The sequence below is a fragment of the Streptomyces similanensis genome (genome assembly GCF_039543625.1).
In the GTDB taxonomy this organism is placed as follows: Bacteria; Actinomycetota; Actinomycetes; order Streptomycetales; family Streptomycetaceae; genus Streptomyces; species Streptomyces similanensis.
Genome location: NZ_BAABKC010000147.1, coordinates 1 through 57,218 on the forward strand (window position 1 = coordinate 1; position 57,218 = coordinate 57,218).

A 57,218-nucleotide genomic window follows, 5' to 3' on the forward strand; every position below is an offset into this window, starting at 1 on the left:
CCCGCGCCGCCCGCCGGCGCGGCGCCCCCGCGATCGCGGCGCGCCTGGGCCGGCTGGCCGCCGAACACACGCCCGCGGGGCAGCCGCACGCCGACGTCGACCGCCGGCTCACCGCCGCCGAGGACGGCCTGGCCGCCGGCGACCTGGACTTCGCCAGGCAACTGGCCCACGAGGCGCTGGCCGGCGCCGACCGGCCCGCCGACCGGGTCAGGGCGTGGAACGTCGTCATCGACTCCTGCGGCCAGGCCATGGCCGAGATCGCCGACGTCTTCCCCGAGGCCGTGCGCGACGCGCGCGGCGACCCCGCGCTGCTGGCCCCGCTGCACTACCGGATGAGCTGGCGCGAGTGGATGGTGGGCGGCTCCGCGGCCCGCGCCCACGGCCACGCCGTCCGCGCCGCCCAACTCGCCGCGCGCACCGGCGACCGGCACACCGAACTCATGGCGCTGACCCAGCAGGCCGCCCTGGAACTCTTCCTGGGCCACCCGAAGGCGGAGGCGACCCTGGCCGCCGCCCTCGCGGCCCCGCACGACGCGCACGCCATGACCCACCACAACGGCCCGCTCTACCTCAAGCACCGCTTCCACCTGGTACGCGACGAACTCGACGAGGCCCACGCCGAACTGCGCGGCCTCGTCTACACGTTGCGCCAGCGCGGCTCGGCGGACAGCCTCAGCCAGTGCCTCGTCGGCCTCGCCCAGGTCGAGATCTGGCGCGGCCGCTGCCGCCCGGCCCTGACCGTCGCCCGGCAGAGCCTGCGCATCACCGAGGAGGCGGGACTGAGCCCGGGACCCGCCTGGTACACCCTCGCGCTGGCCGAGACGGCGGCCGGCGACCTGCCCCGGGCCCTTGCCGCCGCCGAGACGGCCGGACGGCACAGCGAGGACGACGACGACCGCCTCTTCCTGCCCAGGGCCCTGCACGCCGAGGGCAGAATCAGACTCTTCGCCGGCCAACCCGCCCACGCCGTCGAACTCCTGCGCCGCACAGCCGACTTGGAGTCGGCCCAGGGCCAGCGCGACCCGGCGACCCGCCGCTGGCACGCCGACCTGGCCGAAGCCCTGGCCGCCGCCGGCGCACCCGAGGAGGCCGAGGCGGTCGTCACCCGAGCCCGCCACCAGGCCGAACGCCTGGTCCGCCAGGGCGTCCTGGCCACCCTCGACAGAGCCACGGCGACCGTGACCGCGGCCCGGGGCGACCTGCCGCGAGCGGCGCGGGAACTGTCGGCGGCAGCGTCCCGCCTGCACCGCACCGGCTACCCCTTGGAGGAGGCCCGCACCAGACTCCTCCTGGCCCGCGTCCACCGCCGCGCCGGAGACGAGCCGTCCGCCCGCCGCGCCTTCACCGACGCCCTCCACCTCTACACCAAGTCCGGTGCCCACCCCTGGGCCACCACCACCCGCACCGAACGCGACCAGGTCCCCGACACCCCCGCCCCGCCCCCGCCCACCCCCGGCGCCTGGACCGAACACCTCACCCCCACCGAACGCGACGTCGTGGCCCGAGCCGCCCAGGGCGCCACCAACCGGGAAATAGCCACGTCCCTGGTCCTCAGCGTCAAAACAGTAGAAGCAGCCCTGACCCGCGCCTACCGAAAACTGGGCACCAAATCCCGAGTGCAGCTCACCAGACTGATCCTGACGAGCCCCACGACGTAGCGCGCCGAGCCGGCCACCGTCTTCGATCCGCCGCTGGACAAGTACCGAACGACCCCTTCCGCCTCGCTCCATGGGCACTACAGTTACTTGTGTGCGACGCGTCACTCTGCGTCGTGCTGTGAGGCGGCCGGGCGGGAAGTTCCTCGTGTCCGGTCTGCGTAGGGTGGGGGCATTGTGCATGAAATGATCAAGGGCTCGAACGTCTCTCTGGGAGCCCTGAGCGAGGACACCGGTTCGGTGCTGGTCAGTCTGGGCTGGGGGAGCCCGACCGGCGAGGGCGACGCGGACGTGTCCGTCCTGCTGCTGGACCAGAACGGCAAGGTGCGCAGCGACACCGACTTCTACTTCTACAACAACCCGGTCGCTGCCGACGGAAGCGTGCAGTTGCTGGGCAAGACACCGACGGCGCACGGTGACGAGGACCGGATCAGCTTCGACCTGACCGCCGTTCCGTCCGACGTGGAGCGCATCGTCGTGGCCGCCAGCCGGTACGGCGAGGCCCGCTTCGGCGAACTCGAGGACGTACGGCTGACGCTGGCGGACGGTGCCGGTGAGGACCTTCTCCACTTCGCCATCGACGACGCCGACTCGGTGAGTGCGATCATCTTCGGCGAGCTGTACCGGCGCGCGGAGGCATGGAAGTTCCGCGCCGTCGGCCAGGGCTACGCCACCGGCCTCGCCGGTCTGGCGACGGACTTCGGGGTCGACATCGAGGACGACGCGGCAGCGGTGGAGGCGCAGGCGCGGGAGAGCGCCGCGGCCGACGACCGCGCGGACCGGCCGGCGCCGGACCCGGCCCCGACCCCCGCCCCGGCCGAGGAGACCGACGGGCGACCGAGCGCACCGCCGACGCCGGAGACGGCCGTACCGGCGCCCCGCCGGTCCGAGGACGAAGCGGGCCGGAAGAAGCCGGCGGCGCGCCCGCGCACGGCGAAGAAGAAGGTCACCCTGCCCAAGGTGGTCAAGAAGCCCCTGGCGGAGAACGACTCCTGGCGCCCTGCCCGGCTCTTCCCGGTCTCCTCGCTCAAGAGCGACCGCGACCGGGAGACTCGGGCCACGTCGGTCCTGCTGTCGGTGATGGCGCAGGTGCCGGAGTTCGGCAGGCGGCTCACCGCCGCGTTCGGGGCGCCGGCCGGCCGGATGGAGACGTTCACCGAGGTCACGCTGCCGCACGGCGACACCCCGCGCCGCCCTGACGGGGTGATCCGCGTCGAACGCGCCGGAAAGCTGTGGACGGCGCTGGTCGAGACGAAGACCAACGGCAACGCCCTCAAGTCCGACCAGGTCCAGGCGTACATGGACATCGCCGCCCGCCGCGGCTACGAGGCCGTCATCACCGTCTCGAACGATGTCGCGCTGGAGGGCAGTCCCCTGGTCGACGTGAAGGTCGACCGGCGGCGCAAGCACAAGGTGGGGCTCTGGCACCTGTCCTGGGCGGAGGTCGCGCACCAGGCGCAGCTGCTGATCCGGCACGAGGGCGTCGGCAACGCGGCACACGCCTGGCTGCTCCAGGAACTGCTCCACTACCTCCAGCACGACAACTCCGGCTGCCACGGCTTCCAGAACATGGGCCCGGCCTGGGTCCCGGTGCGCAACGGCATCGACGACGAGACCCTGTGCCAGGGAGACCTGCGCGCCCTGGAAGTGGTGGAGAGCTGGGAACGGCTCGTCCGCCAGGTGTGCCTGGGCCTGGGCGGTGAACTGGGCCAGAAGGTGCTGCCGGTCCAGCGCACCAAGCGGGGGACGGACCCGGGCGCCCGCCGCAGCGGCCTCGCGGACCGGCTCTGTGCTGACGGAAAGCTCCAGGCGGAGCTGCGCATCGAGGGAACGCCCGGCGTCCTGACGGTCACCGCCGACCTGCGCACCGGAAAGCTGCGCACCTCCATCGAGATCCCGGCGCCCGGGCAGGGCTACCCGCTGTCCTGGGCGAAGCGGCTCGTCCGCCACCTGTCCGACGCACCGGCGGACCTCCACGTCGAAACCCTGGTGGAGGGGGAGACCGGCGGCCCCCGAGGCACCCTGGAACGCCTCCGCCCCGAACCGGCGGACCTCCTCCCGAAGGACGGCACCACCCGCGTCACCGGCTTCCGCCTCTCCCTCCTCAAGAGCATGGGAAGCACCCGGGGCAACGCGGAAACGGGCTTCATCCGCAGCGTCGACGACGCGGTCCACCGCTTCTACACGACGGTGGTCATCCACCTGGACCGCACGACACCCCGCCAGGGCCCGTCGAGGGAGAACACGACGACATCCGCCTGAACCGCGGCCGCTGCCCCGCCCACAAGGCGAGATCGCCGGTGGGCGGGGCCTCCCAGACAGTGCAGGCACTACACGCCGCATAGATTGTCGTACCGTCCGACTAATCTTCGGCGTATGGGGCTTGGCGACATCAGGTACGAGGACGTGATCGCGGCGACCGAAGAGTTCCGCCGTCTGGGCCGGGACGACTTCCTCCTGAAATACCGCTTCCGCCGGGCGACGTCGTACGAACTCGTCCTGGAGGGCCTTCGCTACGACTCGAAGGCCATCGTCGGCGTCGCCCACGGGCACGCCACCGGCGACGTTCTGGGCCCGCGCGATTTCAGCGGTGGCGCGGCCACGGTGGCGCGATGCCTGCGCGAACTCGGCTTCGTGGTGGAGACCGGAGGAATCCCGCTGAACCGTGCGGTCCTGCTGGAGCGCCTGAGGAAACTCAAGGCATCCCGCGGCCCCGGCAATCCGTCCCCCAGCCGTCACCAGCCGTTGAGCCTCCTGTGGGCGATGAGCCGCGCAGCCGACGGGCCGCCCCGCATGACGCCGTGGCCGCGATGGCGGGACGAAGTCGGCCCGCTCCTGGCCGAGTTCGGCCTCCCCAACGCGAAGGCCACACCGGAGTACCCCTTCTGGCATCTCCGGGGCAGCGGACTGTGGGAAGTCCAGGGCATACCGCCGACGTTGGCCGCAGACATGCCGAAGGTGAGCATCCTCGCCGCGCACGACGCGCAGGCCGGCTTCACGGAAGAGGCCGCTGTCCTCCTCCAGGACCCGGTGACCCGCCTCGACGCCATCGCCACGATCTGCGAGACGTACCTCCGCGGCGTCGACCGCCAGGCCCTCTTCAACCGAATGGGTCTGGCCGGATACACCACGGCGGGCAGCCTGCTGAACCCGCCGGAGGCGGAAACCAGCGGCGCCGGCGTGGACGAGTACGGGCGGCCGACCGGCCCAGCCCCGCGTCGCGACGCGACCCGCTCCGTCATCGTCCGCGACGGAGCGCTGGCCAGGAGGGTCAAGGAACTCGAGGGCGACCAGTGCCAGATCTGCGGCACGCTGCTCCGCTACCTGGACCGCCCGTACAGCGAGGCGGCGCACATAAGAGGCCTCGGCAGCCCCCACCACGGCCCCGACGAACTCCAGAACCTCCTGTGCCTGTGCGCCAACTGCCACGTCCTCTTCGACGGCCTGGAGATCTACGTCGACTCCGACGGCCTGGTCAGAGGAACGAGAGGCGGCAGAGAACCCCGCCCACTCCGGCGCAACCCCAGCCACCCGGTGAACGAGGCGCACATCAGCTACCACCGCAATCTGTGCGACGTCAACACGCACGGATCTACTGTCAACTGACTTGAGTGCTCACCACCCTCCACCGACACGGCGCCGCGGAGAAGACCCCGGCAGGTTTGACGGCTGGTCAGCGCGCCGATCCCGCGAATATCCCGTCGCTGCCCGCTCGGTGCTCTCAGGTCCGGGCGGGTCGGGTGCGGTCCGCGAGCGCGGTCAGATCTTGATCACGGTCGCGCGTTCACCGCAGAGGGTGGTCAGGTCCTCGGGGTCGGAGGTCAGGATGGTGGCCGGCCCGGGTGCGGCGAGGGCCGTGGCGCTGAGCATGGCGTCGATCGCGTACTTGTGACCGTGGAGGCCGGCGCCCGCGAGGAGGGTCGCCGCGTGGCGGGCTATGGCCTCGGTGACCGGTTCCACCACGATGCGGGAGAGGGTCCACTCCAGGGCGGGGCGGTTGATCCGGGGGTGGACGACTTCCACCAGGGTGGCCGCCGAAGTGATCACGCGGAGGTCGTCGGTCCGGGCCAGGGCGAGCCAGGTCGTGACCGTCCGGTCGCGCAAGACCGCTTTGGCCAGCCCTTCGCTGTCCAGCACGAGCGTGCCGCCGGGGGCGGCGGGGGAGCGGGTCATGCGGCGTCCGCTCCGCCCTGTGCCTGCTGCTGGTTTCGGGCGTGGTGGAGCTGGTCGCGCACTGACTGGATCTCCTCGTCGCTGATGGGGCCGTGCTCGGCCTCGGCGACCTGGATGATTTCGTTCAGGTTGTCGCGCTCGATCTGCCGGGCGACAGCGGCGGCCACATAGGCGGAAAGTCCGGAGGGGCCACTGCGGGCCTTGGCAGCCTCGGCGATATCGCGCGGCATGGTGATCGAATATTTGCCGGTAGGTTCGCTCATGCTACCTATCCTACCGCTGATGCCCTTTGGTGTGTGCGCGGTATCACCACGCAGCCCGCCCGCGGCGTGCCAGCCGATGTCCGTCTGGCTCTGCGCTGGGCCGCGGCGGCCTCGCGCCCGCTCATGGACTTGCTGGATCCGCGCGTCCTGCGATCTGTTCTGACTGCCCTGCGACTCAAGCAGGACGGCACGGCGGCAGCCGCGGAGACCCGGCGTCACAAGCACAAGGTTCTGGTCCATGCCGTTCATGACACGATGGAGCAGCGCAAGCTCCCCGCTGACCCCCTGGCGCCGATCCAATGACGAGTCGCGGCAACCGCCGAACAGGTCGATCCGCGAATGGCCGCCAATCCGGCCCAGGCCCGTGAGCTGCTGGGCGCTGTCTCGTACGTCGGCAGCTACCGGGCGCATCGACGCGGTCGAGGAGTGTCCGCTGCTTCGTAAGGCGTCCGAGGTGCGCGCGATCGACTTCGCCCTGGACATGGCCGCGGCCGAACGGCTCTGCGTGGCTGCGCCCGTGGGCCGAAGAGCGGACCGCGGCGCATGGCGTCCTGGTCGAGCAGCAGCGGCAGTTGGTCGTCCGCTTCTGCGACCCCCGTGCTCTCACCGGGGCCGCGGCGGTGACGTTGCTGCCTCAGCCCATGCTCATCTCGGAAACCGCCTTCGGCCCCGATGCCACCAGAGTGCTGCTGAGGATCTGGCGGGCGTGGTGTACCGGTGCGCGGTGGGATGCCAAGCCGCTCGTCGAAGCAGCGCTCTCGGCCCAGCTGGCGTTCCACGAAGCGGTGGGGCGTCGGCGGAAAGGGAGGGAGAAGGCCGGGCAGTCGCTGGAACGGCTGACCGAAGCGTGGGCCGAGCAAGCCCGCGAAGCTGCGGCGAGGGCATCGGTCGGGAAGCCGTGGAGGCTGATCGGGGTGGAGATACCGCCTACCGGGCCGTACGCGCATGGTGCAGGGACACACGAGGCGGGCATCGGCGAGCAACTCCTGGCACAAGAGGGCGCGATGGTGGCGACCGATCTCCTCCGTGAAGCCGAGCACCGGGCCGCGCCGGCCTCCGCCCTCCTCGTGGCCTGGGACCCGAATGGCTCTGCCGGCACGGCTTGATGGCTGATCGAGACTTCGTGGCGCCTATAGCCCCAGAAAGACAAACGGCCCTCGGACGTAGGTCATTGGTGTTCCAAGCGATGGATCGCGATGAAACCGCTGGTCAGTGCCCCGATGGCAGCCACTCGCACAGGGTCAGGTGGGCCGTTGCTGTTCTGGCATGCACAAAAAAGGCCCTGACCGGCATTTCTGCTGGTCAGGGCATTGATCCGGAGTGCCCCCGGCAGGACTCGAACCTGCGCACACGGCTCCGGAGGGCATAATCCTGGGGCTGACGGGGGCGTTGCTGACCAGCGCAAACGCTCACCAGCGGCTTCGCGAGACTGATTCTCTATCGCGTACCGTGCACGGACCCGGTCTTGACGGGGCATGCTGACCTCGCGCGAGGTCCGAGTGCACGGCGTGTCAGTGCTCTGTGGTTTCGTCATGGAGGGCTGGTCGGCAACCCGTGCCAGCAGGCCGGCACAGGATGAGCTTCGGGGCGTTGGAGAGCGGCAGTGTGGCATCAGCACCTGGAGGGGGAGCCGCCAAGTGACTTCGCCTGACTACGACTTTAAAGACCTTTCGCCCTATGACTTCGAGGCGCTAATTCGAGACTTGCTCTCCGTGCATGAGGGTTTGCCGTTCTCTACCTACCGAGTTGGTCCTGATGGCGGGATCGACCTCAAAGCCCGTACGGCTGGATTGCTTCACATCGCTCAGTGCAAGCACACGCCGGACGCCTCGCGTGGGAAGCTGAAGGCCTTAGCGGTGAAAGAGCGGGATAAGCTGGCACGCTCAAAGGAGCCAATTCGGCGGTACATATTCGTCACATCGGCGGACATTACTCCGGATGCCGAAGAGGAGCTGCGGTCCGAATTTACAGGAACCGCTGAAACGGTTGAGGTTCACGGAAGGGGGTGGCTTAACGCGCTTCTAGCATTGCACCCCGAGATGGAACGTCGGCATTTTAAGCTGTGGATCAAGTCCTCGATGGCCATTAAGCAGATGCTTGCTGGAGGTGTATTTCTTCGAGGGCAGTCGAGAGCCCAACGAATCCAGCAAAATTATCTTCGCTTCGTTCACCACGAGCTCTGCGATCGCGCTGACAGGGTGCTGGAATCCACAGGTGTAGCGCTCATTACGGGTTCACCCGGTGCGGGTAAGACTGCTGTCGCAGAGTATCTAATCTTGCAGTGGTGGAAGCGAGGCTATCGAGTCATTGTCGACCCGAGAACCGTGGATAGCTGGTGGGAATGGATCGAAGATGAAATCCCTACCATATTCTTCTTCGATGATGCGTGGGGGCAAACTCGACTGCACGATCACGCGACCAGTCACTACGACAAAGACTTTGCTGAGTTCCTGATGGCGATTTTGGAAAAGAACGCCACTGCGAATGGATCTCAAACTAGAGGCAAGGTTGCTGTGGTGACCAGTCGATCGCAGGTGCTGCACGAGACTCGGCGTTTTAGCGACGCCACAAGCGTGGTGCTTGAGTATATGCCGGCTTCCGTCATCCCGGTGGGGCTGCTCACCTCCGAAGTGAAGTCGAGGATTCTGTTCAATCATGTCAATGCTGCTGTTGTGGACGAGCAGGCTAGGCGAGAGCTGGCCGTTGGGGATTGGTGGAGGAGGGTATCCGGTCATCAGAACTACTCCCCCCGCATAGTGGAGCTTGTTACGGCTAGACGTCATTTTGCCTCAGGGCGTCAACTGATTAAAGAGCTCGGTGAGGCGCTGGACGACCCGCGGCAGGTTTGGCAAACGTCGTTCAATACGTTCTCCCCCCTTGAGCAGCTACTTCTCTGCACTCTTGCGGTGTCTGACTCGCAGGGGGTGACGCGTGAGGCCATCATTGCGCGTCTTCATGACTACTCTCCCACCGAATTCGGGAACGCGATTAGTCGGCTCGCTGGCACGTGGATTGAGCGCTCATACGTGAGCGGGTCTGACATGCTTACACTTGCCGATCCGAGTCAGCGAGATTTTCTGATTCAGCTTATTGCGCGCGAACCACTTGTCTGCCTTGACTTGATCAAGCACGCTTGCTCTTTCGAGGATCTAAAGGTCCTATGCGACCGGGGAAGAGCGCCCGAGCTTGAGTATCAACCCTCCCTGTTCTCGTTGGAAAATGATTCATTGCGAACTTCTATGGACGAGTGTGCTCGACCGCTTTTGGCTGTCATGCGCACTATGTGGGATCGGCGACTTGAGGGTGTCGATGTCGTTCCTAGAGGTGTCCTCACACTCCCTACCGACGTCTTCGTTGATCTTTTTTCGACTTTTGCCGAGATGGTCATCTATCATGCGGACCGGTATTCCGGTAAAGGGGTATCCGAACTCGCTCTTGACGGCTGGTTTGAGTCCAACATGGGCAAACTGATGGAGCTGCTGGCGGATACCGATATGGGTTCTTCTTATGAATCCATGGATGCAGTCCAGCAGATTTACCATGCCTTTCGCAGTCTGGCTCGGTACACGGAGTTTTCAGGCCCCTGGTCTGAGCATATTGAAGTATTGCGAGGTGCAATTCGAGAAGCTTGGGGAGTCTGGGATGCGGAGGCGTTGCGAGTATTCGGACCCGGTGGGTACTGGTCCGACCTTGTTGATGCCCTAATAGATTTCCCGTATCTTTTTGAAGAGCTCGGGTTTCATGAGGCGGCTGCTTCTATATTCCACTTGGAGGCGCTCGATGAGGAAGTCAGCTCTCGGATCGAAAATGATCCGAATGATTCTGATTGGGCGCAAATCCTTGATGATCTAGAGAATCTCTGTGAATCGACTCTGTCGGAGTCGCGAAGAGTTCTTAGGGGTTATGGAATCCTCCATGAGGATGACTCTGATCTTCTCGAAGAGGAGGTGGCTTCGCCGAGGGGTATTGATGTGAATGAGCAAGTGGAACGTAAAATATCCACGGGGGGCGTTGAAGCGCTTTTTCACTCCTTGGCTAATCCGTTGGCGGACGATGAAGGCGTCCGGGGAAACGCTGGGTGAAACAATGCGAGGCTCAGTGGGAACCTTGCTGATTGAGACCGGCATGGGAAGCTGGAACCAGACATCCGTTGCGGGAAGACGTTGGTGAGGCCGAGGAAGGGGAGGCCGCGTGTCGCGGGCCAGTCCGCGAGGTACGTACTTGCAGGTCTCTGAGTCGCTGCGCCAGCAGATCGAGTCGGGGGACCTTGGTGACGCTTTGCCATCAGAGGCCGCTCTGATGAGTTCCCACGGCGTCTCCCGCAACACCATCCGGCGTGCTCTCAAAGTGCTCGAAGCTGCCGGCGTTGTGTCGTCGGCTCCCGGCATCGGATGGCGAGTCGCCCGGGAAGGTGACCGGCGTTCCCTCGCAGAGAGGATGACAGACCTGATCGTTGAGGACTCACTCTCGTCAGGCGACCCGTATCCATCGGAAGCGAAGCTCTGTGACCGATTCGCAGCCTCCCGTACTGCCGTACGCCGTGTTCTTGCCCAGATGGAGGGAAACGGCCTACTCGACACGGTTCACGGCAAGGGGCGAACCGTGCGCGCTCTCCCGACGCCTTAAAGATAGAGAAGGAGCTTGGCTGGGCCGACTAGGGCCTAGGATGCGCGCATGGTCACTGAGGGGGATTCAGAGCCCAAGCGCCCACGAAGCGCGCGTCACCGATGGCGGGAGTACGAGCAGGAAGTTGCCACGCTCGTTGACAGTCTCGATGCGGGCACGGCGGTTCAGCACAACCGTTACGCCGTGGGACGCATAAGCGGAGTGCGGCGGCAGCTGGACGCGGTGGTAGAGGGACACCTCGCCGGGCAGCACGTATGCATCGTGATCGAGGCGAAGCTCTACAAACGCAGCGTGAGTATCGGCACCATCGACGAGTTCATAGGCAAAATGCTTGATGTCGGCTGCGACCGAGGCGTGCTGTATGCGGCTGGTGGCTTCACCGATGGGCGCTCTCACGCGCGAGCAACGCTCGGAACCCTGCGGTGCGTTCTTCTAACCCCGAGCATCGGGCCTGTGGCCACTGTCCACCGTGACTCGCATGGAGCGCCGGATGTCATGGAACGGATGCCCAACCTTGCGGAATCGGCGCTAGAAGCACACCTCAATGTAATTGTCGGCTACAACCGCACGGCCGAGTACGAAAAGTGGGTGGCGTCCGGGCATACAATGCTCTACCGGCAGCATCAGGATCGGCGCTAGGGGGCGTCCTCCGAGTTCTGCGGGTCTTTGGGTAGTTGACCGCGCCTTAGGAGGGCGCGGCCAGCAGCCAGCGTGGAATGAATTGCGGGGGCGGTAATAGGGATCGACCCTTCTCCTCTGCGGCGAACGATGCTAATGAAGGCGCCTTCGATGCGGCCATCTACCACTGAGCCATGTACGAGAAACGGTTTAAGTTCCTCAGGTTGAGGGGGAACGTGTACCAGCACCATTCCGCCTCTTGGTGTCATAAAAGTCTCGATTTCGAGAAAGTCGGGCGGAGGGTAAAGGTGATGTTCAAGGGCGCCTTGATATCTTCGCACGGTGCCCGCATTTAGTGGTACGGGGCAGAGGCTGTGAATTACTTCCCCGCCTGGCACTTTTTTCCCTCTCATGCCGACAACGACGATCCCGCCGTGTTCCGCGTTGGCGAACCTGGCCACGGCCTGAGCCAATGAAATCTTTCCGTGAGGGCTATTCAAGTCGTAGTGACTGCTTTTAACGTCGAGCCAAGGGCCTTCCTGTTGGCCGACCAGGACTTCGGCGTTCCCTGCCCTAAGTAGGTCGAGCGTGGTTTCTCGTGTGAGTTCCCCGCTCTTTGCTGCACTCAGCAGTGTAATGGCACCGCTGGCGATGGAGTAAAGATCTTCTAGTGTTCGTGAGCGGATGCTGCAATCGATGTTGAGCTTCCACATGAAGGGAGCGGTGAAGCTCTCTGCGGTACTTATGTCGCGCAAGGTCGCCCTATGTCTGCGCAGATAGTGCTGCAAAATTCCTGCGAACATCTCCATGGGGGGTTCAAACGGGTCTTCGTCAGTGCCTGCGGAAATTTCTGCCGTTACGGCCAGACTTCCGTCAGAAACCTCGAATTCAATCGGCCCCGGTCTTGAGTTCGCATCGTCGAACTCTCCGAGGTCCTCCTCGGAGACGTACATACTCACGATATTGCCTGGGTGCCCGTCGCTGGACCATGCGTCGATGAGGTTCATCATTGTGGCTCGGTAGTCTGCCGCCTTGATTGCCGATAGCTCTGAGCGGTGGAACACGTAGCCGAGATCGTGATAGTCCCGCTCCGTTGTGCCGAAGCGGAGCGTCTGCGTACGTCGGTCATAGCGGATGGTCTTTGGCAACGTTGCTCCTCGTGTAGAGGTGAGGCGCCGTTTGAGGTAGTTCGCGGTCTGGTGCTGCGCGACCCCTGGGGCGCACGGGCTCATGATGCTCAACCGTGCGGTCGTGACCCCTCTAGCGCAGGTCTATCGCGATCAGCGCGCAGCAACGACAAAGAGCGGGACCCAGTGAGACTGGTTCCCGCTCTTCATGCTTGGCATCTGCGCTGGTCAACCGCATCATCGTGCTGGTTGAGGCGAAGTGCCCCCGGCAGGATTCGAACCTGCGCACACGGCTCCGGAGGCCGTTGCTCTATCCCCTGAGCTACGGGGGCGTGTCGGGTGCGGTGTTCGCGCCCGGCGACGAGTAGAACACTACCAGCTCCGGCGGGGTGGTCATGAACGTTTACCGGGGCGGGGAGTGGTGCCTCGCCTCCGTGGTGGGCGGTGGGCTGCGTGGGCGGCCCGGTGTCCGGTCGTGTCCGTCCTCCGTGTGGAAGTGCCCGCGTCCACCTCCGTACCCCCCGTCCCCCGGACGGGGTGGAAGTGGGGAAAACCCGGACGCGACGGCCGGACTAGACCTACTCTCGAGTTGTGTCAGGCGCTTCGGGACGGGTGCTTGTTGTGGACGACAACAAGGTCATCCGGCAGCTGATCAGGGTCAATCTCGAGCTTGAGGGTCTCGAGGTCGTGACCGCGGCCGATGGTGCCGAGTGTCTGGATGTGATCCATCAGGTTCGGCCCGATGTCGTCACCCTCGACGTCGTCATGCCCCGGCTGGACGGCCTCTCCACCGCCGCCCAGCTCCGTGCCGACCCCCGTACCCGTGACCTTCCTCTCGCCATCGTCAGTGCCTGTAGTGAGCGTGAGGTCGAGGCCGGGGTCGACGTCGGGGTCGACGCGTTTCTCGCCAAGCCCTTCGAGCCCGCGGAGCTGGTGCGCGTCGTGCTGGGACTGGTCGAGGGGCGGGGGCGGCAGGCCGGCGCCGCCGGGGACGGTCCCTCCGGGCCCGGAGGGACCGGGCGGTGGGCCGGGCGGTCCGGCGGCTGATCCAGCCGACTCCCCCTGTCTCCGCCAGCACTTCCTGTCTCCGCCAGCGCTTCCGGTCTCCGTCGGCACCCCCAGTCCTCGGCGGGCCTTTCAGTCCTCGGCGGGCCTTCCAGTCCTCGGCGGGTCTCGCGGATCTCGTTCAGCTTCCGGCGGATCCCGGTTCCGGCGGGCCTTCCGGGGCCCGTGCGTCAGTAACCAGAAGTATCCGAACGTCCACATGCCGATACCCCGGCCAAATCCACTCGCCTACCCACCCCCCTCCTCCCCTACGCTTGTCCCGTGACCCCCGTCGAGCTCTCCCGCACCGTGCTGCACGCGGTGCATCGCGCTGTCGACGTGGGGGAGCTGAGCGTCGCCGTGCCGGAGCGCGTCCGTGTGACCCCGCCCGGGCCCGGTGGCTGCGGTGACTACGCCACCAACGTCGCCCTCCAGCTCGCCCGCCCCGCCGGGCAGCCCGCCCTCCGTGTCGCCGACGTACTCCGCGCCCACCTCCTCGGCCTCGACGGCATCCACGACGTCTCCGTCACCGGGCCCGGGTTCCTCAACATCAGCCTCCGCGAGGCCCACGCCGACGCGGGGGCCCGGCGGCTCGTCGAGGAGATCCTCCGCCGCGGGGAGCGGTACGGGCACCGTGAGCACGCCGGCCCCGGCGCCGAGCCCCAGGCCGTCGTCCACGTGCGCTGCCCCCGCGAACCCCGCGCCCTCGTCCACGCCGACGTCGTCGCGCGGCTCCTCCGCGCGACCCGCACCACCCCCACCGCCGTCCGCGTCAGCCGCACCGGCCCGCCCCCGCCCCCCGCCACGCCCGGGTGGGCGGACCTCCTCGTCGTCACCGACGACGAAGCCGCCGAGGCCACCGACGCCGCTGCCACCCTCGACGCGGACCGCGCCGCCCCCGTCGACATCCGCCCCGAGACCGTCGACATCCGCCCCACCCCCCTCCCCGCCACCGCCCTCGGCGACCTCCTCGCGCTCGGTCCCGACGCCGCCCGCTGGGCCCTGCTGCATCCCGCGCCCCACGACCGGCCGAGGGCCGACCCCGCGTACCTCGTCCAGCGCGAGAGCAACCCCCTCTTCCGCGTCCGGTACGCCCACGCCCGCACCCGCGCCCTGCTGCGCAACGCCGCCGATCTCGGCTTCGGACCCGAACCCGGGCCCCTCGACCGGCCGGAGGCAGCCACGCTGCTCACCGTCCTCGCCGATCACCCCCGCGTCCTCGACCGCGCCGCCACGCACCACGCGCCCGACGCTCTCGCCCGGCACCTCGTCACCGTCGCCGATGCCGCCCTGCCCTGCCTCCTGACCGTGCTGCCGCTCGGCGAGGAGAAACCCTCGGCCGCCCACCGCGCCCGGCTCGCCCTCGCCGAAGCCGCCGGGACGGTGCTGGCCGGCGGCCTGTCCCTGCTCGGCATCGACGCACCCGACCACCTCTGAGAGAGTCCAGAGAGACACACCGACATGAGCCGTTCCGCACACCCCGCCGGGCCCCGCCACGCCGATGTCCTGCCCGAAGGCCATTACGCGGCCCCGCCCGCCGACCTCAACACCCTCGACCCCAAGGTGTGGGCGCAGACCGTCGAGAGGGGGGCGGACGGCGTCGTGACCGTCGGCGGCATCCCCGTCACCCGGATCGCCGAGGAGTTCGGCACCCCGGCGTACGTCCTGGACGAGGCCGACTTCCGCGCCCGCGCCCGCGCCTGGCGCGACGCCTTCGGACAGGACGCCGACGTCTTCTACGCCGGCAAGGCGTTCCTCTCCCGCGCCGTCGTGCGCTGGCTCGACGAGGAGGGGCTCAACCTCGACGTCTGCTCCGGCACCGAACTGGCCACCGCGCTCTCCGCCGGGATGCCCGCGGACCGCATCGCCTTCCACGGCAACAACAAGTCCGCGGCGGAGATCGAGCGGGCCGTGCACGCGGGGGTCGGGCGGATCGTGCTCGACTCCTTCCAGGAGATCGTCCGCGTCGCGCACATCGCCCAGTCGCTCGGACGGCGGCAGCGGGTGCAGATCCGTATCACCGTCGGCGTCGAGGCGCACACCCACGAGTTCATCGCCACCGCGCACGAGGACCAGAAGTTCGGCATCCCGCTGGCCGGCGGGCAGGCCGCCGAGGCCGTACGGCGGGCCCTGCGGCTGGACGGGCTCGAACTCATCGGCATCCACAGCCACATCGGCTCGCAGATCTTCGACATGTCGGGCTTCGAGGTCGCCGCCCACCGCGTCGTCGGACTGCTGAAGGACATCCGCGACGAGCACGGCGTCGAGCTGCCCGAGATCGACCTCGGCGGCGGGCTCGGCATCGCGTACACCAGCGACGACGACCCGCGCGAGCCGCACGAGATCGCCAAGGCGCTCACCGAGATCGTCAGCCGTGAGTGCGAGGCCGCCAAGCTGCGCACGCCCCGCATCTCGGTCGAGCCCGGGCGCGCCGTCGTCGGCCCCACCGCCTTCACGCTCTACGAGGTCGGCACCGTCAAGCCGCTGGACGGGCTGCGCACGTACGTCTCCGTCGACGGCGGCATGTCGGACAACATCCGCACCGCGCTCTACGACGCCGAGTACAGCGTCGCGCTGGTCTCCCGCACCTCCGACGCCGAGCCGATGCTCGTCCGCGTCGTTGGCAAGCACTGCGAGAGCGGCGACATCGTCGTGAAGGACGCCTTCCTGCCCGCCGACCTCGCCCCCGGCGACCTCATCGCCGTGCCCGCGACCGGCGCGTACTGCCGTTCCATGGCGAGCAACTACAACCACGCGCTGCGCCCGCCGGTGCTCGCCGTCGCCGACGGCGAGGCCCGGGTGATCGTCCGCCGGGAGACGGAGGACGACCTCCTGCGCCTCGACGTCGGATGACCGAAGGGGACACGCCCCGACACCCCCCGACACCCCAGACACCCGCGACACCCGCGGTACCGCGCGGCGCCGGAAGATCTCCGTTTTCCGGCCCGGCGAAAATGAAATAAACGTCTCACGATCCGGACAAATGACAGAAACGCCGGTCCGGTGAGTGAGACTGGTCGAACCGTAGACGGTATGAGGAAACGAGGTCGGATGATGCGTACGCGTCCGCTGAAGGTGGCGCTGCTGGGCTGTGGGGTCGTCGGCTCAGAGGTGGCGCGCATCATGACGACGCACGCCGACGACCTCGCCGCCCGGATCGGCGCCCCGGTGGAGCTGGCGGGCGTGGCGGTCCGCCGGCCCGCCAAGGTGCGCGCGGGCATCGACCCGGCCCTCGTCACCACCGACGCCACCGCCCTCGTCAAACGCGGCGACATCGACGTCGTGGTCGAGGTGATCGGCGGCATCGAGCCGGCCCGTACGCTCATCGCCACCGCCTTCGAGCACGGCGCCTCCGTCGTCTCCGCCAACAAGGCCCTGCTCGCCCAGGACGGCGCCGCCCTGCACGCCGCCGCCGGCGAGCACGGCCGCGACCTCTACTACGAGGCCGCCGTCGCCGGCGCCATCCCGCTGATCCGGCCGCTGCGCGAGTCCCTCGCCGGCGACAAGGTCAACCGGGTGCTCGGCATCGTCAACGGCACCACGAACTTCATCCTCGACAAGATGGACTCCACCGGCGCCGGATACCAGGAGGCCCTGGACGAGGCCACCGCGCTCGGGTACGCCGAGGCCGACCCGACCGCCGATGTCGAGGGCTTCGACGCCGCCGCCAAGGCCGCCATCCTCGCCGGGATCGCCTTCCACACCCGGGTACGCCTCGACGACGTGTACCGCGAGGGCATGACCGAGGTCACCGCGGCCGACTTCGCCTCCGCCAAGGAGATGGGCTGCACCATCAAGCTGCTCGCCATCTGCGAGCGGGCCGCCGACGGCGCCTCCGTCACCGCGCGCGTGCACCCCGCGATGATCCCGCTCAGCCATCCGCTGGCCTCGGTGCGCGGCGCGTACAACGCCGTCTTCGTGGAGTCGGACGCCGCGGGCCAGCTGATGTTCTACGGGCCCGGCGCCGGCGGTTCGCCGACCGCCTCCGCCGTCCTCGGCGACCTCGTCGCGGTCTGCCGCAACCGGCTCAACGGGACCACCGGACCCGGCGAGTCGGCGTACGCGGCGCTGCCCGTCTCGCCCATGGGCGACGTCGTCACGCGCTACCACATCAGCCTGGACGTCGCCGACAAACCGGGCGTCCTGGCCCAGGTCGCCACCGTGTTCGCCGAGCACGGCGTGTCCATCGACACCGTCCGTCAGCAGGGCAAGGACGGCGAGGCCTCCCTCGTCGTCGTCACCCATCGAGCGTCCGACGCCGCCCTCACCGGCACCGTCGAGGCGCTGCGCAGCCTCGACACCGTGCGGGGCGTCGCCAGCATCATGCGGGTTGAAGGAGAGTAACCAGCAATGACCCACCAGTGGCGCGGCATCATCGAGGAGTACCGGGACCGGCTGCCGGTGTCCGACGGCACGCCGGTCGTGACGCTCCGCGAGGGCGGTACGCCCCTCGTCCCCGCGCAGGTGCTCTCCGAGCGCACCGGCTGCGAGGTCCACCTCAAGGTCGAGGGCGCGAACCCGACCGGGTCCTTCAAGGACCGCGGCATGACCATGGCGATCAGCAAGGCGAAGGAGGAGGGCGCCAAGGCGGTCATCTGCGCCTCCACCGGCAACACCTCCGCCTCCGCCGCCGCCTACGCCGTGCGGGCCGGGATGGTCTCCGCCGTGCTCGTGCCGCAGGGCAAGATCGCGCTCGGCAAGATGGGCCAGGCCCTCGTGCACGGCGCGAAGATCCTCCAGGTCGACGGCAACTTCGACGACTGCCTGACGCTCGCCCGCTCGCTCAGCGACAATTACCCCGTGGCGCTGGTGAATTCGGTGAACCCGGTGCGGATCGAGGGGCAGAAGACGGCCGCCTTCGAGATCGTCGACATGCTCGGCGACGCCCCCGACGTCCACGTCCTGCCGGTCGGCAACGCGGGTAACATCACCGCGTACTGGAAGGGGTACCGGGAGTACGCCGCGGACGGCATCGCCACGAAGACGCCCCGCATGTGGGGCTTCCAGGCCGCCGGCAGCGCCCCGATCGTGCGCGGCGAGGTGGTCAAGGACCCCTCGACCATCGCCACCGCCATCCGCATCGGCAACCCGGCCTCGTGGACGTACGCGCTGGCCGCGCGGGACGAGTCCGGCGGCGCCATCGACGAGGTGACGGACCGTGAGATCCTGCGCGCCTACCGGCTGTTGGCCGCGCAGGAGGGCGTCTTCGTCGAGCCGGCGTCGGCCGCGTCCGTCGCCGGCCTGCTGAAGGCCGCCGAGCAGGGCAAGGTCGACCCGGGCCAGCGGATCGTGTGCACCGTCACCGGCAACGGCCTCAAGGACCCCGACTGGGCCGTCGCCGGCGCCCCGCAGCCGGTCACCGTCCCGGTCGACGCGGCCACGGCAGCGGAGCGGCTGGGCCTGGCCTGATCCGGCCCGACGGCTCCGGACGGCCCGCCGCCCGGAGCCGTCGGCCCCGTGCCCGCCGTACGCGACGGCAGGGCTCCGTCCGGCGCACTCGTGCAGGCGGCGCGCGGTGCACTCCGTGCCCCCGCCGAACCACGGTCCGCACCCGCCCCCCGGCACAACCGGCCCGGAGCCGCCGGACGGACGGGAGCGGGCCGTGGTGGTGCGTGCAATGCCCGCCGCGTACTGCGGTCCCTCCTGACCTCAGCGCATGAGACTCAGGGCCGTATGTCCGTGTGCGGCGGGCTGCACGCACCACCACGGCCCCGACCCACCACGCACCCCAGGCGCGACGGCGCCCGAACCGCGCCGTGCGCCTTAGTCACCCTCGCTGACCTCCCCTCCAGGGACGCCGTGCGAGGGTGCACGGGGGGCAGGCGACACGCATCGTGCGCCTCCTGTGCGCCCTATGTCGCGGCAGAACCTTCCTTCGATAGGCTGTACTGAACCCGCCCGCCGCATATGCCCCGCATGGCGCGCGGCGCCGCGCCGTCCCCGCGGTCGCGGCCCCCGGGTCCTCACGTCCCTGTCGAACGTCAGCCGAATGTCGGTCGAATGTCCGTCGGATGCCCTCGAACGACATTCGGCCACCACGCAGCTCAAGGAGAGTCAACGAGCGATGGCCGGTCCAGCGTTCCGCGCCGCCGCCGTCCGGGTGCGCGTCCCCGCCACCAGCGCCAACCTCGGCCCGGGCTTCGACGCCCTCGGCCTCGCGCTGGGGCTCTACGACGACGTGGTCGTCCGGGTGGCCGACTCCGGGCTGCACATCGACATCGCGGGCGAGGGCGGCGAGACCCTGCCGCGCGACGAGAAGCACCTGCTCGTACGGTCGCTGCGCACCGCCTTCGACGTGCTCGGCGGACAGCCGCGCGGCCTGGAGATCGTCTGCGCCAACCGCATCCCGCACGGCCGCGGCCTCGGTTCCTCCTCCGCCGCCATCTGCGCCGGCATCGTCGCCGCCCGCGCCGTGACCATAGGCGGCGAGGGCCGCCTCGACGACACCGCGCTGCTGGAGCTGGCCACCGAGATCGAGGGCCACCCGGACAACGTGGCGGCCTGTCTGCTCGGCGGGTTCACCCTGTCCTGGATGGAGGGCGGCGCCGCCCGCGCCATCAGGATGGAGCCCTGCGATTCCATCGTTCCGGTGGTTTTCGTGCCCGGAAAGCCGGTACTGACCGAGACCGCGCGCGGCCTGCTGCCGCGCACCGTCCCGCACGTCGACGCGGCCGTCAACGCGGGCCGTGCCGCGCTGCTCGTCGAGGCCCTCACCCGGCGCCCCGAGCTGCTGCTGCCGGCCACCGAGGACCGCCTGCACCAGGAGTACCGCGCCCCGGCCATGCCGGAGAGCGCCGCGCTGGTGGAGCGGCTGCGCGCCGACGGCGTCCCGGCGGTCATCTCCGGCGCCGGGCCCACGGTCATGGCGCTGGCCGACGCGGACTCCGCCGACAAGGTGGAGCGGCTCGCCGGGCCCGAATGGGCCGCCAACCGGCTGCGCCTCGACCAGCGGGGCGCGAGCGTGCTGCCGCTGTCGGGCTGACACGCGATTGCCGGTTTTCGAGAGGGGGAATGTTTGTTGGATCCGGTAGTGTTAATCTCAAGTCTGCACCCGACCCCACCATGGCGAGGTGCTTCGTGTCCCCGTCCGGGACCAACATTCTTCCGGGAGCTCCCCAAGCCACTCTGTGTTCCGTACGCCGTATCGGGGCAGTACGTCGTACGCGGATGCTGAGCGGTCCACAGGTGGGGGCACCCCCGCTGGGGGAGCTCCGGAATCGGTGCTACCACGCCACGTGACACACGGTGTCGCGGATCGTCGGGGATAGCGCCAGTCATCAGATATCTCTTCCGCCGCTTTGGGCGGACCACCGCCCCGGCACGGTCCACACAGCAAGGACCGAAGCCGGACAGCACAACCGGTCGCCGAGCCAGACAGGCCGACGTCCGCTCCAGGGAAGGACCCTTCGTGAGCGACACCACCGATCTGATGGGCGCACGTGTCGAGGAGACCGCTGCCGCGCCCGCCACGGACGCCTCCGCGCCTGCCACCGGTGCCGGCTCCCGGCGGCGCCGTGGTACCGGCCTCGACGGCATGGTGCTGGCCGAGCTTCAGCAGGTCGCCTCCGGCCTCGGCATCAGGGGCACCGCGCGGATGCGCAAGAGCCAGCTGATCGAGGTCATCAAGGAGGCGCAGGCCGGGGGCGGCGCCCCCGCGAAGGCCGCTGCCGCCGCCGGTGAGGCCGAGACCAAGCCGAAGCGCCGCGCCACCTCCCGCGCCCGCACGGGTGACGAGGCCGCGAAGAAGGCGGTCGAGGCGCCGTCCGAGAAGGCCACGGCCCAGCAGCAGATCGAGATCCCCGGCCAGCCCGCCGCCCGGGCCGGCGAGGCCGAGCGCGGGGCGGACGACGCTCCCGTCGAGCGCCGTCGGCGCCGTGCCACCGCCGACGCGGGCAGCCCGGCCGGCAGCGCCGAGACCGTCGCCGCCGAGGCGAAGGGCGAGGCGAAGGCCGAGACGGCCGCTCCCGCGCAGCAGCCGCAGGCCGACGCCGACGGCGCCGAGGGCCGCCGCCGCGAGCGCCGCGAGCGCGGCCGGGACCGCGACCGCGAGCGTGGCGGCGACCGTGACCGCGGTGGCGACCGCGAGCGCGGTGGCGACCGTGACCGCGGTGGCGACCGCGAGCGCCGCAAGGGCGACGACCAGCAGGGCGGCGGCCAGGACGGCCGGCGTCAGCAGCAGAGCCAGCAGCAGGGCGGCGGCCGCCAGGACCGCAACGTCGGCCCGCAGGACGACGACGACTTCGACGGCGGGCGCCGGGGCCGGCGCGGCCGCTACCGCGACCGCCGGGGCCGTCGCGGACGCGACGACGTGCAGGAGCCGCAGATCAACGAGGACGACGTCCTGATCCCGGTCGCCGGCATCCTCGACATCCTCGACAACTACGCGTTCATCCGGACCTCCGGCTACCTGCCCGGCCCGAACGACGTGTACGTCTCCCTCGCCCAGGTCCGCAAGAACGGCCTGCGCAAGGGCGACCACATCACCGGCGCGGTCCGCCAGCCGAAGGACGGCGAGCGCCGCGAGAAGTTCAACGCGCTGGTCCGCCTCGACTCGGTCAACGGCATGGCGCCCGAACACGGCCGCGGGCGGCCGGAGTTCAACAAGCTCACTCCGCTCTACCCGCAGGACCGGCTCCGTCTGGAGACCGACCCGGGCGTGCTGACGACCCGCATCATCGACCTCGTCTCGCCCATCGGCAAGGGCCAGCGCGGTCTGATCGTGGCCCCGCCGAAGACCGGCAAGACCATGATCATGCAGGCGATCGCCAACGCGATCACGCACAACAACCCCGAGTGCCACCTGATGGTCGTCCTCGTCGACGAGCGTCCCGAAGAGGTCACCGACATGCAGCGGTCGGTCAAGGGCGAGGTCATCTCCTCGACCTTCGACCGCCCGGCCGAGGACCACACCACGGTCGCCGAGCTGGCCATCGAGCGCGCCAAGCGCCTGGTGGAGCTGGGCCACGACGTGGTCGTGCTGCTCGACTCCATCACGCGTCTGGGCCGTGCCTACAACCTGGCGGCGCCGGCCTCCGGCCGCATCCTGTCCGGTGGTGTCGACTCCACCGCGCTGTACCCGCCGAAGCGGTTCTTCGGCGCGGCGCGCAACATCGAGGACGGCGGTTCGCTGACCATCCTCGCCACCGCGCTGGTGGACACCGGGTCCCGCATGGACGAGGTGATCTTCGAGGAGTTCAAGGGCACCGGCAACATGGAGCTCAAGCTCGACCGCAAGCTCGCGGACAAGCGGATCTTCCCGGCGGTGGACGTGGACGCGTCCGGCACCCGTAAGGAAGAGATCCTGCTCGGCGCGGAGGAGCTGGCGGTCGTCTGGAAGCTGCGCCGGGTGCTGCACGCGCTCGACCAGCAGCAGGCGATCGAGCTGCTGCTGGACAAGATGAAGCAGACGAAGTCGAACGTCGAGTTCCTGATGCAGATCCAGAAGACGACGCCCACGCCGGGCAACGGCGACTAGTCGCTCCCCGCGTCCCCGGAAGGGCCGCTCCCGTCCTCGTGGCGGGAGCGGCCCTTTCGCGTGCCCGCCCGGGGCGAGAGGTTTGCCACAGGCGGGGCGGCCGCTGCCGCACAGAACCCTGTGCAACCCTTTGGCCCATTGTCCCGTCTGAAGGTGCGAGCGACGAAGCGGGGGCTCGGGGGTACTCGCCGACGAGGACGGACACACCGGAGCCCGACCCTGCGAGCAGGGGGTAACCGACCGGATACGAGAGTCGAGGAGCGCATGTCCGCCGAGAGCACACCGGACCCCGGCATGGAGAACGGTTCCACGAGCAGCAGACGAGGGTCCACCGCCAAGGGCCGCCGCCGCAAGCCGCCCACGGGACGGCGCAGGGCGCTGACGGCCACCGCGTGGACCGCGGCGGGGATCGTGGTGCTCGGCGGCACCGGGGCCGGCTACCTGTACTTCAAGCTCAACGACAACCTCAAGACGGTCGACATCAACCAGGCCCTCGGCACCGACCGGCCCACCGCGGCCGACAACGGCTCCGAGAACATCCTGGTCCTCGGCTCCGACACCCGCGCCGGCGGCAACAAGAAGCTGGGCGGCGGCACCGACGACGGCAGCGCCCGCTCCGACACCGCGATGATCGTGCACGTGTACCAGGGCCACAAGAAGGCGAGCGTGGTCTCCATACCCCGCGACACCCTCGTCGACCGCCCCGAGTGCACCGACCCCCAGGGCGCCGAGCACCGGGCCGCGCACAACGTGATGTTCAACGAGTCCTACGGCACCGGCGGCGCGGCCTGCGCCGTCAAGACGGTCGAGGCGCTCACCGGGCTGCGGATGGACCACTACCTGGAGGTCGACTTCACCGGCTTCCAGAAGCTCATCGACGACCTCGGCGGGGTCCCGGTCACCACGACCAAGGCCATCCACGACCCCAACAGCCACCTGAACCTCGCCGCCGGCACCCACACCCTCGACGGTCAGCAGGCCCTCGGTCTGGTGCGCACCCGGCACGGCGTGGGCGACGGCTCCGACCTGGGCCGCATCCAGCTCCAGCAGGCGTTCGTGAAGGCGCTGCTCACCCAGGTCAAGCAGGTGGACCTGTTCGGCGACCCGAAGAAGCTCTACGACCTCGCCGACACCGCCACCAAGGCCGTCACCACCGACTCCGAGATCGGCTCGGTGAACTCGCTGCTGTCCTTCGCCGGCGGCCTCAAGGGCATCGGCGCCGGACAGATGCACATGATCACGATGCCGGTGCAGTACGACACCGCGAACGCCAACCGGGTCGTCATCGACGAGGCCAAGGCGCGGCAGGTGTGGAACGCCCTGCGGGCCGACCGGCCGATCCCGGACAGCGCCACGAAGGGCACCGCCACCGGCGAGGCCAAGGGCGTCGTCAGCGCCTCCTGAGCCGCCCGCCCCGGCCAGGGGCGCGGCCCGGACCCGCCGGGGGCCCGGACGCCTCCGGTCCCAGGGCGCCTCGGGAATACCTCGCACCGCCCCCCGGTTTTGGGGGATGGCGCCAGTCCTGGCAGACTGGTACGTCGGCTCCGGTTCACGCTTCCGCATCCCGCGGACGGCGACCCGGCGCCCTCCCGAAACCTAGGAGACACCTTGAAGCGCGAGATCCACCCCGAGTACGTCGAGACCCAGGTCAGCTGCACCTGTGGCGCGTCGTTCACCACCCGCAGCACCATCGACTCCGGCACCATCCGGGCCGAGGTCTGCTCCGAGTGCCACCCGTTCTACACGGGCAAGCAGAAGATCCTCGACACCGGTGGCCGTGTGGCCCGCTTCGAGGCCCGCTTCGGCAAGGCTGCCGCCGGCTCCAAGAAGTAGCGAGCCCCTCTTCGCCGGTCCACGGCCGCACCCCCTCGCGGGGCGGGCCGGGACCGGCGTTTTTGGTCGTTCGCCTTCCCCCTACCAGCAGTACAGGCAGTACAGGAGCCGAAAGATGTTCGAGGCCGTCGAGGAGCTCGTCGCCGAGCACGCCGACCTGGAGAAGAAGCTCGCCGACCCGTCGGTCCACTCCGACCAGGCCAACGCGCGCAAGCTGAACAAGCGTTACGCCGAGCTCACCCCGATCGTCGCCACGTACCGCTCCTGGAAGCAGACGGGCGACGACATCGAGACCGCGCGCGAACTGGCCGCCGACGACCCGGACTTCGCCGCCGAGGTCAAGGTGCTGGACAAGCAGCGCGAGGAACTCACCGAGAAGCTGCGCCTGCTGCTGGTGCCGCGCGACCCCAGCGACGACAAGGACGTCATCCTGGAGATCAAGGCGGGCGCGGGCGGCGACGAGTCGGCGCTGTTCGCCGGCGACCTGCTGCGCATGTACCTGCGCTACGCCGAGCGCGTCGGCTGGAAGACCGAGATCATCGACGCCACCGAGTCCGAGCTGGGCGGCTACAAGGACGTCCAGGTCGCGGTGAAGACCAAGGGCGGCCAGGGCGCCACCGAGCCCGGCCAGGGCGTGTGGGCCAAGCTGAAGTACGAGGGCGGCGTGCACCGCGTGCAGCGGGTGCCGGCCACCGAGTCCCAGGGCCGCATCCACACCTCCGCCGCGGGCGTCCTGGTGACCCCCGAGGCCGAGGAGGTCGACGTCGAGATCAACCCGAACGACCTGCGCATCGACGTCTACCGCTCCTCCGGGCCCGGCGGCCAGTCCGTCAACACCACCGACTCCGCCGTGCGCATCACGCACCTGCCCACCGGCGTCGTGGCCTCCTGCCAGAACGAGAAGAGCCAGCTCCAGAACAAGGAGCAGGCGATGCGCATCCTGCGCTCCAGGCTGCTCGCGGCCGCGCAGGAGGAGGCCGAGCGGGAGGCCGCGGACGCCCGCCGCAGCCAGGTGCGCACCGTCGACCGCTCCGAGAAGATCCGCACCTACAACTTCCCGGAGAACCGCATCTCCGACCACCGCGTCGGCTTCAAGGCATACAACCTGGACCAGGTCCTGGACGGCGACCTCGCCGCGGTGATCCAGGCCTGCGTCGACGCGGACTCGGCCGCCAAGCTCGCGGCCGCGTAGGGCACCGGCGGGCCGCACCGGCACGCAGGACGAAGCACGAGCACCGGAGGACCCAGCGTGCAGCAAGAATTCGGGGGGCGCCCCCCAGGCCCCCGCAGCGTGCTGCTCGCGGAGGTGGCGCAGGCCACCCAGCGGCTGGCCGACGCGGGCGTGCCCTCGCCGCGCAACGACGCCGAGGAGCTGGCCGCGTTCGTGCACGGCGTCAAGCGCGGCCAGCTGCACACCGTCAAGGACGCCGACTTCGACGCCCGCTACTGGGAGGTCGTCGCCCGGCGCGAGCAGCGCGAGCCGCTCCAGCACATCACCGGACGGGCCTACTTCCGCTACCTGGAGCTCCAGGTCGGCCCCGGCGTCTTCGTGCCGCGCCCGGAGACCGAGTCCGTGGTCGGCTGGGCCATAGACGCGGTGCGCGCGATGGACGTGGTCGAGCCGTGCATCGTCGACCTGTGCACCGGCTCGGGCGCCATCGCGCTCGCCCTCGCCCAGGAGGTGCCGCGCTCGCGCGTGCACGCGGTCGAGCTGAGCGAGGACGCGCTGCGCTGGACCCGCAAGAACGTCGAGGGCTCCCGCGTCGACCTGCGCCAGGGCGACGCCCTGACCGCCTTCCCGGACCTGGACGGCCAGGTCGACCTGGTCGTCTCCAACCCGCCGTACATCCCGCTCACCGAATGGGAGTACGTCGCCCCCGAGGCCCGCGACTACGACCCGGAGCTGGCGTTGTTCTCCGGAGAGGACGGCCTCGACCTGATCCGCGGCATCGAGCGCACCGCGCACCGGCTGCTGCGGCCGGGCGGCGTCGTCGTGATCGAGCACGCCGACACCCAGGGCGGACAGGTGCCGTGGATCTTCACCGAGGAGCGGGGCTGGGCCGACGCGGCCGACCACCCCGACCTCAACAACCGGCCGCGGTTCGCCACCGCCCGCAAGGCGCTGCCGTGACCGCGCCCGCCAGGACTTCAAGCCAGCAGTACGTGTACGAGGAGGCCCGCTGACAATGGCACGGCGATACGACACCAACGACGCGACCGACCGCGTGACGGGTCTGCGCGAGGCCGCGTCCGCCGTCCGCCGGGGCGAACTCGTGGTGCTGCCGACCGACACGGTGTACGGCATCGGCGCCGACGCGTTCTCCGGGGACGCCGTGGCCGATCTGCTGGCCGCCAAGGGCCGCGGCCGCACCATGCCCACGCCGGTCCTCATCGGCTCCCCGAACACGCTGCACGGCCTGGTCACCGACTTCTCCGAGCAGGCCTGGGAGCTGGTCGACGCGTTCTGGCCCGGCGCGCTGACCCTGGTCGCCCGCCACCAGCCGTCCCTGCAGTGGGACCTCGGCGACACCCGCGGCACCGTCGCCGTGCGCATGCCGCTGCACCCGGTCGCCATCGAGCTGCTCACCGAGTTCGGCCCGATGGCCGTCTCCTCGGCCAACCTCACCGGACACCCGGCGCCGGAGACCTGCGACGCCGCGCGGGAGATGCTCGGCGACTCCGTCTCCGTCTACCTCGACGGCGGCCCCACGCCCGGCATCGTGCCTTCCTCCATCGTCGACGTCAGCCGCGAGAAGCCCGTCCTGCTGCGCGAGGGCGCGCTGTCGCCGGAGGAGCTGCGCAAGGTCGTACCCGACCTCGAGGTGGCGAATTGACGGCCCCTGACGCGGGGCGTGGCATAGGCGGCAAGACCGACCCGGCGATCCCGGCGCAGCCCGGCCCGCCCGGCGACACCTTCCGCATCCTCCACGTCAGCACCGGCAACGTGTGCCGCTCGCCCATCACCGAGCGGCTGACCCGGCATTTCCTCGCGGACCGGCTCGGCGATCCGGCGGGCGGCGGGCTGATCGTGGAGAGCGCCGGCACCTGGGGCCACGAGGGCGCGCCCATGGAGACCAACGCGGAGACCGTCCTCGCCGACTTCGGCGCGGACGCCTCCGGCTTCACCGGCCGCGAACTGCTCGACGAACACGTGATCACGGCCGATCTGGTGCTCACCGCGACCCGCGACCACCGCGCGCAGGTCGTCTCGATGGGCCACTCGGCGGGGCTGCGCACCTTCACGCTCAAGGAGTTCACCCGCCTGGTCAAGGCGATCGACCCGGCGACGCTGCCGCCCCTGGAGGACGGCGTGGTCGAACGCGCGCGCGCCCTGGTCCGCGCCGCCGCCGCTCTACGCGGGTGGCTCCTGGCGCCCACCGCGGAGGCGGACGAGGTCTACGACCCCTACGGCGCCCCGCTGCCGTTCTTCCGCTCGATCGGCGACGAGATACACCAGGCCCTGGACCCGGTGGTGACGGCCCTGACGGGGGTCGCGGCGCGCGCCTGAGGGGCCGGCGGGCGCCGGGGCACCCGTCGGGCGCAACGGCCGCGCGCGGCCCCGGGAGCGGGCCTACATTGGACGTACGTCACCGCCGACCCGTCCGGAGACCACCATGTCGGTCATCCCCGCTCTCCAGGGCGATGTGCTGCGGCGGCAGGATCCCGAGGTGGCCGATCTGCTGCTGGGGGAGCTGGCGCGGCAGTCCACGACGCTCCAGCTGACGGCGGCGGAGAACTTCACCTCGCCCGCGGTCCTGGCCGCGCTCGGCTCGCCGCTGGCCAACAAGTACGCCGAGGGCTACCCGGGCGGCCGCCACCACGGCGGCTGCGAGTTCGTCGACGCCGCCGAACGGCTCGCGGTGCGGCGCGCCACCGAGCTGTTCGGCGCCGAGCACGCCAACGTGCAGGCGCACTCCGGCTCCTCGGCCGTGCTGGCCGCCTACGCGGCGCTGCTGCGCCCCGGCGACACCGTCCTGGCCCTCGGGCTGTCCTACGGCGGCCACCTCACGCACGGCTCGCCGGCGAACTTCTCCGGGCGCTGGTTCGACTTCGTCGGCTACGGCGTGGACGCCGAGAGCGGCCTCGTCGACCACGCGCAGGTGCGCACCCTGGCCCGCACGCGCCGGCCCAAGGCCATCGTGTGCGGGTCGATCGCCTGCCCCCGCCACATCGACTACGCGTTCTTCCGCGAGGTCGCCGACGAGGTGGGCGCCTATCTGATCGCGGACGCCGCGCACCCCATCGGCCTGGTGGCCGGGGGAGCGGCGCCCAGTCCGGTGCCGTACGCGGACGTGGTGTGCGCCACCACGCACAAGGTGCTGCGCGGACCGCGCGGCGGGATGCTGCTGTGCGGGAGCGAGCTGGCCGAGCGGGTGGACCGGGCGGTGTTCCCGTTCACCCAGGGCGGCGCCCAGATGCACACCGTGGCGGCGAAGGCGGTCGCGTTCGGCGAGGCGGCCACGCCGGCCTTCGGCGCGTACGCGCACCAGGTGGTCGCCAACGCGCGGGTGCTGGCAGCGGGTCTGGCCGCGGAGGGTCTCGCGGTCACCACCGGCGGCACCGACACCCATCTGATCACCGCGGACCCGGCGCCGCTCGGCGTCGAGGGACGCGCCGCGCGGGGTCGGCTGGCGGCGGCCGGGATGGTGCTGGACTGCTGTGCGCTTCCGCACACCGACGCCCGCGGGCTGCGCCTGGGCACCGCGGCGATCACCACCCAGGGCATGGGGCAGGAGGAGATGGCGCTGATCGCGGTGCTGTTCGGCAAGGTGCTGCGCGGCGAGGCGGACGTGGCGCGGGCCCGTGAGGACGTGCGCGAACTCACCGGCGCCTTCCCGCCGTATCCCGGCTGAGCCCGCGTATGCGCACCCGGGAGGAAACGGTACACAGCCACACGTGCAACCATCGTCGCTACCCGGAAGTCCCCATACATATGCCCGCGTCGCTAGTGTGTGGGGCTGAGATGGCCAGCGAGACCTGTGGGGAATGCCCGTGCGTGAATACCTGCTGACGCTCTGCGTCACGGCCGCGGTGACGTACCTGCTGACCGGGCCGGTGCGCAAGTTCGCGATCGTGGCGGGTGCGATGCCGGAGGTCCGGGCGCGGGACGTGCACCGGGAACCCACGCCGCGGCTCGGCGGCATCGCGATGTTCTTCGGCATGTGCGCCGGGCTGCTGGTCGCCGACCACCTCACCAACCTCAACGAGGTCTTCGAGAAGTCGAACGAGCCGCGCGCGCTGCTCTCCGGGGCCGCCCTGATCTGGCTGATCGGCGTCCTGGACGACAAGTTCGAGATCGACGCGCTGATCAAGCTGGGCGGCCAGATGATCGCCGCCGGTGTGATGGTCATGCAGGGGCTGACGATCCTGTGGCTGCCGGTGCCGGGTGTGGGCACGGTGGCGCTGACCCAGTGGCAGGGCACGCTGCTGACGGTGGCGCTGGTCGTCATCACCATCAACGCGGTCAACTTCGTCGACGGCCTGGACGGTCTGGCCTCGGGCATGGTGTGCATCGCGGCCGCCGCGTTCTTCATGTACGCCTACCGCATCTGGTACTCGTACGGCATCGAGGCCGCCGCCCCGGCCACCCTGTTCGCGGCCGTGCTGATGGGCATGTGCCTGGGCTTCCTGCCGCACAACATGCATCCGGCGCGGATCTTCATGGGCGACTCGGGCTCGATGCTCATCGGCCTGGTGCTGGCGGCCGGCGCGATCTCGGTGACCGGTCAGGTCGACCCGGACGTGATCGGCCTGTTCGCGGGCTCCGAGCGCAACGCGGTGCACCAGATGGTGCCGGTCTACATCCCGCTGCTGATGCCGCTGTCGATCATCGCCATCCCGGCCTGCGACTTCGTCTTCGCGGTGGTGCGGCGCACCTGGCGCGGACAGTCGCCGTTCGCCGCCGACCGCGGCCACCTGCACCACCGGCTGCTCCAGATCGGCCACTCGCACAGCCGGGCCGTGCTGATCATGTACTTCTGGGCCGCGGTGATCGGCTTCGGCGCCCTCGGCTACTCGGTGAACTCGGCGTCCATGTGGATCGTGCTGGGCATCGTCTCCCTCAGCTTCGTCGGTCTGGTGCTGCTCCTGCTGCCGCGCTTCACACCGCGCGCCCCGCGCTGGGCCGAACGCTTCGTGCCGCCGCGCTACCGCCGCCGGCGCGCGGCGGCCACGGCGCCGTACGCGGCCGCGCCCCTCGGGCTCGCCGCCGCCGGGACAGCCGGCGCTGACGGCGCCGGCGCCGACGCGTGCGCCGCCCGCGAGCACCCCGCTCCGGTGGCGGCGGGAGTGGCCGGGACCAACGGCGCGACCGCCGTCGGCGCGCGTCCGCGGGTGCTCGAGAGGCGCAAAGCCGGAACGTCGCGCTGACGCCAAGGTAAGAATCTGACTAAAGCGTTGCCCATTCATGGGGGAGCGAAGCGGTTTATACCAGACAACTCGCCCCGGTTTTTGCACAGACGGGCACGGTCACTCTCATGTGTGACAGCCAGCACACCCTCTTGGTAAAGACCGCATCAAATAGTTTGTGATACCGTTCACGAGAACCCGGGATAGAGCCGAAGGGGCCAAGAGCAAGGGTCCCTTGGCGAAGAGGTTCCTCTCTCGAACCGGGTACTACGCTCGTCCATGACGACACCCCTGCCCCCCTGCGAAAGCGGAGTTGCCGCCATGCCCTCCAATGACGTCCGGAACCTACTGCACACCGCCGTGCCCACCGCAGCTGTCGGTGTGGTCGCGGTGGCGGTCGGTGGTGCGGTCGCCGGGGGGAAGGGCGCGATCGGGGCGGCCGTCGGAGCGGTCCTCGCCATCCTCTACATGGGGATCGGCCTCTGGGTCCTGCAATGGACGGCCAAAACGCTTCCGCAGCTCTTCCAGGCGATGGGCCTCATGCTCTACGTCGCCCAACTGCTGCTGCTGCTGATCTTCTTGGCCCTCTTCAAGGGCACATCCCTGTTCAACGCCAAGGCGTTCGCGTTCTCGCTCGTCGTCGCGTCCGTCGTCTGGATGGCCGCACAGGCGCGCGCTCACATGAAGTCCAAGATCTTCTACGTTGAGCCGGACTCCGACAAGAACGACAAGTCCCAGAAGACAGGGTCCTCGTCGTGAGGGGTAGGCCCGGGATAAAGGCGTGTGAGATCTCCTGCTATCGTCCGGTGCCAACTGCGGCATCGCGGGCGCGGGCATCCGAGCTGACGCCTGCTCGATCGCGAGGCTCGATGCCCGCCCGCCGTCCCCACATCCGTCACACCAGTCCGGTGCCGACCCGCGGCTGCTCGCCGCGCCGACACAACGAGGTTGCCGTACCCATGCGCCACGCTGAAGGAGCCCGCGGTGAGTGCTGAACAGACCACGCTCGCCTTCGACTGGAGCTGCCGCGTCTTCGCCGACAACGGCTGCGGCTTCCCTTCGCCGGGCCTCCACTCCTTCCTCTTCAAGCCGATGTTCTCGGTCGGCGGCTACGACTTCGACAAGCCGATGCTGCTCGCCATCATCACCACGGTGGTCGTCGTCGGCTTCTTCTGGGCCGCCTTCAGCAAGGCGAAGGTGGTCCCGGGCAAGCTCCAGATGGTCGGCGAGGCGGGCTACGACTTCGTGCGCCGCGGCATCGTCTACGAGACGCTCGGCAAGCGCGAGGGCGAGAAGTTCGTCCCGTTCATGGTCTCGCTGTTCTTCTTCATCTGGATCATGAACCTCTGGTCGATCATCCCGGTCGCCCAGTTCCCGGTGACGTCGATCATCGCCTACCCGGCCGCGCTCGCCCTGTGCGTGTACGTGACGTGGATGTTCCTCACGTTCAAGAAGCACGGCTTCGCCGGCGGTCTCAAGAACCTCACCGGCTACGACAAGTCGCTCGGCGCCGTGCTGCCGCTCGTCGTCGTCATCGAGTTCTTCTCGAACGTCCTGGTCCGCCCGTTCACGCACGCCGTGCGACTGTTCGCCAACATGTTCGCCGGCCACCTGCTGCTCGTGATGTTCACCGTCGCCAGCTGGTACCTGATGAACAGCTGGCTGGCCGCGGCCGGCGCCGTCTCCTTCGTGATGGCCCTGGTCATGATCCTGTTCGAGCTCTTCGTCCAGGCCGTCCAGGCGTACGTCTTCGTCCTCCTGGCCTGCTCCTACGTTCAGGGCGCTCTGGCCGAGCACCACTGAGCCCCAGTCCCGCTCCGCCCCGTCACAGACGTCCGGTGGCCAACCCCCACCGGTCCTTGAAAGAGAAGGAAGAATCAGCATGGCTGCCACTGAGACCCTTGCCGCCGTCACCGGCTCCATCGCCTCCGTCGGCTACGGCCTCGCCGCCATCGGTCCCGGCATCGGCATCGGCATCATCTTCGGCAACGGCACCCAGGCGCTCGCCCGCCAGCCCGAGGCCGCCGGTCTGATCCGTGCCAACCAGATCCTGGGCTTCGCCTTCTGTGAGGCGCTCGCCCTCATCGGCATCGTCATGCCGTTCGTTTACACCTACAAGTAAACCGACGGCGGACGACCCCACCCTTAGGGAAAGGCACTGATGACATGCAGCTGACACAGCAGATGGTGCAGCTGGCGGAGGAGGGTTCGCAGAACCCCCTCATCCCGCCGGGCCCCGAGCTGGTCATCGGCCTCGTCACCTTCGCCATCGTCTTCTTCTTCCTCGCGAAGAAGCTCCTGCCGAACATCAACAAGGTTCTGGAGGAGCGCCGCTCGGCGATCGAAGGCGGCATCGAAGAGGCCGAGGCCATGAAGGTCGAGGCCCAGAGCGTCCTCGAGCAGTACAAGGCCCAGCTGGCCGAAGCCCGGCACGAGGCCGCGCGCCTGCGCCAGGAGGCGCAGGAGCAGGGCGCCACGCTCATCGCCGAGATGCGGGCCGAGGGCCAGCGTCAGCGCGAGGAGATCGTCGCCGCCGGTCACGCCCAGATCGACGCCGACCGCAAGGCCGCCTCGTCCGCGCTGCGCCAGGACGTCGGCAAGCTCGCCACCGAGCTGGCCGGCAAGCTCGTCGGCGAGTCCCTCGAGGACCACGCCCGGCAGAGCCGCGTGATCGACCGCTTCCTCGACGAGCTCGAGGAGAAGGCCGAGGCCGCGCGATGAACGGAGCGAGCCGCGAGGCCCTGACCTCCGCACGTGAGCGTCTCGACGCGCTGACGGACTCCACGTCCGCCGACGCCGCGCGGCTCGCCGACGAGCTGGCGTCCGTCACGGCGCTGCTCCACCGCGAGGTCGGCCTGCGTCGGGTCCTGACCGACCCGGCGCAGTCCGGTGACGCCAAGGCCGCGCTGGTCCAGCGCCTGCTCGCCGGCCAGGCCGGCGAGGCGACCGTGGACCTGGTCTCCGGCACCGTGCGCTCGCGCTGGTCGCAGTCGCGGGACCTGGTGGACGCGCTGGAGGAGCTGGCGAACCTCGCCGACCTCACCACCGCGCAGCGGCGGGGCGCGCTCGACGAGGTCGAGGACGAGCTGTTCCGCTTCGGCCGGATCATCTCCTCCAGCACCGAGCTGCGCGCCGCGCTGACCGACCGGGCCGCCGGCGCCTCGGCCAAGGCCGAGCTGCTGCACCGCCTGCTCGGCGGCCGGGCCAACCGGATCACCGAGCGTCTGGTGACGCGCCTTGTGACCGCGCCGCGGGGACGTAGCCTGGAGGCGGGACTGGAGTCCCTGTCCAAGCTCGCCGCCGACCGCCGGGGCCGCATGGTCGCCGTCGTCACCTCGGCGGTCCCGCTGAGCGAGGGCCAGAAGCGACGCCTCGGCGCCGCGCTCGGCAAGCTCTACGGCCGCCAGATGCACCTCAACCTCGACGTTGACCCCGAGCTGGTCGGCGGCATCCGGGTGCAGGTCGGCGACGAGATCATCAACGGCTCGCTCGCGGACCGGCTGGACGACGCCGCCCGCCGCATGGCGAGCTAGCAGCAACTCAACACGCAAGACGTACACGACGGCCCTGGTTGGGCCGTGCAGAGGATTCACCTCTTATCGGGGGGAGTCCCAGACTCGTGGAATACCCCCCCGAGTGAAACTTCGGGCCCAACAAGGAGAGCAGGGAACCCAGATGGCGGAGCTCACGATCCGGCCGGAGGAGATCCGGGACGCGCTGGAGAACTTCGTCCAGTCGTACAAGCCGGACGCGGCCTCGCGCGAGGAGGTCGGTACGGTCACCCTTGCCGGCGACGGCATCGCGAAGGTCGAGGGCCTGCCCTCGGCCATGGCCAACGAGCTGCTGAAGTTCGAGGACGGCACCCTCGGCCTCGCCCTCAACCTCGAGGAGCGCGAGATCGGTGCCATCGTCCTCGGCGAGTTCAGCGGCGTCGAGGAGGGCCAGCCGGTCACCCGCACCGGCGAGGTCCTGTCGGTCGCCGTGGGCGAGGGCTACCTCGGCCGCGTCGTCGACCCCCTCGGCAACCCGATCGACGGCCTCGGCGAGATCGAGACCGACGGCCGCCGCGCCCTCGAACTGCAGGCCCCCACGGTCATGCAGCGCAAGTCGGTGCACGAGCCGATGGAGACCGGCTACAAGGCCGTCGACGCCATGACCCCGGTCGGCCGCGGCCAGCGTCAGCTGATCATCGGCGACCGCCAGACCGGCAAGACCGCCCTGGCCGTCGACACGATCATCAACCAGCGCGACAACTGGCGCACCGGCGACCCGAACAAGCAGGTCCGCTGCATCTACGTCGCCATCGGCCAGAAGGGCTCCACCATCGCGTCGGTCCGCCGCGCGCTGGAGGAGAACGGCGCGCTGGAGTACACGACCATCGTGGCCGCCCCGGCGTCCGACCCGGCCGGCTTCAAGTACCTGGCGCCGTACACCGGTTCCGCCATCGGCCAGCACTGGATGTACCAGAGCAAGCACGTCCTGATCATCTTCGACGACCTGTCGAAGCAGGCCGACGCCTACCGCGCCGTCTCCCTGCTGCTGCGCCGCCCGCCGGGCCGCGAGGCCTACCCGGGCGACGTCTTCTACCTGCACTCCCGTCTGCTGGAGCGCTGCGCCAAGCTCTCCGACGACATGGGCGCCGGTTCGATGACCGGTCTGCCGATCGTCGAGACCAAGGCCAACGACGTCTCGGCGTTCATCCCGACCAACGTCATCTCCATCACCGACGGCCAGTGCTTCCTGGAGTCGGACCTGTTCAACGCCGGTCAGCGCCCCGCGCTGAACGTCGGCATCTCCGTCTCCCGAGTCGGTGGTTCCGCGCAGCACAAGGCGATGAAGCAGGTCTCCGGCCGACTGCGCGTGGACCTCGCCCAGTTCCGTGAGCTGGAGGCGTTCGCCGCCTTCGGTTCCGACCTGGACGCGGCCTCCAAGTCGCAGCTGGAGCGCGGTCAGCGCATGGTCGAGCTGCTCAAGCAGAACCAGTACCAGCCGATGTCCACCGAGGACCAGGTCGTCTCCGTGTGGGCCGGCACCACCGGCAAGATGGACGAGGTCCCGGTCGCCGACATCCGCCGCTTCGAGAAGGAGCTGCTGGAGTACCTGCACCGCAAGGAGCAGGGCCTCATGACCTCCATCCGGGAGGGCGGCAAGATGTCCGACGACACCCTCACGGCCGTCGCCGACGCCATCGTGGAGTTCAAGAAGCAGTTCGAGACCTCGGACGGCAAGCTGCTCGGCGACGACACTCCGGCCGCTGCCGCCAAGTGACGTAAGGAAGGGACCTGACTCATGGGAGCCCAGCTCCGGGTCTACAAGCGTCGCATCCGATCCGTCACCGCGACCAAGAAGATCACCAAGGCGATGGAGATGATCGCCGCCTCGCGCGTCGTCAAGGCGCAGCGCAAGGTGGCGGCCTCCACGCCGTACGCGCAGGAACTGACCCGCGCGGTCACGGCGGTCGGCACGGGATCCAACACCAGGCACCCGCTGACCACGGAGACGGAGAACCCGACCCGTGCCGCGGTCCTGCTCCTCACGAGCGACCGCGGTCTGGCCGGCGCCTTCAACTCCAACGCCATCAAGGCGGCGGAGCAGCTGACCGAGCGCCTGGAGCGCGAGGGCAAGCAGGTCGACACGTACATCGTCGGCCGGCGCGGCGTCGCCCACTACAACTTCCGCGAGCGCACCGTCGCGGAGTCGTTCACGGGCTTCACCGACGAGCCGACGTACGCGGACGCCAAGAAGGTCGCGGCGCCGCTGATCGAGGCCATCGAGACGGAGACGGCGGACGGCGGCGTGGACGAACTCCACATCGTCTACACCGAGTTCGTCTCGATGATGACGCAGACCGCGGTCGACCCCCGACTGCTTCCGCTGCGTCTGGACGAGGTCGCGGCCGAGACGGGCAAGAAGGACGAGATCCTTCCGCTCTACGACTTCGAGCCCTCGGCGGAGGACGTCCTCGACGCCCTGCTGCCGCGCTACGTGGAGAGCCGCATCTACAACGCGCTGCTCCAGTCGGCCGCTTCGAAGCACGCCGCCACGCGGCGCGCGATGAAGTCGGCCACCGACAACGCGGGCGAGCTGATCAACACGCTCTCCCGTCTTGCCAACGCGGCCCGCCAGGCCGAAATCACCCAGGAAATCAGCGAGATCGTCGGTGGCGCGAGCGCCCTGGCCGACGCGACCGCGGGGAGTGACAACTAATGACCACCACTGTTGAGCCGACCGCTGCGGCGGGCGTGGCCACCGGCCGCGTCGCGCGGGTCATCGGCCCGGTCGTCGACGTGGAGTTCCCCGTCGACGCGATGCCGGAGATCTACAACGCCCTGCACGTCGAGGTCGCCGACCCGGCGAACGAGGGCGAGCGCAAGACGCTGACCCTGGAGGTCGCCCAGCACCTGGGCGACGGCCTGGTCCGCACCATCTCCATGCAGCCCACCGACGGTCTGGTCCGCCAGGCCCCGGTCACCGACACCGGCGACGGCATCACCGTCCCGGTCGGCGACTTCACCAAGGGCAAGGTGTTCAACACCCTCGGTGAGGTGCTGAACGTCGACGAGCAGTACGCGGGCGAGCGCTGGTCCATCCACCGCAAGGCCCCGAACTTCGACGAGCTCGAGTCGAAGACCGAGATGTTCGAGACCGGCGTCAAGGTCATCGACCTGCTGACCCCGTACGTCAAGGGCGGCAAGATCGGTCTGTTCGGCGGCGCCGGCGTCGGCAAGACGGTGCTCATCCAGGAGATGATCTACCGCGTCGCCAACAACCACGACGGTGTCTCCGTGTTCGCCGGTGTCGGCGAGCGCACCCGTGAGGGCAACGACCTCATCGAGGAGATGTCCGACTCGGGCGTCATCGACAAGACCGCGCTGGTCTTCGGCCAGATGGACGAGCCCCCGGGCACCCGTCTGCGCGTCGCGCTGGCCGGCCTCACCATGGCCGAGTACTTCCGCGACGTCCAGAAGCAGGACGTGCTGTTCTTCATCGACAACATCTTCCGCTTCACGCAGGCCGGCTCCGAGGTCTCCACGCTGCTCGGCCGCATGCCGTCCGCGGTGGGTTACCAGCCGAACCTGGCCGACGAGATGGGTCTCCTCCAGGAGCGCATCACCTCGACCCGCGGTCACTCGATCACCTCGATGCAGGCGATCTACGTCCCCGCCGACGACCTGACCGACCCGGCCCCGGCGACCACCTTCGCCCACCTCGACGCGACGACGGTTCTGTCCCGTCCGATCTCCGAGAAGGGCATCTACCCGGCCGTGGACCCGCTGGACTCCACGTCCCGGATCCTGGACCCGCGCTACATCGCGCAGGACCACTACAACGCGGCCATGCGCGTGAAGAACATCCTGCAGAAGTACAAGGACCTCCAGGACATCATCGCGATCCTCGGTATCGACGAGCTCGGCGAGGAGGACAAGCTCGTCGTCCACCGTGCCCGTCGCGTGGAGCGCTTCCTGTCCCAGAACACCCACGTCGCCAAGCAGTTCACCGGCGTGGACGGTTCGGACGTGCCGCTGGACGAGTCGATCGCCGCGTTCAACGCGATCTGCGACGGCGAGTACGACCACTTCCCGGAGCAGGCGTTCTTCATGTGCGGTGGCATCGAGGACCTGAAGAGCAACGCCAAGGAGCTCGGCGTCTCCTGAGCCTCCGGCTCACCGTGAGCCGTCCGGCTCACACCCGAGGGGGCGGGGCGTCCCGCCCCCTCATCCACGCCCAACGCTGTGCCTCACGGGGGACTTCCCCCAAGCCCCCGGCCCTGCCGGGGGCGGGCCCCGGCACTTGGTGCCGCACGGCCCACTAGACTTGTTTCCAACACCCGGTGACCCCACCGGGTGGTGACCCGAGGAGCCTCCCTTGGCTGCTGAGCTGCACGTCGAGCTGGTCGCCGCCGACCGCCAGGTCTGGTCCGGCGAGGCCACCCTGGTCGTCGCGCGCACCACGTCCGGCGACATCGGCGTCATGCCCGGTCACCAGCCGCTGCTCGGTGTGCTGGAGTCGGGCCCGGTGACCATCCGTACGAGTGACGGCGGGACGGTCGTCGCCGCGGTGCACGGCGGTTTCATCTCCTTCGCGGACGACAAGCTGTCGCTGCTGGCGGAGATCGCCGAGCTGTCGGACGAGATCGACGTCCAGCGCGTGGAGCGGGAGCTCGAACGTGCGAAGGCGGAGGGCGACGCCTCCGCCGAGCGTCGTGCGGACGTCCGTCTGCGGGCGGCGACGGCGACGCGCTGAACCCCGCGCCGATGCGATGACGTCACTCAGCCGCGGCCGGTACCGGAGCAATCCGGAACCGGTCGCGGCTGAGGCGGATGTGGGTGTTTTTTCCGTTCCATTACCTAGGAGACGAGGAGGTCGGTGCCGATGGTCCTCGCTCTGACTGTGTGCGGAGTCGTGGTCGCGCTCGTGGTGGTGGGACTGTTCGTCTTCGGGCTGCGGCGCCGGCTGATCCAGCGCTCCGGCGGCACCTTCGACTGCAGCCTGCGCTGGGACGTGCCGCAGACCTCCGACACCAGCGGCAAGGGCTGGAGCTACGGCGTGGCCCGCTACAACGGCGACCGCGTCGAGTGGTTCCGGGTCTTCTCCTACGCGCCCCGTCCGCGCCGCACCCTGGAGCGGTCCTCGATCGAGGTGGCCGGCCGCCGGCTGCCCGAGGGCGAGGAGGAACTCGCGCTGCTCTCCGACGCCGTCATCCTCACCTGTCTGCACCGCGGCATCCGTCTGGAGCTGGCCATGAGCGACGACGCCCTGACCGGCTTCCTCGCCTGGCTGGAGGCGGCGCCGCCGGGGCAGAGGGTGAACGTCGCTTAGGCCGTACAGGCAGAAGCTCCCCCGGACGAGGTCCGGGGGAGCTTTTCGTGTCTCAGGTGCGGGCGGTGCTTACGACAGGCCGCTGCTGAGGGCGTTCACGAGTTCACCGTCGCTGGTGTCACCGCTGAACTCCCAGAAGAAGGCGCCGCCGAGGCCCTGGCTGTTGGCCCAGGCCATCTTCGACTTGATGGTCGACGGGGTGTCGTAGGACCACCAGTTGCTGCCGCAGTGGGCGTAGGCGGTGCCGGCGACCGTGCCGGTGACCGGGCAGCTGGTCTTGAGGACCTTGTAGTCCTCGATGCCGGCCTCGTAGGTGCCGGGCGCCGCTCCGGTCGCGGTGCCGCCGGGGGCGTCCTGGGTGACGCCGGTCCAGCCGCGGCCGTAGAAGCCGATGCCGATCAGCAGCTTCTTGGCGGGCACGCCCTTGGCCTTGAACTTCGCCAGCGCGTCGGCGGTGTTGAAGCCGGCCTTCGGGATGCCGCTGTAGGAGGTGAGCGGGGAGTGCGGGGCGGTCGGGCCCTTCGCGTCCCACGCGCCGAAGAAGTCGTACGTCATGACGTTGTACCAGTCGACGTACTGGGAGGCGCCGGCGTAGTCGGTGTGGTCGATCTTGCCGCCGTCCGAGCCGTCCGCGGTGGTGGCGGCGGTGACGAGCTCCTTGCCGAACTTGGCGCGCAGCGCGGCCATCAGGTTCTTGAAGGCGTCCGGACCGCTGGTGTCACAGGTGAGACCGCAGTCGTTCGGGTACTCCCAGTCGATGTCGATGCCGTCGAAGACATCGGCCCAGCGCGGGTCGTGCACCAGGTCGTAACAGGACTGGGCGAAGGCGGCGGGGTTCTTGGCCGCGTCGCCGAAGCCGCCGGACCAGGTCCAGCCGCCGAAGGACCACAGGATCTTGATGTTCGGGTACTTGGCCTTCAGCTCGCGCAGCTGGTTGAAGTTGCCGCGCAGCGGCTGGTCCCAGGTGTCGGCGGCGCCGCTGACGGACTGGTCGGCGGTGAACGCCTTGTCGTAGTCGGCGTAGGAGTCGCCGATCGCGCACTTGCCGCCGGTGACGTTGCCGAAGGCGTAGTTGATGTGCGTGATCTTGGCCGCGGAGCCGGACGTCACCAGGTTCTTGACGTTGTAGTTGCGGCCGTAGATGCCCCACTCGGTGAAGTAGCCGAGCTTGACCTTGTCGCCGGTGGGCGGGGGAGTGGTGCCACCGCCGCCGGTGGTGTGCACGGCGACGGAGCCGCTGACCGGGCCGGTCTGGTCGGCGGTGTCGCGGGCCTGCACGCTGTAGGAGTAGTCGGTGCCGGCGGTCAGACCGCTGTCCGTGTACGAGGTCGTCGTGACGGTGGCGACCTTCTTGCCGTCGCGCAGCACGTCGTAGTTCTTGACGCCCTTGTCGTCGGTGGCCGCGCTCCAGGAGAGCTTCACCGAGGTGTCGGTGACGCCGGAGGCGGTCGGGGCGCCCGGCGCGCTCGGCGGGTTGTCGCCGGGGACGCTGGGGCCGCCGTCGCAGCTGCCGCCGTTGAGCTTGCAGCCGGAGGGGGAGCCGGGGCCGGAGCCGTTGAAGCCGAAGGAGACCGAGGCGCCGGGGGCGATGGAGCCGTTCCAGCCGACGTTCTTGGCGGTCCAGTGGTTGCCGGAGTTGGTGACCGTGGCGTCCCAGGCGGAGGTGACCTTGGTGTCGGAGGGGAAGTCCCACTCGACCGTCCAGGAGCTGATCGCCGCGCTGCCGGTGTTCTTCACGGTCCAGGAACCGCCGAAGCCGGTGCCCCAGTCGCTGGTCTTGGTGAAGGTGGCGGTGGCGGTGGACGCCGCGTCGGCGGCCGCGCTGGCGGGGCCGGTGAGGGCGACCAGGCCGGCCATGGGGAGCACCAGGGTCGCGAGCCCTGCCGCGGCCTTGTGTCTGAAGCGCATGCTGCGCCTCCCTTGTCGGGGGTGAATGTCAGGGGCATGACTGAGCCTCCATGCCCAAGTGCCGCGAGAATAGAAAGGTCTGGACCACAGGTCAATAGGTCTGGACCACTACGGCGGAGGTTCGGCCGGGGATCGGCCGCCCGCTCAACTCCCCCGCGAGCGCCGCCGCTTGCCCCCGCCCGGGCGGCTCCGCGCCGTCGCACGGGCGGCTGACGTGCGCCTTCGCCGCGCCCCGCACCGTCGCGGCCGCCCGGCACCGGACGCGCCGCGACGGGCCGTACGCTGGCCGGAAGACGAGGAGGGCGCGCATGACACGGGCGGGACGGTCCGGAGCGGTGCTGGTCGTCGACGACGACGCGGCGATACGCCGGTCGCTGGAACGCGGCCTCGGACTCAGCGGGTTCGCGGTGCGCAGCGCCGCCGACGGCCGCCAGGCGCTGGCGGCGCTCGCCGAGGAACCCGCCGACGTCGTGGTCCTCGACGTGTCGATGCCCGGCATGAGCGGCATCGAGGTGTGCGCCCGGCTGCGCGAGCAGGGCGGGGACCTGCCCGTGCTGATGCTCTCCGCGCTCGACGACACCGCCGACCGCATCGCCGGACTCCAGGCCGGCGGCGACGACTACCTCGTCAAACCCTTCGCCCTCCAGGAACTCGTGCTGCGCCTGCACGCCCTGCTGCGCCGCCGCCCGCCCGCCGGACCGGACGTGCTGCGCGCGCACGGCCTGGTGATCGACCCCGCCGCCCGCACCGCCGAGCGCGAGGGCCGGCCGCTGGAGCTGACCCGCCGCGAGTTCGAACTCCTGGAGGTGCTCTCCCGCAACGCCGGACTCGTCCTCACCCGCGACCAGCTCCTGGAACGCGTCTGGGGCTACGACTTCGACGTGCGCACCGACGCCGTCGACACCTTCGTCAGCTATCTGCGGCGCAAGCTGGAGGCCGGCGGACGGCCCCGGCTCGTCCACACCGTGCGCGGCGTCGGCTTCGTCCTGCGGGAGACCCCGTGAGACTGTCCACCCGGATCGGCCTCGCCGTCGGCTGCACCGTGCCGCTGCTGGTGGCCGCCTCCGGCTGGCTGCTGCTGCACCTGGTCGCCCGGGACCTGCACCGCGTCGAGGACCAGCACCTGCGCCGGCGCGCCGCCGCCCTCGCCCCCGACGCCCGCGCCCTGCTGCGGGCCACCGCCGACGACCGCGCCCGGGCCGCCGACACCAGGCAGCGGCAGCTGTTCAGCGCCGCCCTGGACGTCGGCGTCCGGGTGAGCGACGGCGACGCCGTGTTCAGCGGCGGACCCCAGCCCGCCGCCGGCGTCCGGCTGCCCGCCGCCGACCGCCCGGTCACCGTGCGCGCCGGCGGACACGGCTGGCGGGTGCTGTCCCGGCCGGTCGGCGGCACCGCCTCCGGCACCCTGTGGGTGTTCTCGCCCGACACCGCCGACCGCGCCCAACTGCGGGCGGTACGCCACCGGGTGGCGCTCACCGCGCTGCTCGCCGCACCGCTGTCCGGGCTGCTCGCCTGGGGCCTGGCCGCCGGCGCCGCCGCCCCGCTGCGCCGGCTCACCCGCCGCACCGCCGGACTCGACCCGCGGGCCACCGCCGCCCGCCCGGAACACCGGCGCACCGGAGTCACCGAGGTCGACGAACTGGCCGCCACCGTCCGCACCGTGCTGGCCCGCTACGACGAACAGGCCGCCCGCACCGCCGAGGCCCTGGACACGGCACGCTCCTTCTCCGCCGCCGCCGCGCACGAACTGCGCACCCCGCTGATGAGCATGGGCGCCAACCTCGACATCCTCGCCGGCCACCCGGACCTGCCCGACCCGGACCGCACGGAGGTGCTCACCGACCTGCGCCACGAGCACGCCCGGCTGCTCGGCCTACTGGTCACGCTGCGCGAACTGGGCCGCGGGGACCTGGTGGAGGCGGAGGCGTTCGGCCCCGTGGACCTGGCCGAGGTGGCGGGCGCCGCCCTGGCCGAGGCCGCGCGGCGCGCCCCACGGGCGGCGCTCGCGCTCGACGCCCCCGCCGCGCTCCCCGTGCACGGCTGGGAGCCGGGGCTGCGGCTGCTCCTGGACAACCTGCTCGCCAACGCCCTCGCGCACGGCCGCGGCCCGGACGGCCGCGCCCGCGTCCGGGTGACCCTCGCCGCCGCGGGCGACGACGTGGTGCTCACGGTGGACGACCACGGGCCGGGCGTCCCGCCCGAGGACCGGCAGTCCGTCTTCGAGCGGTTCCGGCGCGGCCCGCACAGCGCGGGCTCCGGACTCGGCCTCACCCTGGTCGCCCAGCAGACCGCCCTGCACCGCGGCGAGGCCGCCGTCACCGACGCGCCCGGCGGCGGTGCGCGCTTCACGGTGCGGCTGCCCCGCGGCGGCGGCGAACTGCCCGGCCGCCGCGACTGGCTGACCGTCGCCGCCGGGACGGCCACGGCGGACCGGTCACAAGGTTTCCCCAAAGAAGGTCCCTAGCGTCGTCCGCGCCACGGCCGGCCGGCCGCGGCGACGCACACGACCGCAAGGGACATACCGCACATGGACGCACGACACGGAACACGCACGCTGTGCACGGCACTCGCGGTGACGGCGCTCCTCGCCACCGGCACGGGCGCCGCGGCGGCGGCCGACGCCAGCCCCGCCCCCGGCCCCACCGGCGACGGCGCGCACGCGCTGTGCAAGCGGGTGCCCAAGCTGGACCGGCGCATCGCCCGCTCCCTGAAGCGGCTGGACGCCGGCGCCGGCGCCCGCGGCTCGGTCTCCCGGCTCCAGAAGCGGGTCGACAACGCCAAGAAGGCGGGCGACAGCGCGGTCGCCACCTACCTCCAGGACCGCCTGAACCACCGCAAGCAGCTGCGCACCGACCTGGGCACGCGGCAGAAGGACCTCGCCGCCGTCCGTACCTGGTGCGCGGCGCACGGCAACGGCGCGAAGGCGAGCTGATGCGGGCTCGGCGGTGCGCGGTGGGGGCCGCGGCGGGACTGCTCACGGCCCTCCTCGCCGCCGGCTGCGGCCGGCACGACGGCGCCGCGACGCCGGCCCCGGCCACGTCACCGGCGGCGTCCGCGCCGACCGGGTCGGGTGGGTCGGCCGGGTCGGCCGGCGACTACGAGCGGATGCGCCAGAAGGTCGACGCGGCCGAGTCCGCGGCGGCGGCGGCCGACCGGGACACGGCGAGCGACGACGACCGCTGACGCGTACGGGACGAGAACCGCTGAGGCGCGCGGCACGAGGGCCGCTGAGGCGGGTGCACGGGGGCCGCTGAGGCGGGTGCACGGGGACCGCTGAGGCGCGCGCCACGGGGCCGCTCGGGCGGGCCGGGCGGGACGGGCGGGGGAGCGGGGTTCGGCGCTCGACCGCCCGGCGTGCCGCCCGGCTCAGCGTTCGCCGCCCGGGACCCACAGCACGTCGCCCGTCTCCTTGTTGGCGGTGCGGGCCAGGATGAACAGGAGGTCGGAGAGGCGGTTGAGGTAGGTGGCGGTGAGCGGGTTCATCGTGTCGCCGTGCGCCTCCAGGGCCGCCCAGGTGGAGCGCTCCGCGCGGCGGACCACCGTGCACGCCTGGTGCAGCAGGGCCGCGCCGGGGGTGCCGCCGGGCAGGATGAAGGAGCGCAGCTTCTCCAGCTGCTCGTTGAAGTGGTCGCAGTCCGCCTCCAGCCGGTCGACGTAGAACTGCTCCACCCGCAGCGGCGGGAACTCCGGGTCCGCCACGACCGGCGTCGCCAGGTCCGCGCCCACGTCGAACAGGTCGTTCTGCACGCGGACGAGGACCTTGACGATCTCCGCGTCGAGACCGCCGAGCGCGATCGCCGTGCCGATCACCGCGTTCGCCTCGTTGGCGTCGGCGTACGCCGAGATCCGCAGATCGGTCTTGGCGACCCGGCTCATGTCACCGAGGGCGGTCGTGCCCTTGTCCCCGGTCCTGGTGTAGATGCGCGTCAGGTTGACCATGCGACCAGCCTAGTTACCCGCGGCCCGGTCGGCAGACCGCTGTGCCCACCGTCACGGCGGGCGTCCGATCCCTCCTCACCCGACGACGCGTCAGCCGGGACGGACGCGCTCGCGCCCCGGGACCACCGGCGGCCGCGACGCACGCGAAACCTCCCGTGACGCGCCCGCACTCCCCGGCCGCGGCGCGGACCTGTTGAGCGGGAGGCCGCCCAACTACGCCGTCCGGGGCGTGCCGTGACCCCTGCCGGTGTGATGTCCGTCATCTGAGACGTGACGCGCATTACTTACCGGTCACACAGCCCCGTACGAGCGCTAGTGTCCGCTCAGGAGTCGTACGAGAACAGCGTGTAAGCCGTCCCGCGGTCACCGCCGGTCGCTCGCGCCGTCGTCCACCCAGTCGTTCAACACGTGGAACACGTTCACCAGGGGAGTCGTCAGTGGCACGGAAGCTCGCCGTCATCGGAGCCGGCCTCATGGGGTCCGGCATCGCCCAGGTCTCCGCGCAGGCGGGCTGGGAGGTCGTTCTGCGGGACGTGACCGACGAGGCGCTCAGGCGTGGCACCGACGGCATCAGGGCCTCCTACGACAAGTTCGTCGCCAAGGGGAAGCTGGCCGCCGAGGACGCCGAGGCCGCCCTCGCCCGCATCACCACCACCACGGACCTGGACGCCGCCGCGGACGCGGACGTCGTGGTCGAGGCGGTGTTCGAGAAGCTGGAGGTCAAGCACGAGATCTTCCGCACCCTCGACAAGCTGGTGCGCGAGGACGCGGTGCTCGCCTCCAACACCTCCGCCATCCCGATCACCAAGATCGCGGCCGTCACGGAGCACCCGGAGCGCGTCGTCGGCGTGCACTTCTTCTCGCCGGTGCCGATGATGCGGCTGGTCGAGCTGGTCCGCGGCTACAAGACCAGCGACGAAGCCCTCGCCACCGCGCGGGAGTTCGCCGAGTCCGTCGGCAAGACCTGCATCGTCGTCAACCGCGACGTGGCCGGCTTCGTCACCACCCGCCTCATCTCCGCCCTGGTCGTCGAGGCGACCAAGCTGTACGAGTCGGGCGTGGCCACCGCCGAGGACATCGACCTGGCCTGCAAACTGGGCTTCGGCCACGCCATGGGCCCGCTCGCCACCGCGGACCTGACCGGCGTCGACATCCTGCTGCACGCCACCGGCAACATCTACACCGAGACCCAGGACGAGAAGTTCGCCCCGCCGGAGCTGATGCGCCGGATGGTGGACGCCGGTGACATCGGGCGCAAGAGCGGGCAGGGCTTCTACAAGCACTGAGACCGCGCCGGAGCCGCCCGGATCACCCTCCGGGGTGAATTCGGCAGCGGTTCGCCCTCGGGCGGCAACCGCACCGCCGCACACGCAGTCAGACCTTGCACAGCCCATCGTCCAACGGAGCACGCCACCGCATTCCCGGGGAGCGCATATGTACATCAGGGGCGACCACGCCCAGGTGGTCGTCGGGGGCCGCCTCGACGTCCGCAGCGCGGCGGACGCCCGTACGGTCCTGCACTCGGCCGTGGACGACGGCTTGGGCGACCTGGTCCTCGACCTCTCCGAGCTCGACTCCTGGGACGCCACCGGACTCGGTGTGATCATGGGTGTCCACCGGCGGGCCGGCCGCTGCGGCCGGCGACTGGTGCTGCGCGACGTGCCGCCGCAGATGCAGCGCCTGCTGGTGGCCACCCGGCTGCACCGCATCCTCGCCATCGAGGGCGGCATCGGCGTGGAGTCCCTGCCCCGCGTCTGAGCCCCCCGCGTCCGAGACCTCCCGCGTCCGAGACCTCCCGCGTCCGAGACCTCCCGCGTCCGAGACACCCCGCGAGCGCGCCGCGGCGCCTCCCGCGCGCCGTACGGGTGTGAACCCGGCGAGGCGGGACACCCGGGCGGACGGCACCCGACCGTACGTCGCACAATCCTCCCGAGACCGTGACGTCTCGGACGGCGCGGTACCCCGGGCTGTCGTGGATACTGTGCCAAGGTTTAGGGTTCGGTCGCCCGCTGCTCAGCAACCCTCGAGCGGGCCCGGACCAGAAGCGACAGCGTGCAGCAAGGCCGGGAGGGCTCGAAGAGCACACCGCTTTTGGGGGCGTGGAACCGATGGAACCCATGGAACCCATGGACCCGCACATCCGGGAGCCCGAGGACATGGGCCATGACGGCGACGGCCACGCGCCCGGCCCGCGCCCGCCCAGGGAGTCCCGCGCCGCCGACTTCACCCCGCACGCGCCCGCCCTGGCCCGCACGGTGCGGGTCGTCGCGGGCGACCTCCTGCTCACCGTCAACCCCGTCGACGGCAGCGAGATCGAGATCTGCCCGCCCGGCGAGCGTCCCGGCCGGCCGCGCCGCCGCACCGCCGACGAGCGCGCCGAGACCGAGCGCGCCGGCCGGCCGCCGGTCCCGTCCGGCCCCGCCCCCTCCGCCGCACCGCTGGTGGACCGCCAGGACGAGCGCGAGCGGCTGGTACGGCTGCTCGCCCGCGGCCGCTCCGCGCGCCTGACCGGACCGGGCGGCTCCGGCCGCACCAGCCTCCTCGACCTCGTCGCCGAGGACTGCGCCGACCTCGCCCCCGACGGCGTGGTCCGTCTCTGCGGCCACCGCCGCACCGCCGGCGAGCTGCTGCACGACCTCTTCCGCGCCGTCCACAGCGCCCCCCTGCACCGCCCCGACCGCGCCGAACTCCTCGCCCACGTCCAGCAGATCGGCGCCGTCGTCGTCGTGGACGACATCGAGTTCGGCGGCGCGGCGCTCGACGAACTCCTCGACGCCACCCCCGAGTGCGCCTTCCTGGTCTCCGCCACCCCGGACGTGTCCGCCCCGTCCGCCGAGTCCGGCGTCGAGGAGGTCGTCCTCGGCGGTCTCGACCGGGCCGGCGGCGTCGAGGTCATCGAGCGCGGCGTCGGCCGGGTCCTCACCGAGGAGGAGACCCGGTGGGCCGGCGACCTCTGGTTCGAGTCCGAGGGCCTGCCGCTGCGCTTCGTCCAGGCCGGCGCCCTGCTGCGCCAGCGCGACCGGCTGCGGGCCGGCACCAGCGCCGTGGAGGAGTTCGGCGTCTTCGCCGAGACCGCGCCCGAGGACGCCGTCCTCGGCGACCCCACCGCCGACGAGGCGCCCCTGCCCTCGCTCGGCGACGCCGCCGCGCCCGCGCCGCTGCTCGCCTCCCGGCTCAGCGCCTCCGCGCGCGCCACCCTGCGCTTCGCCGTCGCACTCGGCGGCGAGGTGCCCCACCAGGCGCACCTGCCCGCCCTGGTCGGCGACACCCACGCCGACGCCGCCCTCGGTGAACTGGCGAGCTGCGGCCTGGTCTCCCCGGTCGGCGCCCGCTACCGGCTCGCCGCCGGGGTGCTCACCCAGCTGGAGGCCGCCGGCTACGGCGCCGACGCCGAGGAGCAGGCCCGCGCCGCGGCCCGGCACTACGCCTGGTGGTCCGGGCACCCCTCGGTCACCCCGGAGCGGGTGAGCGTCGAGGCGGACGCCGTGCTCGCCGCGCTGGCCGTGCTGGTGCCGGCCACCACGCCCCTGGGCGACGGCGAGGAGAGCCTCGCCCTGCGGCTCGCCCGCACGGCCGCGCCCGCGTTCGCCGCCGGTCTGCACTGGGGTGCCTGGGAGCGGGCGCTGCGGTTCGGCGCCGAGGCGTCCCGGCTGGCCGGAGACGTCGCCGAACAGGCGTATTTCCACCATGAGTTGGGCGTCCTGGCGCTCTGCGGTGACCGCCTCGACCGGGCCCGCGCGGAGCTGGAGACCTCCATCGGACTGCGCGGCGCGCTCTCCGACAAGCGCGGCACCGTCGCCGGCCGCCGCGCCCTGGCGCTGGTCGCCGACCGCTCCGGCACGGCGCCGGGGCCGCTCGCGCTGCCGGCGGGCTCCGGCCCGCCCGCGGACGAGGAGATCGCGGACGCGCGCGCCGGGGAACCGGCGCCGCCGCCCGGCGGGGTCCCCGCGCCCTTCCCCGTGCTCCGGTCGCCCGTCGGCGAGCCCTCGACGCTGGTCACCCACCGGCCCGCCCCGTCCGCGCCGTACACGCCGTACGCCCCCTCCTCCGCGCCGGGCGGCAAGGCCCGGCACCGGGTGGGCCTGAAGGGGCTGGCCCGGCGCAACCTGGTGGCGGCGGGCGCGGGCGCGCTGCTCGCGGCCGTCCTCGGCACGGTGGTGACGCTCGGCGCCACCTCCCACAACGACGCCAACGACCCCTCCGACAACGTGGGCGTCAACCCGTCCGCCGGTCAGGGCGCCGACGACGGCGGCGTGGGCGCGGACGTCCCGCAGGACGGCACGGGCGGCGGCAGCGGCGGCGACACCGGCGTGGCCACCAGCCGCCCCACGGACCCGGGCCCCGACGGCGCCTACGGCACGGCGGACGACCCGGCCCGCCCGGCCGGCGCCGAGCCGTCGGAGAGCGTCCAGCCGGCCGGGAGCGGCGGCGGCTCGTCCTCGAAGCCGCCTGGGCCGTCCGGATCGTCCAGCGCGACGGACGGCGGCAGCACCGGCGGCTCGACGGGCGGACACCCCGGGGGCTCCACCGGCGGCACCGGGAGCACCGGCGGCACCGGAGGAACAGGGAGCACCGGAGGCGCCGGCGGCGCGGGCGGCACCGGGAGCACCGGGGGCACGGGGAGCACGGGCGGGACCGGCGGCTCTCCCACCGGCGGCACGTCCACGGGCGGCACCGGGGGATCGCCGACCGGTGGTGAGACCGGCGGCAGCCCGGACCCCGCGGGCGGCACCACGACGGGCGGCGACGGCGGCGCCGGAAGCGGCTCCGACGGCGGGACGAGCGGGGACACGGCGGGCGGCGGCTCCTCGCCGCCGACGGCCGGCGTCTCGGCGAGCGCCCCCTCGCCGAGCACGTCCGTGACCGGCGCCTCCCCGGCCTCGGCCGACCCGTCCGGGACGGCGGCCGCCTGACCGCCGCACGGCCCACGACAGAGGGGCCGGGCCCGCCTCGGGCGGACCCGGCCCCTCCGGCATACCGCCGTCGCTCAGAACAGCCGCAGCTTGTCGTCCTCGATGCCGCGCATCGCGTCGTAGTCCAGGAGCTGGCAGCCGATGCCGCGGTCGGTGGCGAGGACGCGGGCCTGCGGCTTGATCTCCTGCGCGGCGAAGATCCCGCGCACCGGAGCGAGGTGCGGATCGCGGTTCAGCAGCTCCAGATAGCGGGTGAGCTGCTCCACCCCGTCGATCTCGCCGCGCCGCTTGATCTCGACGGCGACGGTCTGCCCCGAGCCGTCCCGGCACAGGATGTCCACCGGACCGATGGCGGTCATGTACTCGCGCCGGATGAGCGTGTAGCCCTCGCCGAGCGTGTCGATGCGGTCGGCGAGCAGCTCCTGGAGGTGCGCCTCCACGCCGTCCTTGATCAGCCCCGGGTCCACGCCGAGTTCGTGCGAGGAGTCGTGCAGGATCTCCTCCATCGTGATGATGAGCTTCTCGCCCGCCTTGTTGACGACTGTCCACACGCCTTCCTCGTCGCCCGCCCCCTCCTTGAGGCTGCACGGCGGCGACATCCAGTTCAAAGGCTTGTAGGCACGGTCGTCCGCGTGGATCGAGACGCTGCCGTCCGCCTTGACCAGGATCAGACGGGGGGCCGAGGGAAGGTGGGCGGTGAGCCGGCCGGCGTAGTCGACGGAGCACCGGGCGATGACGAGACGCATGGTCGGCAACGCTACTCGACGCACCGGGCCGGGCGCGATTCGCCCGCCGGGGCTCCGACTCCGGCGCGTGGGCGGCCCGCGCGCACCGCCCCATTTTTCCCACGATCACCCGTGTTCACTTGTGGCCGATTGTGTGCCCAACCCGTCCTGCCGGTAAGTGCATTCGCCTGGTGGGTGACCGTTCAGTTGCCTAACGTAGGGAACGGGAGGTCGCGATGTGTGTACGCACCGTGTTCGGTATCACGAACTCCCTCATCTGTCCGGCAACCCCCGCAGTCCGGGGGTGCGAGAGGAGAACCCATGTCGCTCGACGTCTCACCGGCCCTACTCGAACAGGCCGAGCGAGGCGAGGTCGACGAAGCCGACTTCGTCGACTGCGTCCGGACCTCCCTGCCCTACGCGTGGGAGATGATCAGCTCCCTGGTGGCCCAGCTGAAGGTGGACGGCGGAGAGTTCGCCGACAACCAGACGCCCCCGCCGGACGAGCAGGCGCGCGGCCAGCTGCTGCGCGCGCTCGCGAGCGATGCGATTCGCGGCGCGCTCCAGCGGCACTTCGGTGTGCGGCTGGCCTTCCAGAACTGCCACCGGGTGGCGGTCTTCCCGCTCGATTCCTCCGTCGACGAACGGCTCGCCCGGTTCACGTCGGTGCGCGGCCAGTTGCTGAACCAGTCCCCGGAGCTGCGGGACTGCTGACGCGTGGGGCCTGACGCCCGGGGCACGCCGGACCCTCCGGGGTGCGCACCGGACGCGGGGCCCGGACGTCCGCACACCGCTCGGTCCGCGGGAGGCGCGGTCAGGACCGAGCGGCCGGCGCGGGCGCTGTCCGTCGTCACCGCGACGGCTCGGTCAGCCGAGGTGGGGGAGTACCTCGGCGCCGAGCCGCCGTACGTTCTCCTCGGTCGCGGCCAGGTCGCCCGAGCCCTCGACGAGCAGTGCGAAACGAGTGATGCCGGTCCGCTCGGAGGTCGCCGCCAGCCGGTCGGCGCACAGCCGCGGGTCGCCCACCGGGTGCAGCCCGCACAGCAGTTCCGTGTACGCCAGCGGATCGCGCATCCGGCGGGCCCGGTCGTCCACCGTGACGTGGGCGTCCAGGCCCTGCCTGAACCAGCCCGGCATCGCCTTCAGCAGCGCCTCGGCGGCGTCCGCGCGCCGGTCGGCGATCTGGCAGACGCCGGCCGAGACGTGCGCGGCGTCCCGGACCTCCTCGCCGGGCCGGCCGGCCGCCCGGGCGCAGCGCCGCCACAGGGCGACCATCTCGGCCTTCTCCTCGTCCCCGACGTGCATCCCGAGCAGCATCGGCAGTCCGCGCTCGGCGGCCAGCCGCACACTCGCCGGCGAGGTGCAGGCGACGACGACCTCGGGCCCCGGCGTCTCGGTCAGCGCCTCCGAGGGGCGCGGCACGACGGGCACCTCGCGGAAGGCGAATCGTTCCCCCGATGCGGACACGGACGGCTCGCGCAGCCAGCGCATCAGCAGATCGAGTGACTCGGGGAACCCGTGTTCGTAAGCGGAAAGGCCCGTGCCGAACACCTCCAGGTCGACCCACGGCCCGCCGCGGCCCACGCCCAGCGAGAACCGGCCGCCGCTCGTCACGTGCAGCAGCGCGGCCTGCTCGCCGAGCGCCACCGGGTGCACGGTGGGCAGCACGCTGACCGCGGTGCCGACCCGGAGCCGGCGGGTGCGGCCCAGCAGCAGCGCGGCCAGGGTGACGGCCGACGGGCACGTTCCGTACGGTACGAAGTGGTGCTCGGCCAGCCAGACCGCGTCCAGGCCCGCCTCCTCGGCGACCTCGGCCGTACGGACCGCGCGGTGCAGCGCCTCCCCTTGTCCCTGTCCCGGGAACTGGGCGGCCAACACGAAACTTCCTACGCGCATCGCTGTTTCCTGCTTCCTCGGCTCCGACGCGGAGCTCCCCGCCCGGCATAACCGTCCGACACGTGCCGAGGACACGGTCTGGAAGAAGGATTTCCGGATTGTCGGTCGAATACGGTGTCCGGCAGGGGGACTTGTGGGGGTTGAGCCGGAATACGGTTCCGCACGCGTACCCCGGTCGGCGGCGCGTAGTCTGGACGGAGCCCCGTTCCCCCGCACGTTCCGTGAGGTGTCCCGTGTCCCCGCGTCGCAACCGCCCCAAGGGCCCCGGCTCCGCCGGCCGGAGCGCCGAGGACGACGCCGCGAGCCGGTACGGGGGCTGGCAGGCCACGGAGAGCTGGCGGGGCGAGGAGTGGAGCGTGCGCCATGTCGCGGGGGCGAGCGCGGCGGGCAAGACCTACCGCTGCCCGGGGTGCGACCAGGTGATCGCCTCGGGCGTCCCGCACGTGGTGGCCTGGCCCGAGCACGCCGGGGTGGACGACCGCCGGCACTGGCACAAGGCCTGCTGGAACGCCAAGGACCGCCGCACCACGCGGGTGCAGCGGTCCCGTAACGCGCCCAGGTTCTGAACCCCGGCTCCCGGAGCCCAGGTTCCGGGAGAACTCCTACACGTCCCGCTTCTCCAGCAGCAGCCAGGAGCCGGCGAAGGCGACCACCACGGCGCCGATCATGATCCACAGCGGGTCCCAGCCGGACGGCCCCGAGTCGCTCAGCGAGCTGGAGTAGAACACGCCCAGCTGGTTCGGGATCGAGTACTCGAACAGCGCCGTGCGCACCTTCTCCAGCGAGCTCGTCGCCATGAACAGCGCGATCACCAGCGGGGCCAGGACGGCGCCGATCATCACGGTGATGCCGCCCGCCGAGTGCCGCAGCACCGAGCCGATCAGCAGCGAGAACAGCCCGAGCAGGGCGATGTAGAGGCTGACGCCGACCGTGGCCTTGAACCACTCGCCGCCGGTCGGCTGCCGCGCGCTGGTCCCCTCCAGCATGGCCGTCTGCAACACGGCCACCAGCACGGTCGACACCAGGGTGACCGTGAAGGAGACGAGGAAGAAGATCAGCGCCTTCGCCACCAGGAACCGCCCGCGCGCCGGGCACGCCGTCGCCGTGGTGCGGATCAGACCCGTGCCGTACTCCGAGGCGGTGGTCAGCACCCCGAGCGTGATGACGGCGATGCTGCCCAGCAGCACCCCGAAGAAGCCCAGGGCCAGCGGGTCGTCGTCGCCGGAGAGATCGGAGCCGGAGTTGGCGACGATCGCACCGGTCAGCAGTCCGATCCCGACCACGAGCAGGACGAACACCCCGAGCGTCCACATCGTGGAGCGCACCGATCTGATCTTCGTCCACTCCGAGGCCAGGGCGTGCCCCAGATGCGTGCGGACCACCGGGATCGGCGAGGTGTAACCGGCGTACGGTGCGGCGGCCCCCGCCTCCCGGGCGGGCGGCGCGGCCTGCGGCAGCGGAGTCTGCGGCGTGCTCATCGGGCGTCCTCGGACTTGGTCGGGGCGGAATTCTCGGGCGCGGCGGGCGCGGCGGACGGCTGCGCGGGCGCCGGCGGGACGGGCTGCGCGTACGGGTTCACCGCGCCCGGAGCGCCGTACGGCTGCGGCGCTGCGCCGTAGGGGGCCTGGCCCGGGGCCGGCGGCTGCGGCGGCGCGAACGGCTGTCCGCCCTGCTGGGGCGGCGGCGGGGCGTACCAGCCGGGCTGCCCCTGGCCCGGTACCTGCGCGGGAGGCTGCGCGCCCGGCGGCAGCGGCTGCATCAGCCCGGCCTTCTGGTCGATGGTCGAGCGGTAGTCGACCGCGCCCTGCGTCATCCGCATGTACGCCTCCTCCAGCGAGGCCCGGTGCGGCGACAGCTCCCACAGCCGTACGTCGGCCTCGTGCGCCAGGTCGCTGATGCGCGGCAGCGGCAGGCCGGTCACGCGCAGCGCGCCGTCCGGCTCGGGCAGCACGTGCCCGCCGGCCTCGGTCAGCGCCGAGGTCAGCTTCTCCCGCTGCTGCGGCTCGGTGCCGGGGGTGCGGACCCGGGCGAAGTCGGCGGAGTTCGCGGAGATGAAGTCCGTCACGCTCATGTCGGCGAGCAGCTGCCCGCGCCCGATGACGATCAGATGGTCCGCGGTCAGCGCCATCTCGCTCATCAGGTGACTGGAGACGAACACGGTCCGGCCCTCGGCGGCCAGCGCCTTCATCAGATTGCGCACCCAGAGGATGCCCTCGGGGTCGAGGCCGTTGACCGGCTCGTCGAACAGCAGCACCTGCGGATCGCCGAGCAGCGCCGCCGCGATGCCGAGCCGCTGGCCCATGCCGAGCGAGAAGCCCTTCGAACGCCGCTTGGCCACCTCCTGGAGGCCGACCACGCCCAGCACCTCGTCCACCCGGCGGGCCGGGATGCCGGACAGCTGGGCCAGCGAGAGCAGGTGGTTGCGGGCGCTGCGGCCGCCGTGCACCGCCTTGGCGTCCAGCAGCGCGCCCACCTGGCGCGGGGCGTTCGGCAGCTTGCCGTACGGGTGGCCCCCGATGGTCACGGTGCCCGCGCTGGGGTTGTCCAGACCGAGGATCATCCGCATGGTCGTCGACTTGCCGGAACCGTTCGGCCCGAGGAATCCGGTCACGGCGCCCGGCCGTACCTGGAAGGAAAGGTTGTACACGGCGGTCTTGTCGCCGTAGCGCTTGGTCAGGCCGACTGCCTCGATCATGCTCCGGTCCCATCGGAAGGTACCCGTCCCAGGTCCGGGACAGCGGGGCGCACGCCCCCGTAAGGGTTAGGAGGATATCCACCGGCTGACGGTTCCGGCCAAAAGAGAGTAAAAACAGCCGGGCTCTCAGGCGTCCCGCCGGCGCAGCAGCGCGTAGCCGCCGGCCAGGGCCGCGATCACCCACAGCACCATGATCCCGAGGCCGCCCCACGGCCCGTAGGGGGTGTCGTCGCCGACCCGGGGGAGGACCCGCATGATCCGGCTGCCCGCCTGGTCGGGCAGGTACTGGCCGACCTTCCGGGTGGCCGAGACGTTCGCCAGGATGTTGGAGACCAGGAAGAAGAACGGCATCAGGACGCCCAGCGACAGCATCGGCGAGCGCAGCATCACCGCCACGCCCATGGAGAACACCGCGATCAGGGTCATGTAGAGGCCGCCGCCGACGACCGCGCGCAGCACCCCCGGCGCGTCCAGCGTGGTCCGCAGCTGCGGGCCGAGCATCGCCTGACCGAGGAAGAACGCGGCGAAGCCGGTCGCCATGCCGACGACCAGCGCCAGGCCGGTGGCGACGGCCACCTTGCTCGCCAGGAACGCGCCGCGCCGCGGGACCGCCGCCAGCGAGGTGCGGATCATGCCGGTGCTGTACTCGTTGGACACCACCAGCACCCCGAACACGATCATCGCCAGCTGGCCGAGCGTCATGCCGGCGAAGCTGACGAAGGTCGGGTCGAAGGAGAGCCGCTCACGCGGGCCCATGGAGCCGAACTCGTTCTTGGACAGGGCCGAGATCAGCATGCCGAGGGCGATCGTGACGACCGCCGCCAGGGACAGCGTCCACACCGTGGACGCCACCGACCGGATCTTGGTCCACTCGGACCGGATGACCTGGGTCGCCGCCATGGCTCAGCCCTCCGTCGGCGTAGTCGTCGGCGCGGTCGCCGGTGTGGTCGGGGTCGTCAGTGGGGCCGCCTTCGGCGCGGGCGGTCCCGCCGCCGTCCGCGCGATGCGGTGCGCGCCCCACGACTGCCCGGCCGGCTCCGGCTGCGCGTGGTACTCCACCGACTGGGCCGTCAGCCGCATGAACGCGTCCTCCAGCGAGGACTGCCGCACGCTCAGCTCGTGCAGCACGACCTGGTGCCGGGCGGCCAGCTCGCCGATCC

The 57,218-nt window shown here is 70.8% G+C and carries 52 protein-coding genes and 1 tRNA gene (1 of these 53 running past the window's edge); 41 read left to right on the forward strand and 12 right to left on the reverse strand.

The window, feature by feature from the left end:
* The 3 genes from ABEB07_RS37910 to ABEB07_RS37920 all read left to right on the forward strand — a co-directional run.
* Positions 1-1,658: LuxR C-terminal-related transcriptional regulator (locus ABEB07_RS37910; RefSeq protein WP_345672605.1), on the forward strand; the 1,658-nt coding region annotated here is incomplete at its 5' end.
* A gap of 183 nt (positions 1,659-1,841) precedes the next feature.
* Positions 1,842-3,917, forward strand: a complete 2,076-nt coding sequence (locus tag ABEB07_RS37915) for a TerD family protein (protein WP_345672606.1) — start codon at positions 1,842-1,844, stop codon at positions 3,915-3,917.
* 114 nt (positions 3,918-4,031) lie between these two features.
* On the forward strand, positions 4,032-5,261 hold the full coding sequence (locus tag ABEB07_RS37920) for an HNH endonuclease (protein ID WP_345672608.1): 1,230 nt from the start codon (positions 4,032-4,034) through the stop codon (positions 5,259-5,261).
* A 153-nt stretch (positions 5,262-5,414) separates the two neighbouring features.
* On the opposite strand, the gene ABEB07_RS37925 is transcribed toward ABEB07_RS37920, so the two are convergent.
* The gene (locus ABEB07_RS37925) at positions 5,415-5,828 is read right to left on the reverse strand and encodes a PIN domain-containing protein (protein WP_345672609.1); all 414 of its coding nucleotides are present in this window, start codon (positions 5,826-5,828) and stop codon (positions 5,415-5,417) included.
* The gene (locus ABEB07_RS37930; RefSeq protein ID WP_345672673.1) at positions 5,825-6,091 is read right to left on the reverse strand and encodes a CopG family transcriptional regulator; all 267 of its coding nucleotides are present in this window, start codon (positions 6,089-6,091) and stop codon (positions 5,825-5,827) included. The genes ABEB07_RS37925 and ABEB07_RS37930 overlap by 4 nt, the downstream gene beginning before the upstream one ends.
* Before the next feature lie 641 nt (positions 6,092-6,732).
* Between ABEB07_RS37930 and ABEB07_RS37935 the strand changes: the two genes are divergently transcribed.
* From ABEB07_RS37935 to ABEB07_RS37950, 4 genes are all read left to right on the forward strand, one after another.
* Entirely contained in the window at positions 6,733-7,197 is a 465-nt protein-coding gene (locus ABEB07_RS37935; RefSeq protein WP_345672610.1) for a hypothetical protein, read from the forward strand.
* Positions 7,198-7,728: 531 nt separating this feature from the next.
* Positions 7,729-10,173, forward strand: coding sequence for an nSTAND3 domain-containing NTPase (locus ABEB07_RS37940; protein ID WP_345672612.1), 2,445 nt, complete (start codon positions 7,729-7,731; stop codon positions 10,171-10,173).
* A 109-nt stretch (positions 10,174-10,282) separates the two neighbouring features.
* Positions 10,283-10,717 carry a winged helix-turn-helix domain-containing protein gene (locus ABEB07_RS37945; RefSeq protein ID WP_345672613.1) on the forward strand — a complete coding sequence of 145 codons (435 nt, stop codon included), beginning with the start codon at positions 10,283-10,285 and terminating at the stop codon, positions 10,715-10,717.
* Positions 10,718-10,765: 48 nt separating this feature from the next.
* Complete coding sequence (locus ABEB07_RS37950) at positions 10,766-11,356, forward strand: restriction endonuclease (protein ID WP_345672614.1); 591 nt, start codon at positions 10,766-10,768, stop codon at positions 11,354-11,356.
* Here the strand turns inward: ABEB07_RS37950 and ABEB07_RS37955 are convergent.
* A complete protein-coding gene (locus ABEB07_RS37955; RefSeq protein ID WP_345672615.1) occupies positions 11,353-12,483 on the reverse strand; it encodes a hypothetical protein in 1,131 nt (376 codons plus the stop codon). The two genes, ABEB07_RS37950 and ABEB07_RS37955, sit on opposite strands and share 4 nt — an antisense overlap.
* A gap of 239 nt (positions 12,484-12,722) precedes the next feature.
* Positions 12,723-12,794 (reverse strand) — tRNA-Arg (locus ABEB07_RS37960).
* Between the two features lie 259 nt (positions 12,795-13,053).
* Here ABEB07_RS37960 and ABEB07_RS37965 point away from each other — a divergent pair.
* The 25 genes from ABEB07_RS37965 to ABEB07_RS38085 all read left to right on the forward strand — a co-directional run bounded on the left by ABEB07_RS37965 (position 13,054) and on the right by ABEB07_RS38085 (position 39,982).
* Entirely contained in the window at positions 13,054-13,509 is a 456-nt protein-coding gene (locus tag ABEB07_RS37965) for a response regulator (RefSeq protein WP_345672617.1), read from the forward strand.
* Between the two features lie 279 nt (positions 13,510-13,788).
* The gene (nrtL, locus tag ABEB07_RS37970) at positions 13,789-14,943 is read left to right on the forward strand and encodes an ArgS-related anticodon-binding protein NrtL (RefSeq protein WP_345672619.1); all 1,155 of its coding nucleotides are present in this window, start codon (positions 13,789-13,791) and stop codon (positions 14,941-14,943) included.
* A 24-nt stretch (positions 14,944-14,967) separates the two neighbouring features.
* The gene (gene lysA, locus ABEB07_RS37975) at positions 14,968-16,359 is read left to right on the forward strand and encodes a diaminopimelate decarboxylase (protein WP_164584737.1); all 1,392 of its coding nucleotides are present in this window, start codon (positions 14,968-14,970) and stop codon (positions 16,357-16,359) included.
* A gap of 198 nt (positions 16,360-16,557) precedes the next feature.
* Positions 16,558-17,850, forward strand: coding sequence for a homoserine dehydrogenase (locus ABEB07_RS37980; protein ID WP_164584738.1), 1,293 nt, complete (start codon positions 16,558-16,560; stop codon positions 17,848-17,850).
* 6 nt (positions 17,851-17,856) lie between these two features.
* Positions 17,857-18,915: a threonine synthase gene (gene thrC, locus ABEB07_RS37985; RefSeq protein ID WP_345672620.1), complete on the forward strand. Its 1,059-nt coding sequence runs from the start codon at positions 17,857-17,859 to the stop codon at positions 18,913-18,915.
* 655 nt (positions 18,916-19,570) lie between these two features.
* Positions 19,571-20,488 (forward strand): homoserine kinase, encoded by a 918-nt coding sequence (thrB, locus tag ABEB07_RS37990; RefSeq protein WP_164588876.1) that lies wholly within the window; start codon positions 19,571-19,573, stop codon positions 20,486-20,488.
* Between the two features lie 426 nt (positions 20,489-20,914).
* Positions 20,915-22,981, forward strand: coding sequence for a transcription termination factor Rho (gene rho / locus ABEB07_RS37995; RefSeq protein ID WP_345672622.1), 2,067 nt, complete (start codon positions 20,915-20,917; stop codon positions 22,979-22,981).
* Between the two features lie 264 nt (positions 22,982-23,245).
* Positions 23,246-24,385 (forward strand): LCP family protein, encoded by a 1,140-nt coding sequence (locus ABEB07_RS38000; RefSeq protein ID WP_345672623.1) that lies wholly within the window; start codon positions 23,246-23,248, stop codon positions 24,383-24,385.
* A gap of 204 nt (positions 24,386-24,589) precedes the next feature.
* Positions 24,590-24,814 (forward strand): 50S ribosomal protein L31, encoded by a 225-nt coding sequence (gene rpmE / locus ABEB07_RS38005; RefSeq protein ID WP_164587688.1) that lies wholly within the window; start codon positions 24,590-24,592, stop codon positions 24,812-24,814.
* Between the two features lie 115 nt (positions 24,815-24,929).
* Complete coding sequence (gene prfA, locus ABEB07_RS38010) at positions 24,930-26,006, forward strand: peptide chain release factor 1 (protein WP_164587689.1); 1,077 nt, start codon at positions 24,930-24,932, stop codon at positions 26,004-26,006.
* A 99-nt stretch (positions 26,007-26,105) separates the two neighbouring features.
* Positions 26,106-26,945, forward strand: coding sequence for a peptide chain release factor N(5)-glutamine methyltransferase (prmC, locus tag ABEB07_RS38015; protein ID WP_164587690.1), 840 nt, complete (start codon positions 26,106-26,108; stop codon positions 26,943-26,945).
* Positions 26,946-27,000: 55 nt separating this feature from the next.
* Positions 27,001-27,648, forward strand: a complete 648-nt coding sequence (locus ABEB07_RS38020) for an L-threonylcarbamoyladenylate synthase (RefSeq protein ID WP_176150503.1) — start codon at positions 27,001-27,003, stop codon at positions 27,646-27,648.
* Positions 27,645-28,322, forward strand: coding sequence for an arsenate reductase/protein-tyrosine-phosphatase family protein (locus ABEB07_RS38025; protein ID WP_345672625.1), 678 nt, complete (start codon positions 27,645-27,647; stop codon positions 28,320-28,322). The genes ABEB07_RS38020 and ABEB07_RS38025 overlap by 4 nt, the downstream gene beginning before the upstream one ends.
* Before the next feature lie 106 nt (positions 28,323-28,428).
* Positions 28,429-29,667, forward strand: a complete 1,239-nt coding sequence (locus ABEB07_RS38030; RefSeq protein WP_345672627.1) for a serine hydroxymethyltransferase — start codon at positions 28,429-28,431, stop codon at positions 29,665-29,667.
* A gap of 139 nt (positions 29,668-29,806) precedes the next feature.
* Positions 29,807-31,183, forward strand: coding sequence for an MraY family glycosyltransferase (locus ABEB07_RS38035; protein ID WP_345672628.1), 1,377 nt, complete (start codon positions 29,807-29,809; stop codon positions 31,181-31,183).
* Between the two features lie 300 nt (positions 31,184-31,483).
* A complete protein-coding gene (locus ABEB07_RS38040; protein ID WP_176152129.1) occupies positions 31,484-31,921 on the forward strand; it encodes a hypothetical protein in 438 nt (145 codons plus the stop codon).
* A gap of 225 nt (positions 31,922-32,146) precedes the next feature.
* A complete protein-coding gene (atpB, locus tag ABEB07_RS38045; RefSeq protein WP_176150507.1) occupies positions 32,147-32,965 on the forward strand; it encodes a F0F1 ATP synthase subunit A in 819 nt (272 codons plus the stop codon).
* A 79-nt stretch (positions 32,966-33,044) separates the two neighbouring features.
* Positions 33,045-33,284: an ATP synthase F0 subunit C gene (atpE, locus tag ABEB07_RS38050; protein ID WP_018571456.1), complete on the forward strand. Its 240-nt coding sequence runs from the start codon at positions 33,045-33,047 to the stop codon at positions 33,282-33,284.
* 44 nt (positions 33,285-33,328) lie between these two features.
* Positions 33,329-33,883 carry a F0F1 ATP synthase subunit B gene (locus ABEB07_RS38055; RefSeq protein WP_425589149.1) on the forward strand — a complete coding sequence of 185 codons (555 nt, stop codon included), beginning with the start codon at positions 33,329-33,331 and terminating at the stop codon, positions 33,881-33,883.
* The gene (locus ABEB07_RS38060; RefSeq protein WP_164586427.1) at positions 33,880-34,695 is read left to right on the forward strand and encodes a F0F1 ATP synthase subunit delta; all 816 of its coding nucleotides are present in this window, start codon (positions 33,880-33,882) and stop codon (positions 34,693-34,695) included. The genes ABEB07_RS38055 and ABEB07_RS38060 overlap by 4 nt, the downstream gene beginning before the upstream one ends.
* 142 nt (positions 34,696-34,837) lie before the next feature.
* On the forward strand, positions 34,838-36,430 hold the full coding sequence (gene atpA, locus ABEB07_RS38065; protein ID WP_164586429.1) for a F0F1 ATP synthase subunit alpha: 1,593 nt from the start codon (positions 34,838-34,840) through the stop codon (positions 36,428-36,430).
* 21 nt (positions 36,431-36,451) lie between these two features.
* Complete coding sequence (locus ABEB07_RS38070; protein ID WP_164586430.1) at positions 36,452-37,369, forward strand: F0F1 ATP synthase subunit gamma; 918 nt, start codon at positions 36,452-36,454, stop codon at positions 37,367-37,369.
* A complete protein-coding gene (atpD, locus tag ABEB07_RS38075; RefSeq protein ID WP_164586432.1) occupies positions 37,369-38,817 on the forward strand; it encodes a F0F1 ATP synthase subunit beta in 1,449 nt (482 codons plus the stop codon). Before ABEB07_RS38070 ends, atpD begins: the two co-directional genes overlap by 1 nt.
* A gap of 211 nt (positions 38,818-39,028) precedes the next feature.
* On the forward strand, positions 39,029-39,406 hold the full coding sequence (locus tag ABEB07_RS38080; protein WP_164586434.1) for a F0F1 ATP synthase subunit epsilon: 378 nt from the start codon (positions 39,029-39,031) through the stop codon (positions 39,404-39,406).
* Positions 39,407-39,535: 129 nt separating this feature from the next.
* Complete coding sequence (locus ABEB07_RS38085; RefSeq protein ID WP_176150510.1) at positions 39,536-39,982, forward strand: DUF2550 domain-containing protein; 447 nt, start codon at positions 39,536-39,538, stop codon at positions 39,980-39,982.
* 69 nt (positions 39,983-40,051) lie between these two features.
* Here the strand turns inward: ABEB07_RS38085 and ABEB07_RS38090 are convergent, their stop codons facing one another.
* Positions 40,052-41,890, reverse strand: a complete 1,839-nt coding sequence (locus ABEB07_RS38090) for a glycoside hydrolase family 18 chitinase (RefSeq protein WP_176150511.1) — start codon at positions 41,888-41,890, stop codon at positions 40,052-40,054.
* 308 nt (positions 41,891-42,198) lie between these two features.
* Here ABEB07_RS38090 and ABEB07_RS38095 point away from each other — a divergent pair, with 308 nt between their 5' ends.
* From ABEB07_RS38095 to ABEB07_RS38110, 4 genes are all read left to right on the forward strand, one after another.
* Positions 42,199-42,894 (forward strand): response regulator transcription factor, encoded by a 696-nt coding sequence (locus ABEB07_RS38095; RefSeq protein ID WP_345672633.1) that lies wholly within the window; start codon positions 42,199-42,201, stop codon positions 42,892-42,894.
* Positions 42,891-44,354 (forward strand): sensor histidine kinase, encoded by a 1,464-nt coding sequence (locus tag ABEB07_RS38100; RefSeq protein ID WP_345672634.1) that lies wholly within the window; start codon positions 42,891-42,893, stop codon positions 44,352-44,354. The genes ABEB07_RS38095 and ABEB07_RS38100 overlap by 4 nt, the downstream gene beginning before the upstream one ends.
* Positions 44,355-44,417: 63 nt before the next feature.
* Positions 44,418-44,822, forward strand: a complete 405-nt coding sequence (locus ABEB07_RS38105) for a hypothetical protein (RefSeq protein ID WP_345672636.1) — start codon at positions 44,418-44,420, stop codon at positions 44,820-44,822.
* The gene (locus ABEB07_RS38110; protein ID WP_345672638.1) at positions 44,822-45,073 is read left to right on the forward strand and encodes a hypothetical protein; all 252 of its coding nucleotides are present in this window, start codon (positions 44,822-44,824) and stop codon (positions 45,071-45,073) included. Before ABEB07_RS38105 ends, ABEB07_RS38110 begins: the two co-directional genes overlap by 1 nt.
* Positions 45,074-45,256: 183 nt before the next feature.
* On the opposite strand, the gene ABEB07_RS38115 is transcribed toward ABEB07_RS38110, so the two are convergent.
* Complete coding sequence (locus tag ABEB07_RS38115; RefSeq protein ID WP_345672639.1) at positions 45,257-45,829, reverse strand: cob(I)yrinic acid a,c-diamide adenosyltransferase; 573 nt, start codon at positions 45,827-45,829, stop codon at positions 45,257-45,259.
* Between the two features lie 437 nt (positions 45,830-46,266).
* Between ABEB07_RS38115 and ABEB07_RS38120 the strand changes: the two genes are divergently transcribed.
* From ABEB07_RS38120 to ABEB07_RS38130, 3 genes are all read left to right on the forward strand, one after another.
* Entirely contained in the window at positions 46,267-47,115 is an 849-nt protein-coding gene (locus ABEB07_RS38120; RefSeq protein WP_164582112.1) for a 3-hydroxybutyryl-CoA dehydrogenase, read from the forward strand.
* A gap of 148 nt (positions 47,116-47,263) precedes the next feature.
* A complete protein-coding gene (locus ABEB07_RS38125; protein WP_164582114.1) occupies positions 47,264-47,587 on the forward strand; it encodes an STAS domain-containing protein in 324 nt (107 codons plus the stop codon).
* Positions 47,588-47,955: 368 nt separating this feature from the next.
* Positions 47,956-50,742, forward strand: coding sequence for an ATP-binding protein (locus tag ABEB07_RS38130; protein ID WP_345672674.1), 2,787 nt, complete (start codon positions 47,956-47,958; stop codon positions 50,740-50,742).
* 74 nt (positions 50,743-50,816) lie between these two features.
* On the opposite strand, the gene nucS is transcribed toward ABEB07_RS38130, so the two are convergent.
* Positions 50,817-51,488: an endonuclease NucS gene (nucS, locus tag ABEB07_RS38135; RefSeq protein WP_164588631.1), complete on the reverse strand. Its 672-nt coding sequence runs from the start codon at positions 51,486-51,488 to the stop codon at positions 50,817-50,819.
* Positions 51,489-51,788: 300 nt separating this feature from the next.
* On the opposite strand from nucS, the gene ABEB07_RS38140 reads away from it, so the two are divergent.
* A complete protein-coding gene (locus ABEB07_RS38140) occupies positions 51,789-52,181 on the forward strand; it encodes an SCO5389 family protein (RefSeq protein ID WP_164588632.1) in 393 nt (130 codons plus the stop codon).
* Positions 52,182-52,334: 153 nt separating this feature from the next.
* On the opposite strand, the gene ABEB07_RS38145 is transcribed toward ABEB07_RS38140, so the two are convergent.
* Complete coding sequence (locus ABEB07_RS38145) at positions 52,335-53,363, reverse strand: LLM class flavin-dependent oxidoreductase (protein ID WP_345672641.1); 1,029 nt, start codon at positions 53,361-53,363, stop codon at positions 52,335-52,337.
* A 233-nt stretch (positions 53,364-53,596) separates the two neighbouring features.
* Here ABEB07_RS38145 and ABEB07_RS38150 point away from each other — a divergent pair, with 233 nt between their 5' ends.
* Positions 53,597-53,929: an ATP/GTP-binding protein gene (locus tag ABEB07_RS38150; RefSeq protein ID WP_176150519.1), complete on the forward strand. Its 333-nt coding sequence runs from the start codon at positions 53,597-53,599 to the stop codon at positions 53,927-53,929.
* A gap of 36 nt (positions 53,930-53,965) precedes the next feature.
* Here the strand turns inward: ABEB07_RS38150 and ABEB07_RS38155 are convergent, their stop codons facing one another.
* From ABEB07_RS38155 to ABEB07_RS38170, 4 genes are all read right to left on the reverse strand, one after another.
* Entirely contained in the window at positions 53,966-54,841 is an 876-nt protein-coding gene (locus ABEB07_RS38155; RefSeq protein WP_345672643.1) for an ABC transporter permease, read from the reverse strand.
* A complete protein-coding gene (locus ABEB07_RS38160) occupies positions 54,838-56,058 on the reverse strand; it encodes an ABC transporter ATP-binding protein (RefSeq protein ID WP_345672644.1) in 1,221 nt (406 codons plus the stop codon). The genes ABEB07_RS38155 and ABEB07_RS38160 overlap by 4 nt, the downstream gene beginning before the upstream one ends.
* A 126-nt stretch (positions 56,059-56,184) precedes the next feature.
* Positions 56,185-56,958, reverse strand: coding sequence for an ABC transporter permease (locus tag ABEB07_RS38165; RefSeq protein ID WP_164588528.1), 774 nt, complete (start codon positions 56,956-56,958; stop codon positions 56,185-56,187).
* Positions 56,959-56,961: 3 nt separating this feature from the next.
* Positions 56,962-57,218, reverse strand: partial view of an ATP-binding cassette domain-containing protein gene (locus ABEB07_RS38170; protein ID WP_345672646.1) — the 3' end only. Its footprint extends 781 nt past the window's final position; only the last 257 of its 1,038 coding nucleotides appear in the window; its start codon lies off the right edge, out of view; it ends in the stop codon at positions 56,962-56,964.

Excerpts from the sequence above, each read along its gene's own strand:
- prfA (WP_164587689.1), top strand. The coding sequence starts at position 24,930 with ATGTTCGAGGCCGTCGAGGAGCTCGTCGCCGAGCACGCCGACCTGGAG.
- nucS (WP_164588631.1), bottom strand. The coding sequence starts at position 51,488 with ATGCGTCTCGTCATCGCCCGGTGCTCCGTCGACTACGCCGGCCGGCTC.
- ABEB07_RS38115 (WP_345672639.1), bottom strand. The coding sequence starts at position 45,829 with ATGGTCAACCTGACGCGCATCTACACCAGGACCGGGGACAAGGGCACG.
- ABEB07_RS38000 (WP_345672623.1), top strand. The coding sequence starts at position 23,246 with ATGTCCGCCGAGAGCACACCGGACCCCGGCATGGAGAACGGTTCCACG.
- ABEB07_RS38160 (WP_345672644.1), bottom strand. The coding sequence starts at position 56,058 with ATGATCGAGGCAGTCGGCCTGACCAAGCGCTACGGCGACAAGACCGCC.
- ABEB07_RS38085 (WP_176150510.1), top strand. The coding sequence starts at position 39,536 with ATGGTCCTCGCTCTGACTGTGTGCGGAGTCGTGGTCGCGCTCGTGGTG.
- ABEB07_RS38110 (WP_345672638.1), top strand. The coding sequence starts at position 44,822 with ATGCGGGCTCGGCGGTGCGCGGTGGGGGCCGCGGCGGGACTGCTCACG.
- ABEB07_RS38060 (WP_164586427.1), top strand. The coding sequence starts at position 33,880 with ATGAACGGAGCGAGCCGCGAGGCCCTGACCTCCGCACGTGAGCGTCTC.
- thrB (WP_164588876.1), top strand. The coding sequence starts at position 19,571 with ATGGCCGGTCCAGCGTTCCGCGCCGCCGCCGTCCGGGTGCGCGTCCCC.
- ABEB07_RS38095 (WP_345672633.1), top strand. The coding sequence starts at position 42,199 with ATGACACGGGCGGGACGGTCCGGAGCGGTGCTGGTCGTCGACGACGAC.
- ABEB07_RS38020 (WP_176150503.1), top strand. The coding sequence starts at position 27,001 with ATGGCACGGCGATACGACACCAACGACGCGACCGACCGCGTGACGGGT.
- atpD (WP_164586432.1), top strand. The coding sequence starts at position 37,369 with ATGACCACCACTGTTGAGCCGACCGCTGCGGCGGGCGTGGCCACCGGC.
- ABEB07_RS38090 (WP_176150511.1), bottom strand. The coding sequence starts at position 41,890 with ATGCGCTTCAGACACAAGGCCGCGGCAGGGCTCGCGACCCTGGTGCTC.
- ABEB07_RS38105 (WP_345672636.1), top strand. The coding sequence starts at position 44,418 with ATGGACGCACGACACGGAACACGCACGCTGTGCACGGCACTCGCGGTG.
- ABEB07_RS38140 (WP_164588632.1), top strand. The coding sequence starts at position 51,789 with ATGTCGCTCGACGTCTCACCGGCCCTACTCGAACAGGCCGAGCGAGGC.
- ABEB07_RS37925 (WP_345672609.1), bottom strand. The coding sequence starts at position 5,828 with ATGACCCGCTCCCCCGCCGCCCCCGGCGGCACGCTCGTGCTGGACAGC.
- ABEB07_RS37935 (WP_345672610.1), top strand. The coding sequence starts at position 6,733 with ATGCTCATCTCGGAAACCGCCTTCGGCCCCGATGCCACCAGAGTGCTG.
- ABEB07_RS38055 (WP_425589149.1), top strand. The coding sequence starts at position 33,329 with ATGCAGCTGACACAGCAGATGGTGCAGCTGGCGGAGGAGGGTTCGCAG.
- ABEB07_RS38155 (WP_345672643.1), bottom strand. The coding sequence starts at position 54,841 with ATGAGCACGCCGCAGACTCCGCTGCCGCAGGCCGCGCCGCCCGCCCGG.
- atpE (WP_018571456.1), top strand. The coding sequence starts at position 33,045 with ATGGCTGCCACTGAGACCCTTGCCGCCGTCACCGGCTCCATCGCCTCC.
- thrC (WP_345672620.1), top strand. The coding sequence starts at position 17,857 with ATGACCCACCAGTGGCGCGGCATCATCGAGGAGTACCGGGACCGGCTG.
- ABEB07_RS37915 (WP_345672606.1), top strand. The coding sequence starts at position 1,842 with ATGATCAAGGGCTCGAACGTCTCTCTGGGAGCCCTGAGCGAGGACACC.
- lysA (WP_164584737.1), top strand. The coding sequence starts at position 14,968 with ATGAGCCGTTCCGCACACCCCGCCGGGCCCCGCCACGCCGATGTCCTG.
- ABEB07_RS38130 (WP_345672674.1), top strand. The coding sequence starts at position 47,956 with ATGGACCCGCACATCCGGGAGCCCGAGGACATGGGCCATGACGGCGAC.
- ABEB07_RS38145 (WP_345672641.1), bottom strand. The coding sequence starts at position 53,363 with ATGCGCGTAGGAAGTTTCGTGTTGGCCGCCCAGTTCCCGGGACAGGGA.
- ABEB07_RS38165 (WP_164588528.1), bottom strand. The coding sequence starts at position 56,958 with ATGGCGGCGACCCAGGTCATCCGGTCCGAGTGGACCAAGATCCGGTCG.
- ABEB07_RS37920 (WP_345672608.1), top strand. The coding sequence starts at position 4,032 with ATGGGGCTTGGCGACATCAGGTACGAGGACGTGATCGCGGCGACCGAA.
- ABEB07_RS37930 (WP_345672673.1), bottom strand. The coding sequence starts at position 6,091 with ATGAGCGAACCTACCGGCAAATATTCGATCACCATGCCGCGCGATATC.
- ABEB07_RS38070 (WP_164586430.1), top strand. The coding sequence starts at position 36,452 with ATGGGAGCCCAGCTCCGGGTCTACAAGCGTCGCATCCGATCCGTCACC.
- ABEB07_RS38040 (WP_176152129.1), top strand. The coding sequence starts at position 31,484 with ATGCCCTCCAATGACGTCCGGAACCTACTGCACACCGCCGTGCCCACC.
- ABEB07_RS37980 (WP_164584738.1), top strand. The coding sequence starts at position 16,558 with ATGATGCGTACGCGTCCGCTGAAGGTGGCGCTGCTGGGCTGTGGGGTC.
- ABEB07_RS37950 (WP_345672614.1), top strand. The coding sequence starts at position 10,766 with ATGGTCACTGAGGGGGATTCAGAGCCCAAGCGCCCACGAAGCGCGCGT.
- atpA (WP_164586429.1), top strand. The coding sequence starts at position 34,838 with ATGGCGGAGCTCACGATCCGGCCGGAGGAGATCCGGGACGCGCTGGAG.
- ABEB07_RS38125 (WP_164582114.1), top strand. The coding sequence starts at position 47,264 with ATGTACATCAGGGGCGACCACGCCCAGGTGGTCGTCGGGGGCCGCCTC.
- ABEB07_RS38030 (WP_345672627.1), top strand. The coding sequence starts at position 28,429 with ATGTCGGTCATCCCCGCTCTCCAGGGCGATGTGCTGCGGCGGCAGGAT.